This is a genomic window from Rathayibacter sp. VKM Ac-2759, assembly GCF_009834225.1.
Classification (GTDB): Bacteria; Actinomycetota; Actinomycetes; order Actinomycetales; family Microbacteriaceae; genus Rathayibacter.
Genome location: NZ_CP047176.1, coordinates 2,614,407 through 2,671,291 on the forward strand (window position 1 = coordinate 2,614,407; position 56,885 = coordinate 2,671,291).

The window sequence follows — 56,885 nt, forward strand, 5'->3', positions numbered from 1 at the left end:
TCCGGCGACGATCCAGCTGTCGGCGGTCGGCTCGGCGCAGCCGTGAGCCGACAGACCCGAGACCGACTCGTTCGCGATCGACTGGGTCGTCACTCCGCCCGGAGTCGGGTCGGACTCGGCCGGGACGCTCAGCCCGTCGATGCCGGAGCCGGGGTCGGCCACGTCCGCCTCGGTCAGCGCGGTGGAGCCCGACACCGAGTCGGACGGCCACACGGCGGTCGCCGAGCCGCCGAAGGAGCGCAGCTCCTCGGGCTCGCCGGCGTCGATGAGGTCTCCGGTGCAGACGAGGGCGCCGTCGGCGGCGACAGGGCTGACCACGACGCCCTCGGCGGCGCGGCTCACCTCGGGCAGAGGGAGGACCTGCGGGAGGACGACCGCGGCGGCCGCGATCGCGAGACCGGCGGCTCCTGCCGTCGCGCGCAGTGCCGACCGGCGGCGGCGCGCCGCGGACGGCGCCTTCCGGGTCGCCGGGGCGGACTCCTGCTTGCGGCGGTCGGCGCGCTTCGGGCGGCTCTCGGGCGCGGCCTCCGCCGTGGTCTCCTGGTCGGTCGGATCAGACATCGTCGTTCCCGTCGTCGAACTGGCCGGTCGCTTCGCCCGGTTCGTCGTCGATCCCGGCGACGGCACCGCCTGAGCGGGCGCGCTCGAGGGACAGTCCGGTCGGCACCGCGAGGAGGAGGGCGACGAGGAAGACGAGGAGGACGCCGATCGTGTAGGCGATGCCGAAGGGACCGACCACTCCGCTCGGGGCGGGATCGGCCCGGACGCCGTCGTCGTCGACCGCGCTCCAGAGGAGGCCGTAGCGCGTGTCGCCGACGGCCGAGAAGGCCGCGTTCCCGTCGAGCGAGACGGCGGCGCGGGAGCGGACGGCCGAGGCGGCGTCGCCGACCTCGGCTCCGGCGGGGTCCGTCAGCACCACGAACCGGATGCCCAGCTCGTCGAGAGCGGAGTCGACGTCGAAACCGGTGCGCGAGACGAGGTTGCCGGCGAGCTCGTCGATCGCGTCGGTGCTCTCGGCGCCGGTCGCGGCGAGGGTGGACTGCTGGTCGAGTGTCGCGCCTGCTCCGCGCTCGAGGCGGGCGAGGATGCCGCCGTCTGCCTGGGGGACGAGCACGATCGTGCCGACCCGGGGGTCGTTCTGCGCCTCCGCCGCGACGTACGCCGGCAGCGAGCGGTCCGACGTGGTCGAGACCTCGCTCTCCCCGTTCGGGAAGGCGATCGCCAGCGGGGCGACGGCGACGATCGTGGCGGCCGTGACGACCAGGGCCGGGACGAGGCGGAACGAGGGCAGAGCGGCGACCGAGAGGGAGAAGCCGATCACGAGCCCGAGCCAGTAGAGGCTGAGACCCGTGCCGCTCCAGACCGCCACCGACTCCGATCCGCTGGTCGCGACCTGGAGGCCCTGCGCGAGCGTCGCAGTGACGAGGCCGAGGGCGGCCACGCCGACTCCGCCGAGCGCCGAGAGATTGTTCGGGAGCAGGAGGGAGGCCAGGGCGGCCACGATCAGGGGCAGGATCAGCACGGCCGTCGCGATCGGCGCGGCCGCCTCCGAGATGCCGAGGTTCTGGAGGAAGCCGAGCCAGCCGTCCGTGAACTGCGAGGGGAAGCCCGCGAGGAGCGAGAACAGGTCGACCCGCGCCGAGGCGAGCGGGACCCCCGGGTCGGCGAGGATCGCGAACCAGTCGCCGCGCCCGCCCTGCGCGACGATGATCGGGAACAGCAGGGCCAGCCCCGGGATCGGCAGACCGGCGAAGCGGCCGATGCGGCGGCCGGCGGTCGCGAGCACGACGATCCAGACGGCCAGCAGCGGCAGCGCCAGGATCGGCGCGCAGGCGACGACGACCGCGGCGAGGATCGAGGCGGTCGCGGAGGAGGACCAGGAGCGGTAGGCGCCGAAGCCGGCGAAGAAGAGCCAGGGCAGCAGCACGTGCACGAGGATCGCGGCCGGGCGCCCGTCGGACTGCGCGGCGAAGAAGGCCGGGGCGAGGATCCAGACGAGGGACCCGACGGCCCGTGCGATCGGCCGCGGAGTGATCCGCGCGATCATCAGCCACGCCCCCATCGCGGCGAGCGGCAGCGCCGTGAGGTAGAGGAGGACCATCGAGAAGCTCGGGGCCCAGAAGGTCAGCGAGCCGAGGACCGCGAGGACGGCCGCGAAGGGGTCCGCCGCGCCGATGAAGCCGGCGCCGAGGTCGCGCCAGCCGTAGGCCGCGTTCTGCCAGAGCTCGCCGACCGTGGGCGAGAGCGTGAGGAGCCCGCCCCCGCTGATCGCGGTCGCGGCGATGAGCGGCGTGTAGAGCACGAGGCCCGCGAGGGCCGCGACGAGCACGATCCACACTCCCCCGCCCTGGAAGAACTGCAGCGGGTGGCGCTCGCGGCTGGCCTGGACGCGGACCGCGTCGTGCCGGACCGAGCGGAGCTGGCGGACCACGTCGAGCGGGATCCGCAGAGGCGCGATCGCCTTCCAGCCCACGTTCTTCGAGGAGCGGAGCAGGCGGCGGGCCCGGAGCACCTTGGTGGCGCCGAACGCGACGACGACGGCGGCGAGCAGCTCGCCTCCCACGAGGCCGGGCTGCTTGCGCAGCAGGCGGACGACGGCGCGGCCGACGGCGAGCGGCACCAGCGACAGCCAGTGCAGAACGAGCAGGGCGACGGGCGCGTACGCGAGCCGGCGGTGGAGCTGCGCGGTCCGGTGCTGGCGCGCGCGCCGACGCTCGCCGCTGTCGATGCGGCGGCCGTCGGGGCGCTGGAGCCCGATGCGGGCGGTGGTGACCCGGGCGTCGGGCACGCGGCTCACGCGGTGACCGGCGAGGCGGGTGCGGATCGAGAAGTCGAGAGCGTCGTCGACGACGGGGAGTCCGGGGTCGAAGCCGCCCAGCTCCTCCCAGAGCGAGTGGCGGACGAGCATGCCGCCCGCCGCGACGGCGAGCACATCGGGCGTCGCGTCGTGCTGTCCCTGGTCGAGCTCGTCCTCGACGAGGTGGACGGTCGTGCCGTAGCGCGTGATCGACTCGCCGTAGCTGCGGATGTAGCCCGAGCGCGTCCAGTCCATGACCTTCGGCCCAGCCACCGCGACCGAGGGAGCGACCTCGACCGCGCCGAGCAGTGCCGCGAGGGCGCCGGGCTCGGGGGCCGAGTCCTGCGCGAGCAGCCACAGCCACTCGTCGTCGCCGGCCGGGGGCTGCATCACCCGCACCGCTCGCCCGACGGCCTGCCCGAACGGCAGGTTCTCGGCCACCTGGACGAGCTGGTTCGGACCCCAGCCCGAGAGCAGCTCCCCCGTCGTGTCCCGCGAGCCGCCGTCGACGAACACGGTCGCGTCGGGTCGGCGGGTCTGCGCCCGCAGCGCCGCGAGGGTTCGTTCGAGGTACGCCGCGCCGTTGCGCGCGACGAGGACGGCGGTGACTCGTGGATACATCGCGGACCACCCTAGGCGATGGCGACCGCGGGCCCGCCTGCGGCTCGCCGCCCTCCGCCGCCTCTCCCCCTGCGCTCACGATCGAGAGGAGAAACGCCGGCCAGCCCACGCGTCCGCGACGCCACAGCCACCTGAGGGGCGAGCCGCGCCTCGAGTCGCACCGCACGCCCCGCCTCTAGGCGAAGCACGCGATGGCTCGGCATCGCGTGTCCCGCCGGGAGGGCGAAGAAGAGATGCCTCGGCATCGCGTGTCCCGCCGGGAGGGCGGAACTCAGGCTCGGCGTCGGAGCTTGCGGCGCTCGCGCTCGGAGAGGCCGCCCCAGATGCCGAAGCGCTCGTCGTTCTCGAGGGCGTACTCGAGGCACTGCGCGCGCACCTCGCACGAGGTGCAGATCTTCTTGGCGTCGCGGGTCGAGCCGCCCTTCTCGGGGAAGAAGGCCTCGGGGTCGGTCTGTGCGCAGAGCGAGTCGACCTGCCACGAGAGGGCGCCGCCGGGCGCCTCGGTCTCGGTGTCGATGCCGGGGCGGACGCCGGGGACGCCGAGCCGGACGGGGTCGACGAACCAGTCCTCGGGGACTCCGGTGCGCCCGGGCACGCCGCTGCGACGCGGTTCCCCGGAGAGATCGTCGGTCATCGCCATACCGTCTCCTGCCCGCCTGCGTCCGATGCTCGGCATGCCGCTCCTCACCGGAGCTGCCGCCAAGGTAATTACACCGGTGTCATTCGCTGAGGTCAAGTCGCGGACCATAAACCCTCAACCCTCCGTGGAGGGTTCACGACACACCGGCGTGTCGAGACCGTGTCCGATCTCGCGGGCGGCGTCAGGCCGTCGCGCCGCTGCGCGCGCGCCAGGCGCTCTCGACCATCTCGGCGAGGGAGTGGCGCATCTCCCAGCCCAGATCGCGGGCCGCGTTCTCGCCCGAGGCGACGATGCGGGGCGGGTCGCCCGGGCGTCGCGGGGCGACCTCGGGAGTGAACGCGATGCCGGTGCTGTCGGCGATCGCGCGCATGATCTCGCCGACCGAGGCGCCGGTGCCGCTCCCGAGGTTGTAGACCGGATCGATCGGCTCGCCGGCCGAGAGGCGGCGCGCCGCGGCGACGTGCGCGAGTGCGAGATCGGCCACGTGGATGTAGTCGCGGACGCAGGTGCCGTCCGGAGTGGGGTAGTCGTCGCCGTTGATCCGCGGGGTGCGCCCCGCGAGCAGCGCCTCGAAGACGAGGGGGAAGAGATTGTGCGGGCTCGTGTCGTACACGTCCGGGTAGCCGGAGCCGACGACGTTGAAGTAGCGCAGCGAGGAGTGGCGCACTCCGTGCGCCCGGCCCGCGTCGGCCAGCAGCCACTCGCCGATCAGCTTCGTCTCGCCGTAGGGCGACTCGGGGCTCTTCGGAGTCTGCTCGGTGACGAGGTCGACGTCGACGGCCCCGTAGACGGCCGCACTCGACGAGAAGACGATCGACGACACTCCCGCCCGCTCCATCGCCGCGAGCACCCGCATCGTCGCCGTCACGTTCTGCTCGTAGGTGTGCAGGGGGCGCTGCACCGACACGCCGGCGTACTTGAAGCCCGCGACGTGCACGACGCCCTCGATCGAGTGCTCGGCGAAGACGCGGTCGAGCAGGGCCTCGTCGAGGATCGAGCCGCGGTGGAACGGCACGCCCTCGGGGACGAACGACTCGTGCCCCGAGGAGAGGTCGTCGATGACGACGGGGTCGATGCCCTGCTCCGAGAAGGCGCGCACCACGTGCGCCCCGATGTACCCGGCTCCCCCGGTGACCAGCCATGCCATGCGCTTCTCCTCGCTGTCGGGCGCCCGCGCCGCGCGCCGGAGCCACCCTATCGGCGCCCGGCGAACCGTCCGATGTGGCAGGAAGACGATGGGTGGCACTATCCTGCCGCCATGCTGCGTTCCGTCGCCCTCGTCGCCCTGCCCGACCTCGCGCCGTTCGAGTTCGGGGTCGTCTGCGAGGTGTTCGGCATCGACCGGAGCGAGAGCGGCGGCCCGGCCTTCGACTTCACGATCGTCACCGCCGACCCCGGTCCGGTCCGGACGAGCCTCGGCTTCGACATGGTCATCACCGAGGGCCTCGAGGCCGCGGAGGGCGCCGACCTCATCGCCGTCCCCGCCCACCTGATCGGGCCGGTCGACGAGCGGGTGCTCGCGCTGCTGCGCCGGGCGCACGCTCGGGGCGCGTGGATCCTCAGCGTCTGCAGCGGTGCGTTCACGCTCGCGCAGGCCGGACTGCTCGACGGGCGGCGGGCGACGACGCACTGGATGCACGCCGACGAGCTTGCGCAGCGGTATCCCTCGGTGCGGGTCGACCCCGATGTGCTCTTCGTCCAGGAGGGCCGCATCGTCACCAGCGCCGGCACCGCCGCCGGGATCGACGCGTCGCTGCACATCGTCCGCGAGGAGCTCGGCGCCGCGGTGGCCAACGTGGTCGCCCGGCGGATGGTGGTGCCTCCGCAGCGGCACGGCGGGCAGGCGCAGTACATCCGCACGCCGATCGCCGAGGTGCGCGCCGACTCGTTCGCCGGCGTCACCGACTGGATGCTCGACAACCTCGACCAGGACCTCACGATCGACGTCCTCGCGCGCCGCGCCCTGATGTCGCCGCGCACCTTCGCGCGCCGGTTCCGGGCCGACCTCGGCACCACTCCCCTGGCCTGGCTGAACCGCCAGCGCCTGCTGCGCGCCCAGCAGCTTCTGGAGGAGAGCGATCTGCCGCTGGAGACCATCGCCGGGCGGGTCGGCTTCGGCACCGGCGCCGTCATGCGCCACCACTTCGTGCGGGTGCTGCAGACGACCCCGGCGGCCTACCGCCGCACCTTCGCGTGCGCCGAGGCGTCCTGAGCGGAGCCGGGCGAGGGGTCAGACCGTCGCGATGAAGAGCGTGCCGCTGCCGGTCACGGCGAGAGACCGCTCCGACGGGGTGATGTAGACGCTCCCGCCGCGCTCGACGCGCGACTCCCCCTCCGCGCCGCGCAGCGTGAACGAGCCCGCGGTCGCGATGGCGATGGCGGGGCCGCTCAGCGGGACCTCGACGGGCTCCTCCGACACCGGCTCGACGACCGCGAGCACGAAGTCGGGGACGTCGGGGCGGTAGACGCGCAGCCCCGGGGCGGGCGCCTCCGGCTCGAGGTACGGAACGGGCAGCGGCGAGAACTCGAGCACGTCGACCAGCTCGGGGACGTCGATGTGCTTGGGGGTCAGCCCGCCGCGCAGCACGTTGTCGGAGGCGGCCATCAGCTCGACGCCCGTTCCGAGCAGGTAGGCGTGGATGTTCCCCGCCGGGAGGTACAGCACCTCGCCGCGCGCGAGGCGCACCCGGTTGAGCAGGAGCGACAGGGCGATCCCCGGGTCGCCCGGGTAGCTCTCGGCGAGATCGCGCACGGTGGCGGCCTCGAGCCGGTCGTCGTCCGCGGAGGCGGTGACCACGGCGGTCACGAGCGCCGCCACCTCCGCCCGGTCACCGCCGTCGAGCAGCCAGGTCACGGCGCGACGGAGCGCCTCGCCCGGGTCGCCCTCGAGGGTGCTCGCGAAGGCCGTGATCGCCTCCGCGTCGGCCCCGGAGGCGCGCCCCGCGAGCTCGGCGAGGAGCGCCCGCGTGCCGTCGAGCTCGCGGAAGCCGCAGAGCGCGTCGAAGCTCTCGCTGAGCGCGTAGATCAGCTCGGGCTTGTGGAACGGGTCCTTGTAGTTGCGGTGCGCGGCGTCGCGCGGGATCCCGGCCTCGTCCTCCTCGACGAAACGGCGCCGCGCCGTCTCGGACGAGGGGTGCGCCTGCAGCGAGAGCGGGCCGCCGGCCGCGAGGATCTTGAGCAGGAACGGCAGACGCGGGGCACCCGAGACCGGATCGACCGAGCCCTGCACTCCGGCGAGCGCCGCCTCCGGATCGTGCGCGACGAACTCCGCGAGCGTCGAGGCGCCGACGGAGGCGGGATCGAGGATCCGCGACGGGGAGCCCGGGTGCGCGCCCAGCCAGAGCTCCGCCTCGGGCGAGCCGGACGCCGGGGTGCCGAGCGCCTCCGAGATGCCGGTGAGCGAGCCCCAGGCGTAGTCGCGGGGGGTGTTGCCGATCGGGATGAACACGGTGCGGCCGCCTTCCGTCGTGGAGTGGGGTCGGAGCCGCGCGCCGGGGCCGCTCCGCCCCGACGCTAGCAGGATCTACAAGGGCGACCGCCGAGGGGAGCGACCCTCTTGGCGCTCTCCGCCAGCGCGCATGGCGCTCCCGCTCCGCCTTCGTACGCTGGAGCAACGCCGCATCGCCGCCGCTCCTCCGGCACCCGACGATGCGCCACGAGAGCAATGGAGCGATCACGCATGGACAGCACCACCTTCGAGATCCTGGCGGCCGACTTCTACGGCTTCGAGGGGCGGCTCACCGCCGACGAGAAGCAGCTCCTCGTCGGCGTCCGCGCGTTCCTCGAGGAGCAGGTGCGCCCGATCGCCGACGACTACTGGGAGCGCGCGGAGTTCCCCCGGCAGCTGATCCCCGGCATCCACGCGACCGGGGTCGTCGGCCTCTCGTGGCCCGAGACCCGGGCGATCGAGAACTCGGCCGTGTTCCGCGGCTGGGTGGCGCTCGAGCTCGGCCGGGTCGATGCGGGCATCGCGACCTACGTCGGCGTGCAGAACGGACTGGTGATGGGGACCGTCGGCGTCGCCGGCTCCCCCGAGCAGCGCGCCGAGTGGCTCCCGAAGCTCGCCTCCGGCGAGGTGATCGGGGCCTTCGGCCTCACCGAGCCGCAGTCGGGCTCCGACTCGGCGCAGGGGCTGCGCACCACCGCCCGCCGCGAGGGCGACTCCTGGATCCTCGACGGCGCCAAGCGCTGGATCGGCAACGCGACCTTCAGCGACGTGACGGTGATCTGGGCGAAGGACCTCGCCGACGGCCAGGTGAAGGGCTTCCTCGTCCCCACCGCCACTCCCGGGTACCGCGCGACCGCGATCGCGCGCAAGCAGAGCCTCCGCACGGTGCAGAACGCCGACATCGTGCTCGAGGGCGTGGTGGTGCCGGAGTCGCTGCGCCTGCAGGGCGCGAACTCCTTCCGCGACACCGCCAAGGTGCTGCGCCTGACGCGCGCCGAGGTCGCGTGGCAGGCCATCGGAGTCGCGATCGGCGCCTACGACGCGGCTCTGCGCTACGCGAAGGAGCGGGTGCAGTTCGGCAAGCCGCTGGTCGAGCACCAGCTCGTCCAGGACCTGCTGGTCAAGAGCATCGGCAACATCACCGCGAGCATCGCCCTCGCGACCCGCGTCTCCGAGATGCTCGATGACGACGAGCAGCGCGACGAGCACTCGGCCCTCGCGAAGGCGTACACGACGAGCCGCATGCGCGAGACGGTGGCGTGGTGCCGGGAGGTCATGGGCGGCAACGGCATCGTCCTCGACTACGGCGTCGCGCGCTTCTTCGCCGACGCGGAGGCGCTCTACTCGTACGAGGGCACGCGCGAGATGAACACGCTGATCGTCGGGCGTGCCATCACCGGCAGCGCGGCGTTCGTCTGAGCCGGCCCGGCCCCCGCGCTCCCTAGACTGATCGCCATGATCCGTCGCGCCGCGCCCGCTGCTCCTCGAGCACTCGCGGTGGCGGTGCTCACGGTCATGGTGGGCGGTCAGGCGCTGCGGAACCTCCTCGGCTGGTGGGGCTGGGGGGTCGTCGTCGCCTCGCTCCTCGTCGCTCTCACCGTCCTGGTGATCCGCGAGAAGCCGCGCCTGCGCTGGAGCCGGACCCCGAAGTCGCTGGTCGCGTTCCTGGCCCTCGCCGTGCTGTCCCTGCTCTGGTCGGCCTACCCCGGAGCCAGCGCGATCGGGGTCGTCGCGCAGCTGGCGACCACCTTCGGCGGCGTGGTGCTCGCCCTGACACTCGGCACCGGCTCCTTCGTCACCGCCCTGGGGCGGGCGCTGCGGATCACGGTCGGCCTCTCCCTCCTGTTCGAGCTGGTGATCGCGGTCGTCGTCCGCCGGCCCGTCCTCCCGCTGGTCATCGACCTGCCGGCCGGCCGCATCCCCGACGCGTTCTACTGGTCGCTCGCCGATCTCTTCACGGGCGGGCCGATCCAGGGCGTCGTCGGCAACCGCAACCTGCTGGGCTTCGTCGCGCTGCTCGGCTTGATCGTCGTGGCGATCGAGCTGGCCGCGCGCAGCATCGGCCGACGCTGGGGCGCGATCTGGGTCGTGCTCTTCGCCGCCACGCTCCTGCTCACCCGCTCCTCCACCGTGCTGCTGTGCATCGTCGCGGTCGCCCTGGCTCTGGGCTTCGCGCTCTGGGCACGGCGCCGCGGGGAGTCGGGGCGCCGTCCGGTCTACCTCGCCGCGCTCGGCGTCGCCGTCGTCGCGGTGGCCGGCACGATCGTCGGCTGGAGCGCGCTGCTCGGGCTCCTCGGCAAGAGCGACGACGCGACCGGCCGGCTCGACATCTGGCGCGCCGTCTGGGGGCTCGCCTCCGAGCGCCCGGTGCTCGGCTGGGGCTGGGTCAGCTACTGGGCCCCGTGGGCCGCTCCGTTCGACACCCTCGCCGAGCGCAAGGGCGTGCTCTACCTGCAGGCGCACGACGCCTGGCTCGACGTGTGGTTCCAGCTCGGGATCGTCGGGCTCGTCCTCTTCGTCGCGCTGGCCGCCTCGACGCTCTGGCGCTCCTGGTTCCGCGCGGTCGACCGCCCCCGCCGCAGCGCCACCTCGACGCTCCCCTACTCGGCGACCTCGCTCGCACCCCTGCTGATCGTCGTCGCCCTGCTCGCGCAGTCGCTCTTCGAGAGCCGCATCCTGATCGAGGGCGGCTGGCTGCTCCTCGTCGCGCTCGCGGTCCTGACGAAGCAGCCGGCGAACGAGACGGAGGACGCGCTCACCGCCGAGCCGATCCCCCTCGCCGTCGAGCGCTCCGGACGATGAGCCGCCGGACGCCGTCCGCGCTCCCGGCGTCCCTCGCGGACGCGCTGGTCTCCCCGCAGTTCGCCGCGGCGCTCGCGCAGACCTCGCTCGTCGCCGTGCTCTGCGCCCCCGCGGTCCGCGGAGTCCTCGGCTGGCCCGGCTACATCGCCGCGATCACGACGCTCACGATCCTCGCCGGCGGGATGCTGGTCCTGCGTCGCGGGACGCTCGACTGGGAGGGGCTGCTGCCCACGAGCATCCTGGTCTTCCTCGGCTGGATCGGGCTGAGCGTGCTCTGGAGCGGGTACCAGTGGGCGACCGTCTCGAGCGTCGCGTACCAGTTCGCCCTCGCGTTCCTCGCGATCGCGATCGGTCTGACGCGCGACATCATCCAGATCATCCGCGCGGTCGGCGATGTGATGCGGGTCGTCCTGATCGCCTCGCTCGCCGTCGAGGTGCTGGCGGGCGTGCTGATCGACCGCCCCCTGCGCTTCCTCGGCGTCGAGGGCCTGCTCGCGTCGGGCGGACCGATCCAGGGCCTCGTCGGCACGCGGAACCAGCTCGGCCTGGTCTGCCTGCTCGCGATCGTCACGTTCTCGATCGAGCTCGTGACCCGCTCGCTCGCCCGCGGCCCCGCCGTCGCCTCCATCGTCCTGGCCGCGCTGACCCTCCTGTTCACCCGCTCCGCCGTCAGCGCGGGAGTGCTCGTGGTGGCGGCGGTCGTCGCGCTCGCGCTGCGCTGGGTGCGGCGCGGCGACGGCACGCAGCGGCGCACCCGCCAGTACGTGACGCTGGGCATCGCTCTCGCCGCCGCGCTGACGGCGTGGATCTTCCGCTCGCGCGTGATCGATCTGCTCAACGCGGGCAGCGAGTTCGAGTTCCGGGTCAGGCTGTGGGAGCAGGTCGGACGGTTCTTCGACCTCGCCCCGATCATCGGCTGGGGCTGGGTGGGCTACTGGCGCACCGACCTGTACCCGTTCACCGCCATCGACTACCTCTCCGGCCGCCCGCACTCGTCGAGCCTCAACGCGGTCTTCGACGTCGCCCTGCAGGTCGGCGTCGTCGGGGTCGTGCTGTTCCTCGTCCTCGTCGGGCTGGCGCTGTGGCGCTCCTGGCTGATCGCCTCTGAGCGGAAGGCGGTCGTGCACGTCTGGCCCGTCCTGGTGCTCACCGTGCTGATCGTGACCGCGCTCGCCGAGAGCTCGATCCTGCTCGACGCCGGGTGGCTGCTCCTGGTGATCTGCGCGATGCGCGCGGCGCAGGGGCTCAGCTGGCGGCGCCTCCTGCACCCGCGGGAGTGACGGGGCCGGCGCTCAGGCCCGGCGCGCCGCGACCGAGCGGAAGACGGCCAGGTGCTCGTCGCGGCAGCGCTCCCAGCTGAAGCGCCGGGCGCGCTCCACGCCGGCGGGCCCGAGCTCGGCGCCGCGCCGGATCGCCTCGAGGATCCCGTCGGCGATCGAGCGCGGATCGAGCGGGTCGACGTAGACGGCGGCGTCTCCGCAGATCTCGGGCAGCGATCCCGCGTCGGAGGCGGCGACGGGGCAGCCGGACGCCATCGCCTCGATCGGTGGGAAGCCGAAGCCCTCGTAGAGACTCGGGAAGGCGAGCACCGCGGCGCGGCGGTAGAGCTCGGCGAGCTCCTCCTCGCCGACGTGACCGCGCCACTGCGCGAAGTCGGGCAGCGGAGCGAGGCGGTCGAGGTCCCCGCCCGTCAGGACCAGGCGGAGCGGGTGCCCGTCGGCCCGCAGCAGGCGCATCGCCTCGAACAGCCGGGCGTGGTTCTTGTGCGGCCAGGCGCGCGCCGGGTAGAAGACGAAGTCCTCCCGCTCCCCCAGATTCGGACGGAACCGCTCGGTGTCGACGCCGAGGTGCGACACGTGGATCCGCTCCTCGGGGATTCCCAGCAGCTCGACGATGCGGCCCTTCGTGAACGCGCTGATCGTGATGACCGCATCGGCGCGGCGGGCGGTCGCCTCGTAGGCGATCCGCCGGAACACGCGCTCCACGCGCGGGAAGAGCTGTGGCAGATCGCGGTGCTGCAGGTCGAAGACCATCTGCACGTGGCCCTGCCGGCGCGAGGGGTAGGGCAGCGGCACGGTGAAGGGGAAGTAGAGGATCTCGTCGCGCCCGAGCAGGCGGCGCAGCCGGAGCGTGCGGAGTGCGGCCTGGAGCATCCCGATCGCCCGCCGGCGATGCCCCGCGCCACTGACCACGCCCCGTGCGACCACCTCGGGCACGCCCTCGCTGAACCCGCGGGCGTTCTCGGGGACGAGCGCCCGCACCCGCAGCCCCTCCTCTCCCGCGCGCGGCACGAGGAGGCGGGTCAGCGCCCGCGCGTAGGTCTCGCCGCCGCCCATCCCGCCCGGATCGACGGTGAGCACGGCGAGGGTGACGGGGAGGTTCTCGGGCATGGCGTCCACTCGCGTTCCTGCTCGGGGTGAGGCCGGACGGATCCGGTGTCCCGGTCGTTCCCGAGCCGGGTCAGGATACCCGCGGAGCACCGGGCGGGGGCGGCGCAGATCGCCGTCGCGGGCCGGTTCCCCGGCCTCCGGGAGGCCGATGGGTAGTATGTAGCCCGCTTGTCATCGACCCACGACGAAACGGACCACCACGTGCCCCGCGCTCTGATCACCGGAATCACCGGCCAGGACGGCCTCTACCTGGCCGAACTGCTGCTCTCGAAGGGCTACGAGGTCTTCGGCCTGGTCCGCGGGCAGAACAACCCCAAGTACGAGCTGGTCCGCCGCACCGTGCCGGAGGTGACCCTCCTCACCGGCGACCTCACCGACGTCTCGAGCCTCGTCCGCGTGCTCGCCGTCGCGCAGCCCGACGAGGTCTACAACCTCGGCGCGATCTCGTTCGTCGCGTACTCGTGGGAGAACGCGTCGCTCACCTCCGACGTCACGGGCAAGGGCGTCCTCAACATCCTCGAGGCCACCCGCCTCTACGCCGGCGACGACATGTCGCGCGTGAAGTTCTACCAGGCCTCCTCCTCCGAGATGTTCGGCAAGGTGCAGCAGGTGCCGCAGCGCGAGGAGACCCTCCTCTGGCCGCGCTCGCCCTACGGCGTCGCGAAGGTCTTCGGTCACTACATGACCATCAACTACCGCGAGTCCTACGGGATGCACGCCTCCTCGGGCATCCTCTTCAACCACGAGTCGCCCCGCCGCGGCCCCGAGTTCGTGACCCGCAAGATCAGCCTCGCCGTGGCGCGCATCAAGCTCGGCCTGCAGGAGACCCTCGAGCTCGGCAACCTCGACGCCAAGCGCGACTGGGGCTTCGCCGGCGACTACGTCGATGCGATGTGGCGCATGCTGCAGCAGCCCGAGGGCGACGACTACGTCGTCGCGACCGGTGAGACCCACGAGATCCGCGAGTACCTCGACATCGCCTTCAAGCACGTCGGCATCGAGGACTGGGCTCCCTACGTCACGCAGAACCCCGCGTTCATGCGCCCCGCCGAGGTCGACCTGCTGATCGGCGACCCGGCCAAGGCCCGCAACGTCCTCGGCTGGGAGCCCAAGGTCTCCTTCCCCGAGCTCGTCGCGATGATGGTCGAGAACGACCTCGCCGAGCAGACCCAGCTGAACAGGTAGCCGCCGTGCCGGTCGCCTTCGTCACCGGGGCGAGCGGGCAGGACGGGGGCTACCTCGTCGAGCGCCTGCTCGCCGACGGCTGGGACGTCGCCGCTCTCGTACGCGGAGGGGACGACTCGTCGCTCCCCTCCGCCGTCCGCCCCTTCGAGGGCGACCTCCGCGACGCTCCCGGCCTCGGCCGTGCGGTCGCGGCGGCGGCGCCGGACGCGGTGTTCCACCTCGCCGGCATCTCCTCGGTCGCTCAGTCCTGGCAGGAGCCGGTGCTGACCGCCGAGGTCACCGGCACCGCGGTCGCCGCGCTCCTCGAGGCCGCGCACGCGCTGCAGGAGTCCTCCGGCCGCGAGGTCCGCTTCGTGCAGGCCTCCTCCTCGGAGATCTTCGGCGCGGCGACCGAGAACCCGCAGACGGAGAGGACGCCGTTGCGCCCGGTGTCGCCGTACGGCGCCGCCAAGGCGTTCGCGCACCACCTCGTCGGCGTCTACCGCGGCCGGGGGCTCCACGCCTCCTCCGCGATCCTCTACAACCACGAGTCGCCCCGGCGTCCCGAGAGCTTCGTCACCCGCAAGATCACCGCCGGAGTCGCGGCGATCGCGGTCGGCGCGGCACAGGAGCTCTCCCTCGGCAACCTCGACGCCCGCCGCGACTGGGGCTGGGCGCCCGACTACGTCGACGCTCTGATCCGCGCCTCGCGCGCCGACGGCGCCGACGACTACATCGTCGCCACGGGTGTCGCGCACTCCGTCCGCGAGTTCGTGGGCGCCGCCTTCACCGCCGCCGGCATCGACGACTGGGAGGACCGCGTGGTGATCGACCCGCGCTTCGCCCGCCCCGTCGACGCCCCCGAGATGCGCGGAGACGCCTCCAAGGCCCGCGAGGCCCTGGGCTGGACCCCGACCGTCGGCTTCGAGGACATCGTCGCGCGGATGGTCGAGAACGACCTCGAGCTCGCCCGCCGCTCCGTCTGAGCCGGCGCCCCGTCACGCGCGCCGCCACCCGGGCGGCGCGCGGGCGGAAACGTACAATGATCTGGCTGCCGCCACGGCAGTGCTATGGCTGGGAGACCGATGAGCACCAGGAATTCGACGATCACGCGCGCGGCCGACCGCGTCGACGCGATCGCTCGCGAACCCTTCCACCAGAGCGGGACCCAGCCGGGCGTCAAGCGCCGGAGCGGGTTCGTGTCGTCCCTCGTCGACATCTTCAAGCACCGCGAGCTGCTGAAGCTCCTCGTGAACCGCGAGCTCAAGCAGCGCTACAAGGACTCGAGCCTCGGCTTCCTCTGGACGCTCATCCGGCCCCTGGTGATGCTGGCGATCTACTACATCGCGATCGGCCAGTTCCTCTCGGCGGCGCGCAACGTGCCCGAGTTCGCGATCTTCGTCTTCTCCGGACTGACCATCTGGGGGCTCTTCGCCGAGATCGTCAGCAGCGGGACGGTCTCGATCCTCGGCAACGGCGGCCTCATCAAGAAGGTCTACCTCCCCCGCGAGATCTTCCCGATCGCGACGATCGGCTCGGCGCTGTTCAACTTCGCGGTGCAGTTCCTGGTCCTGATCGTCGGGGCCGTCCTGCTCGGCGGCATCGACATCAGCTGGAACCTGCTCTACATCCCGGCCGCTCTCGCGGTGGTGCTGGTCTACGGGCTCGCGCTGGCCCTCGCGCTGTCGGCCCTGAACGTCTACCTCCGCGACGTGCAGTTCCTCGTCGAGGTCGGCATCCAGATCTTCTTCTGGCTCTCGCCGATCGTCTACGCGTGGGCGTTCGTGGCGGAGGCGGTCCCCGGCTGGGTCGCCCAGCTCTACCTGCTCAACCCGATGACGAACGCGGTCCTGGCCTTCCAGCGCGCCATCTGGTCGGCGGGCTCGCAGGAGAACAACCTCGGCACCGCCGACGCGCCCATCATCGTGCCGCCTCAGCCGTGGCCCGGCCACATGGAGCTGCGCCTGCTCCTGATCTTCCTCGTCGGCATCGTCCTGGTGTGGATCGCCCACCGGATCTTCCGCCGCCTCGAGGGCAACTTCGCACAGGAGATCTGACCCATGACCCTCGACATCCAGGCGTCCGCCGAGCCCGTCTCGGCCGAGATGCCGACCATCATCCGCGTGCAGAACGCCTCCAAGCGCTTCGTGATCCGCAAGGACAAGAGCATCAAGGAGCGCATCGTCAACTTCGGCCGCGGCAAGCAGCACCGCGACGACTTCTGGGCGCTGCGCGACATCGACATCGAGATCCCGCTCGGATCGACGGTCGGCCTGATCGGCGCGAACGGCTCGGGCAAGAGCACCCTCCTGAAGCTCATCGGCGGGATCATCCAGCCGACGACCGGCGTCGTCGAGCGGCGGGGCCGGCTCGCCGCGCTCCTCGAGCTCGGCGCGGGCTTCCACCCCGACCTCACCGGTCGCGAGAACGTGTTCCTCAACGGCGCGATCCTCGGCCTCTCGCGCAAGGAGCTCGAGGACAAGTTCGACTCGATCGTCGACTTCTCCGAGATCGCCGACTTCATCGACACCCAGGTGAAGTTCTACTCCTCGGGCATGTACGTGCGACTCGCCTTCGCGATCGCCATCCACACCGATCCCGATCTGCTCCTGGTCGACGAGGTCCTCGCGGTGGGCGACGAGCCCTTCCAGCGCAAGTGCATGGACCGCATCCGCGCCTTCCAGCGCGCCGGCAAGACCATCGTCCTCGTCACCCACTCGCTCGAGCAGGTGGGCGAGCTGTGCGACCGCACCATCGTCCTCGAGCACGGCAACGTCATCTACGACGGCGAGACCGCCCGCGGCCTCGAGGTGCTCCGCAACGGCTTCGAGTCGACCCGCCAGGAGCGCGTCGAGCGCGAGACCGCCGAGGCGATCGTCGAGGCGGAGGAGTCCGGCGAGGAGGTCGAGCAGATCCAGCCCGCCGAGATCGTCTCGATCGAGCTCGACGGCGGGACCGTCGAGGAGGGCAGCCGCACGCTCCGCCCCGGCGACGACCTCGAGGTCCGGGTGACCCTGCGTCCGCTCACCTCGACGCCGCTCGAGAACTGGTTCCTGGGCATGGGCGTCGACACTCCCCTCGGGCAGATCGTCTTCGGCACGAACACGATGCGCCTCGGCTTCGAGCACCCTCCGCTCACCGAGGAGACCACGGTGACGTTCCACCTCCCCGACATCCGCTTCGGCGGAGGCACCTATGCGGTGCACGCCTCGGCGTCGACCCTCGGCAACGGCGAGTTCACCCGGGTGCCGGTCGGCGCGCGGTTCTCCGTCGAGCGCAGCGACAAGCGGGTGGGGCTGGTCAGCGTCGCCGCCTCGGCGACCGTGGGCGGGGTCACCCGGGCGTGAGCCGTCCCGTCCGCCTCCGCATCGATGCGACACCGCTCGCGGCGGAGGCGCTGACCGGAGTCGGCACCGTCCTCCTCGAGACCGTCCGGGCGCTCGCGGACCCGCGCTTCGCCGGCCGCGTCGAGACGACGCTCTTCGCGCCGCTCTCCGAGCGGGCCGCGGTCGAGCGTCGCGCCCCCGCCGGCGTCCGCGTCCGAGTCGTCCCGCTCCCCCGGCGCGTGTTCGGGCTGCTGACCCGCACTCCCTTCCCGATCGATCTCCTGATCGGACGCGGGGTCTACTTCTTCCCGAACTTCCGCAACTGGCGGACGCTCAGCCCCTCGATCACGTTCCTCCACGACGTCTGCTTCGCCGCCCAGCCGGCGCTGGTGCCGGAGGAGCGCCGGCGCTTCCTGGTGGCGAACGTGCCCGGCTGGCTGCGGCGCACGAGCCTCGTGGCGACCGGCACGCCGTCGGCCGCGCGCGAGATCGAGCAGCTCCTCGGGGTCTCGGCCGACCGCCTCCGGGTCCTCCCGACGACCGTCGACTCCCGGGTCTTCCGGCCGCGCTCGCGCGAGGAGGAGCGCGCCGTCGCCGAGGAGCTCCTCATCGGGCGCTACCTGCTGTTCGTCGGGGCGCGGGAGCCCCGGAAGAACCTGCCGCACCTCATCCGCTCCTACGTCGCGGCCGCGCGACCGGCGGGTCACACCCTCCTCCTGGTGGGGGCGACGGGCTGGGACGACGGCGAGATCCTCGCCGAGGTGCGCCGCGCCCAGGAGGCGGGCGCCGACGTGCGCATCGCCTCCCGGCCGGTCCCGGCCGACCTGCTGCCGCCCCTCGTCTCGGGCGCCGACGCCCTGGCCCTCGTCTCGCACCACGAGGGCTTCGGGCTGCCCGCTCTCGAGGCCGTGGCCTCGGGCACGCCGGTGATCGCCTCCGACATCGCGGGGATCCGGGACGCGCTCGCCGGTCACGAGGACGCGGCGGTGTTCGTCGATCCCGGCGAGCAGGACGCGCTCGTCCGAGCCCTCGAGGCCGCGATGGCGGAGCCCCGGCGGGTCGACCCCGGACGCATCCGCCCGTGGACCGACGCCGCCGAGGCGCTCGTCGAGGCCGCCGAGGAGCTGGCCGGCCCCCGGCGGCGCTGAGCGCCCCTAGCGGCCCGCCGCCACGAAGTCCCAGAGCGTGGCCGCGTACTCGGCCCACGAGGAGTTGTCGCGCGCCAGCGCCTCCGTCTGCAGCCGCGCCAGCAGCGCGTCGTCGGTCAGCAGCTCGCGCATGCCGCGCGCGATGTCGTGGTCGTCGCGCGAGTCGACCGTGACCGCTCCGCCCTGCGAGGCGATCTCGGCCATGCTGCCGTACTGGGCCGTGAGCACGGGCGTGCCGACGGCCAGCGACTCCGCCACCGGCAGGCCGAAGCCCTCGTTGAGCGACGGGAAGACCGTGAAGCGCGCGAGGCGGTAGGCGCTCCAGAGGAGCTCGTCGGTGATCGCCGAGAAGGAGGACACCGCGCGGTCCTCGGCCTGCAGCCGGGCGAGCTGGGCGTCGAAGCCCTCGCTGTTCCAGGCGTTGCCGCCGATGAAGACCAGGCTGAACTCGTGCCCCTCGCGCCAGAGCAGCTCGGCGGCGTGCAGGACGGCGAGATGGTTCTTGCGCGGCTCGTGGCTGCCGACGCAGACGACCAGCGGGAGCTCCCCCGTCACGAGCTTCTCCTTCGCGCGGGCCAGAGCGGCCGCGTCGACGGTGCCGGCCTCGGAGGGCAGCAGGATCGGCTCGATGTCCGGGCCCTTCCGGCCGACTCCCGCCAGCATCTCGCGCCAGCCGCGGTACTCGACGGCGGCGGCCTCCGAGATCGTGGCGACCCGGTCCATGTGGCTCACGGCGACGAGCGTCCGCGAGAACGCGGCGCTCATGCCGATGTGCGCCGTCTCGGCCGTGGTCAGGGGCACGCAGTCGAAGCCGATGGTCGAGGTGGCGTTGCCGCTGAACTCGGCCATGGCGGCGATCCGCGAGGTGCGCTCGTCCTCCGTCGCCAGCTCGGGCAGGACGTAGCGCGAGCGCCAGGGCACGAGGATGTCGCTCGACGGGTCGGCCCTGGCATCGGGCACCGTGCCGTAGAGCGCGTTCCGGCGCAGCGGAGGGTCGAGCTCGCGGAGCGTGCGGTCGGCGCTGTCCCAGCCGACGAGCACCATCTGGTGATGCTTGGTCCACTCCGCGATCGACTTGCGGACGACGCGCTGGATGCCGGTCGCGAGGCCCGTGCGCGCGGTGTGGTGCACGTCGACGACCACGGCGGCCGTGACCACGCGGACGCTCGGCATCTGGAGCCGGTTGAGGATGAAGCCGTTCGCCCGCTCGCGGACGAGCGAGCGGAGCAGGGCGGTCGCTCCGTCGAGGCGGACGAGGCGCACGGCGTCCACGACGTCGTCGCGGAGCGGGAGGGCGCCCGTCAGCACCGCGAGGGTCAGCCAGACCTCCTCCGTCGCCGGCGCCTCGAGGACGCCGGCGAGCTGGCGGACCAGCCCGTCGACCTCGGCATCGGGAGCGAGCTCGGGCGCGAGCGCCTCGAGCAGGACGCTCATCCGGTCGATCGCCACGGACTTACGCACGGGGCGCTCCCTCGTTCTCGTCGGCGCCCACCAGGACGCCCCACAGTTCCTCGGCGTAGTCGTCCCACGTCCGCCGCGGGCGCGCGAGCGCCTCCTGGCGCAGCCGCTCGATCAGCTCGTCGGAGTCGAGCATCTCGCGCATGGCCGCGTGGATCGCGTCGTCGTCCCCCGGGTCCACGGTGACGCAGCCGCCGTCCGCCGCGATCTCGGCGAGCGAGCCGATGCTCGACGTGAGCGCCGGCACCCCCAGCGCGAGCGCCTCCGCGACGGGCAGGCCGTAGCCCTCGTGCGTGGAGGGGAACGCGAGGAACCGGGCGTTCTCGTACGACGCGACGAGCTTCTCGTCGCTCGCGCCGCGCCACAGCTCCACGGAGCGGCCCGCCTGCTGCGCCTCGCGGATCCTGACGTCGAAGACGCGGGTCGACCAGTCGTTGCCGTTGCCGATGAAGCGGAGGGTGAAGACGTACCCCTCGCGCCAGAGCCGCTCAGCGGCGTGCAGCACGGCGAGGTGGTTCTTGCGCGGCTCGGTGCTGCCGACCGACAGCACGAGCGGTCCGACGGTCGACGGCGCGATCGACGCGTCCACGAGGTTCGGCCGGTCGACCGGGAGCGCCACGGTCTCGACCTCGGGGCCGGTGAGCCCCTGCGCGGGCAGCGCGTCCACGAAGCCGCGGAACTCGTCCGACGCCGACTCGCTGATCCCCGCCACGTGGCTCGCGTGCTTCACGATCGACAGGTAGTTCACGAAGCGCGCCGTCTCGATGCCGGGCACCGTGTCGGCGCTCACGACCGGGATCGCGTCGTAGCCGATGAGGCCGACGCGGTTGCCCGAGTAGGCCGCGAGCGAGGCGTAGGGCGCGCACAGGTTGATGCCGGGCACCTCGGGGATGAGGACCGTCGACCGGAACGGCACGACGAAGCTGACGACCTCGGGGTCGCCGTCGCGCCAGGGCTCCGAGCGGATGTTCTCGTAGTCGATGACCCGGGAGAGCTCGATGCCGCTGAGGCGCCGCATCGCCATGGATCCGTTGACCCACGCGATCGGAGTCACCTCGTGCCGGCCGTGCCAGCGGCGCATCGTGTTGCGGACGACCCGCTGGATCCCGGTCTGGTGGGCGTGACGGGCGCAGAAGTCGACGTCGGCGATGACGGAGTCGGTCACGATCTCGAGACGGGAGCCCAGGTCGGCGTAGCCGGTGGACGCCCTCGCGCCGGCCGAGAGGAAGACCCGCAGGGCCTCGTGCGGCTCGCAGAACTCGAGCGACCGGCGGAACCAGAGGAAGAAGTGCTCGACCGGGAACACCGCGAGGAAGGAGGTGAGCGCCAGCCAGGTCAGGTCGTCCGAGGCGCGCTCCTTGGTGCGGCGCGCGATCGCGTCGAGGAGGGGGCCGGGACCGCGACCCGCGAGGGCCTCGATCTCCTCGGGCTCCAGGAGGAAGGGCGCCAGCTGCTCGAGGCGCTCGGTCAGGAGTGCGCGGCGGAGGGGTGCGTCGAGATCCTCGGCGCTCATCCGCGGCGCCCGAACCGGCGCGCGGCGTAGCGGGCGGTGTGCCCGACCGCTCCGCGCAGCCCGAGCTGCGACGCCCGGATCTGGAAGAGGCGCACGGCGCGCAGGGGCTTCGTCACGCGCCAGGAGAGGGTCTGCTCGAACGGCGCCGACGCGACGACTCCGCCGACGTGCATGTGCTTGAGCCACGCGTCGAGGGGATCGTTGAGCAGGGCGTCGCGCTCGGCCCGCAGCTCCTCGATGGTCTCGACACGGGGGGCGCGCGGGGCGGCGGTCGTCTCGACGACGTCCCCCGCGGATCCGGCTGCTGGCTGCTCTTCGCCCGCTCGAAGGCGCGGGTCACCGCTCACGTCTGTCACCAGGACATCCTAAGCGGAGGTGCGGTCGAGGTCCGGCTCGCGCGGCGCCCGCGTCAGGTCAGCGGGCGGATCGGGGCGGTGTCGTTGACGGCCGACGCGTCGTCCTCGAAGAGGGCGGCTGCAGCGACCTCGGCCGCGCGCGACTCGACGACGCCTCCCGAGCGGTGGTGCCCGAAGACCCAGTACCGGTAGAGGACGAAGCGGAAGGCCGTCGCGAGGGCGAGGCCGATGACGTTCGCCGAGATGTTGTCGGCGACGAGGTTGTCGAAGCCGAGCACGTAGTGCGAGATGTAGAGCGGGAGCAGGTTGACCGCCATGCCGGCGACGGCGACGGTGCTGAACTCCGCCAGCTCGCGGAGGTAGTTCGCACGGCGGTGCTCCCGGAAGGTCCAGTAGCGGTTGCCGACCCAGGTCACGACGGTCGCCGCGGCGACGGCGACGACCTTCGCTCCGATCGGGCCCGAGAGGAGGTGCTCGCCGCTGAGGCGCAGCAGGTTGAAGACCGCGACGTCGACGACGAGGCCGATGAGGCCGACCACGCCGAACTTGAGGGCGTAGGCGAGCAGGCTCCGGTAGACCGCGCGCAGGCGCGTCACGAGACCCGGCCGAGCGCCGGTGCCCTCCTCCGTCGCACTCACGTCAGGACGCGGTGCTCTGCGGCGGGCGCGTGCGCGAGCCCTCGCGCACGCGGATCTTCGCGAGGATCCAGAGGGCCTCGAAGCCGTCGCGGACGGTGATCTTCTTGCCCTCCTCGCGGGTGCGGGCCTTGTAGCTGATGCCGACCTCGTACGGCCGGTAGCCGCGGGCGAGGAGCTTCGCGGTGACCTCCGCCTCCATGCCGAAGCCCTTCTCCTTGATGTCCAGGGAGCGGTAGAGGCTCAACGGCATGAGCTTGAAGCAGGTCTCGACATCGGAGATGTAGGCGTTGAAGAGGATGTTCGTGACGAGGTTCACACCCTTGTTGCCGATCACGTACCAGTACGAGAACGACGTGTGGGAGCCGAAGGTGCGGCTGCCGTAGACCAGCTGCGCGTCGCCGTCCAGGACGGGCTGCAGCAGCGACGGGATCTCGCTCGGCCGGTACTCCTCGTCGGCGTCGCAGATGATGACGTAGTCGCCGGTCGCCTCCTTCACCGCGCGGCTGATCGCCGCACCCTTGCCCTGGTTCACGCTCTGGTGGAACACGCGGATGCGGGGGTCCTCGAGCGCGTCGAGGATCTGCTTCGTGCGGTCCCTGCTGCCGTCGTTGACGATCACGAACTCGATCTCGACGCCGTCCTGGAACTCGATCGCGAGCACGCGATCGACGGCCTTCTGGAGGGTCGCCTGCTCGTTGTAGACGGGCATGAGGATGGACAGCTTCACGGGTCGCGGTTCTCTCTCTACGGTGGCGTCTTCGGGTGCCCTAGGGCGCGGCGGTGACGATGGTCGACGCGAACCACGCGATGGTCCGGGTCAGCCCGTCCTCGAGGGGGATGGTCGGCTCCCAGCCGAGGATCTCGCGGGCCTTGCTGATGTCGGGCTTGCGCCGCTCGGGGTCGTCGATCGGTCGGGGCTCGTAGCGGATCTCGGAGTCGCTGCCGATGATCGCGACGATCCGGCGGGCGATCTCGCCCAGCTCGAGCTCGTCGACGCTGCCCAGGTTCACCGGGCCCGCGTCCTGCGACTCGGCCATCAGGAGGATCGCCTCGACGAGGTCGTCGACGAAGAGCAGCGACCGGGTCTGGGTGCCGTCGCCGTGCATCGGGATCGGCTCGTTCGCGAGCGCGGCCTTCACGAAGGCGGGGACGGCGCGGCCGTCGTCGATGTCCATGTTCGGGCCGTACGTGTTGAAGATCCGGATGACCCCGGTGTCGACGCCGAAGTAGCGGCGGTACGCGAACGTGATCGCCTCGGCGTACCGCTTCGCCTCGTCGTAGACGCTGCGCGGCCCGTTCGGGTTGACGTTGCCCCAGTACTCCTCCGTCTGCGGGTGCACGGCCGGGTCGCCGTAGACCTCGGAGGTGGAGGACACGACGATGCGGGCGCCGTCGCGCTTGGCGACCTCGAGCAGCGCCTCCGTCACCGACGACCCCGCGTGCAGCGTCTCGATGGGGTGGGCGAGATAGCGCGGAGGCGACGCGGGCGACGCGAAGTGCAGGACGACGTCGAAGGGGCCGGGGATCGACAGCGCGTTCTCGGCGTCGTCCTCCACGAAGGTGAAGGCGGGGTGGCTGCGGAACTCGGCGATGTTGCGCGTCGACCCGGTGATCAGGTTGTCGAGGACGACGACGGAGTCTCCCCGGCGCAGGATCTCGGCGGTGAGGTTCGAACCGAGGAATCCGGCCCCTCCGGCGACGAGGAATCGTCTGCTCATGGTTCTCTCGGCCTTCCGCGCACTCCGCTCCTCGCCGGTGCGAGAACCGGACGACAGTAGCACGGGGCGGTTCCGTTCCGATCGTGCCGCGCGGGTCCCCCGATCCGTCCATGGTCTAGGGTGGTGGCCGCCCGGAGGGGCTGCTCGCGCGCTGCCAGGAGCCGGCCGCGGCGAGGGAGGATCTGATGTCGCTGCTCGTCGCACCGGAGCCGGCGATCGCCGGGCCTCGATGGCGTTGGCGGCCGAGCGGCATCGCGTTCTGGCTCCTCCTGCTCGTCGGCCTCGCGCTGCGGATCGCCTACACGTTCAGCAGTGCGCACCAGCTCGACTCGGACCACGCCGTCGTCTACCTGATGGCGAAGCACATGCTCGAGGGCGAGTTCAGTCCGTTCTTCTGGGGCCAGAGCTACGGAGGCTCGCTCCTCTCGGTCTCGATTGCCGGGGCGATGGCGCTCGTCGGCACCGCACCGGTCGTCATGCCCCTCGTCTCCGTCCTCTGGATGGCGGGCGCGGCGATCCTGCTGCGGACGATCGTCGGGCGGAGCGTCGGCCCCCTGGCGGGAGACGTCGCCGCGATCCTGTTCTGGTTCCCCGGCCTCGACATCCTCCGGGGGAGCACGCGCGACCCCGGCTTCTACTCGACCTCGCTCGTGCTGGGACTGGGGGTGATCGCGATCGCGGTCGCTGCACGCGATCCCCGGCGACTCGGCTGGTGGATCGCCGCCGGCCTGCTCTGCGGACTGGCGCTGTGGACCTCTCCGATGGCGCTCGCCTTCGCGGCGCCGGGGGCCGTCGGACTCCTCCTGCGCGGCGGTCTGCGACCGCTGGGCTGGCTCGCCGCCGCCGTGTCCGCCGCGATCGGCGCCTCCCCCTGGCTCGCCGCCGCTGTGTCGGCCCCTGTCACGACGCCCGCCGGAGCCGCCACCGGCATCCACTGGGAGAGCTTCGCCACCGTCTTCACGAAGCTCCTCCCCGCGGCCTTCGTCGACGTCGACGACCGGGGCGCCGCGCGGGTCATCGCCGTCGTGGCCGTCGTCGCGATCCTCGGGCTCGGCCTCGCCGGTGCCGTGCGCCGCCGCAGCGGCGCCGTCATGCTCGCGGTCGGCACCGTGCTGGTGGTCTGCGTCCTCGTCTACGGCTCGGGCGTCGAGCTGCAGGCCGACTCCCGGCGCTACTCCGTGTTGCTCGCGCCGGCCCTGGCCGCCGCGGTGGGCTGGGCCGTCGCGAGGTTCCGGCCCGCCGCCTGGGTCGCCCTGGCGGTCGCACCTGCTCTGACCTTCGCACTCGTCGCTCAGTCGACCGGTGGATTCGCCGGGCAGAGCTCGCGCTTCGACCCGCGGCTCGCCCCCCTCGGCAGCGCCCTCGAGCAGAGGGGCGTGGAGCACGTCTACGCGAACTACTGGCTCTCGTACGCCCTCGCCGCGGAGACCGAGGAGGGCGTCACCGCCGCGGCGCTCGTGAACCGCCGGTACACCCCCTTCGAGGTCGCGGCGGCCGAGGAGGCCCCTCGCACGTTCGTGGTCGACCCCGACCAGGCGAACGACCAGCTGCTGGCCGGCCTCGCCGCGGGGTACGGCGGCACCCGCGAGGTGATCGAGGGCTACGCGGTGTGGTTCTTCACCGCCCCCTTCGACGTGTACACGCAGAGCTGGGGGATCGTGTGACCCGCATCGATCCCTCCCCCGGACCACCGATCCGAACGAGGTACGCGCGATGACCACCGATGCGAGCACGACTACCGGCCCCGCACACGGGATCCGCGGCGTCGCGCCCTGGCGCCTCCTCGGCGTCGAGGCGGCGATGGCCCTCGCCGCGGGAGTGCTGAGCGCCGTTCTCGCCGTGCTCGCCTGGCGCATCTCGCCGGCCGACCTCGGGCTGCGCTGGGCGACCGGCGGCGGTGACCAGATCCTGCACTACTCGATCTTCACGAGCGCCTCGCAGGTCTTCCCGTTCCTCCCGAACGACGAGCTCGGCTTCCCCGCCTCGCAGAACCTGTTCTTCGCCCCGCTCTTCGATCCGTGGTCGGCCGTGCTGGTGTCGGCCCTCGCGGTCGTCCTCCCCGACGGCGTCTGGGCGCTCAACGTCTACAACCTCCTCGCCTTCGTCGGCACGGGGTTCACCGCGTACCTCTTCTTCCGGGGTCTGCGGCTGCACCGGGCGACCTCCTTCGTCGTCGGCGTCGTCTTCGCGGTGCTGCCGTACCACTTCGACCAGCTCGCGCTCGGGCACCCGTTCCTGGCGAACTACTGGGCCGTCCCGCTCATCGGGCTCCTCGTGCTGGTCGTCGCGGGCGGCCGCGCCGATCCCTTCGGCGCGTGGATCGCCGCCGGATCGAGCAGGCGGATGCGTCTCGTCCGGCGTCTGCTCCCGATCCTCGCGCTGTGCTGGGCCACCGCCTTCACCCAGTCGTACTACTTCGTCTTCGCGGCGCTCGTCGTCGGAGCCGTCTGGTTCGTCCGGCTCGTCGTCGCCGCGGTGACCCGGTCGTGGCGGCCGATGCTCTGGCCGACGATCACCGTCGGAGTGCTGCTGGCCTCGATCGGCGCTCAGCTCGCCGTCCTCTCCCTCGACCTCGGCGAGCGCTACGCGAAGTACTTCGCCGGCCGGACGCCGCAGGAGTCGGAGTTCTACGGCGGCAAGATCATGGACCTCCTGCTGCCCGCGCGGTGGAGCGGCTTCGCCCCGCTCTCCTCGCTCTCGCAGGACTACGCCGCGAGCACCGGGATCCTTCAGACCTCCGAGAGCGCGAGCACCGCTGTCGTCGTCTCGGTCGCCTACGTGGTGATCGTCGTCGTCGTCCTGGCCCGGCTGCTCGCGCCGCGGCTGCGCGGCAGGGGCACCGAGGATGCACCGGGACTGCTCTCGGACGAGCGCGTCGGCGCACTGTCGAGTGCCTTCGTCGTCGCCCTCCTGTTCTTCACGACGGCGGGGCTCGGGGCGCTGCTCGCCTACTACGGCTCCCCCGAGATCCGTGCCTGGTCGAGGTTCTCGATCGTGCTCGCCCTCTTCGCCCTCGGCGTCGCCGCGATCGCCCTGGAGGCGCTCGTGCGCCGGCCTCTGCTGCGGGGCGGAGTGCTGGTGCTCATCGCCGCCGTGGCCGTGGTCGATCAGCTCGGAGGCGTGAGCGCCGCCCTGCCGCTCGGCCCGGCGCCCGACACGGCTCTGCGGCAGTTCGCCGCGGAGGTCGACGACACGCTCCCCGAGGACTGCGGCATCGTCCAGCTGCCGCTGAAGGACTTCCCCGAGACGGGCGCCATCGGCGCCATGGGCGACTACGACGAGAGCCTCCCCTACATCTACAGCGCGCGCGACGATCTGCGCTGGAGCTACGGCGCCGTCGTGGGGACCCGCGGCGCCGACGACTGGAACGACGCGACGACTCCCACCGTCTTCGGCGACGAGGTGGACGACTCCGGGGCCTGCGCCGTGCTCGTCGACCTCAGCGCGTACACCGAGGACGTCGACGGCTGGCAGCCCTTCGTCGACGCGGTGAGCGACGCGGACGCTCCCGCGCTCGACTCGGAGGACGGCCGGTACGAGCTCTTCCTGGTCGACTGAGCGCGGGTCCGCCGCGTCAGCGCGGAACGGCGAAGACGAGCCAGCGTCCCGAGGACGACGAGGCGAGCGGAGTCAGCGATCCGCTCGCGGCGAGGACGTCGTCCTGCCATGCGCCCACCTGCTCGGTGTAGGCCGCGGTGTCGACGTAGATCGCGCAGGCGTCGCTCGACTCGACGGCGGCGGCGAACTCCTGGGGCGTCTCGACGTCGCCGAACACCTCGAAGCCCGTGGTGCCGCGGATCGCGCCGTAGCTCCACTCGAGCTGCCCCTCCTCGGTGTACAGGTAGGGAAGCGCCTCGTCGTAGTCGGCCATCGCGCCGATGCGACCGCTGTCGGGGAAGCTCTTGACCGGCAGCTGCACCACTCCGCAGCCGTCCGGCAGCGCCTGCTCCGTCTCGTCCACGAGGGCGGCCATCTCGTCGTCCTCCGTCGGCGACAGCGGGACGAACCGGGCGACCCCGGCGAGCTGATCCGCGATCGCGACCACGATCACGCCCGCGACCACGATCGTCCGCACCCAGCGACCCGACAGGCGGGCCAGGACGACGGCGACCGCTCCGAGCGCGAACAGCACGAGGACGATGGACAGCCGCGACCAGGCCCGGACGGTCGTGCTCGCGAAGACGGCGACGGCCATGCCGAAGCCGGTGATCACGTAGAAGAGGAGCGTCCACAGCGTCGCCGTGGCGAGGACGCGGAGGCGCTCGTCCGACACCAGTCGGCCGAAGGCGGTGGCGCGCAGGGCGCGGCCTCCGGCCAGGCCCACCAGGGGCAGCGAGACCAGGAGGAGGCAGAGGCCGACGATGCCGAGCACCGGCATGCCGGTCGGCTCGGTCGCCTTGGCCACCGCCGTCGCGTTCTCGTACATGTTCGTCAGGGCGCCGATCTTGGGGACCTGCGTGCCCTGCCAGGGCAGGAACAGCGTCAGGATCTTGCCGCCGAACGTCTCGGACTCCCCAGGGCCCCGGCTCTCGAAGTAGCGCGCGGTGCGCTCCCCGTACCCTCCCCCGAGCAGCAGCAGCTCGACGCCGACCAGCCCGCCGAGGGCGAGGAGCGGCAGAGCCCGGAGCAGCGCATCCCTGACCCGCGCACGGGTCGCGACCGCGGCGAGAGCACCCAGGAGCCACACCCCGGCGAGCACGAGCAGGCTGAAGACGTAGTAGTAGCCGCCCGAGCTCGCGATCAGCAGCGGCAGCACGACGACCGGAACCGCACCGCGGAGCACTCGCGCGCGCCGGTTCGCCGCGCGCGCGATCCAGGCGCGGAACGGGTCGGTCCGCTCTCCGGCGACCGTCAGCACCAGGGTCCCGAGCAGGGGGATCGCCCAGTAGTTGGCGAGGAACGCGTGACCCGCCCCCAGCCGGAGGAAGTGGTACGGGGCGAGGCTGAACAGCGTCGCCACGAGCGCGGCCGTCCAGGGGGGCGTGCGGAGGCAGCGGAAGAACGCGTACCCGGTCAGGGCGACCAGGGCGAAGGTGAGCAGGTGGAAGACGTTGAGGAGCAGGAAGCCGTCGTGGATGACGAGCGCCAGCGCGGCCGCGATCAGGGCGGAGGCGACGTCGAACTGCGCGGTGAAGAAGGCGTTGAAGCCGTCCGGGAAGCCGAGCGCGCCGTTCTCGGCGAACGGGAAGCTCTGCGTCGCGCTGCGGAACAGCAGGTAGTGCAGGATCTGGTCGTCGCCGCCGACCTGCCAGCGCTCGGTCAGAGCGGCGGGTGTCACGCGGAGCGCGATCGCCGCGGAGAGGGTGCTGACCACGGCGGCCGCCACCGCCCAGCCGAGCTCCGGCACGAGGCGGCGTCGACGCGTCATCGGCTCAGAAGCCATGCTCGGCCCTCTCTGCGGCCAGGCTCGTCGCCACCCGCTCGTTCAGCACGCTCTCGCCGGTGGTCCCCGCGTAGTCGTAGACATCGAACGTCGGGCAGGTGGTGATCGCGCGCGGCTCGCCGAGCTGAGTGAGGGCGAGCGGCGCCCAGTCCGGCTCGTGATCGGCCAGCACGAAGCTGAAGGTCGTGTCCTCGTACGCCGCGGCGTTGTTCATCCAGAGCTGCACGCTGAAGTCGAAGTTCACCTGCTGCACGTCCACCTCCTCGCCGCCGTAGAGCTCGAGGGCCCGGGTGCTCCAGAACGAGCCGACGCCCGAGAGGTCGCGCCCGGCGAGCCACTCCTCGAGGCAGGCGCGGTCCGGCGTGCTCCCCGCCGTCGCCGCCGCGGCGCGGACCGGAGGAAGGGCGACGACCAGCGCGGCACCGACCGCCGCGACGACGATCGCCCCGGTCACCCAGCGCACGGGCGTCGCCACGGGGGCACGGAGCCGCTCGGCGCGCGGGAGCCGCAGGCCCGCCAGCGGCAGCACCATCACCACCGGGAAGACGGCGAGCGGAAGGAGGTAGCGGCTGACGAGGCTCCCCGTGACGATCAGCCCGATCAGGAGCGAGGCGGCGGCGACCAGCACGAAGGTCGAGAGCACCACGCTCGAGTCGCGCACCGACCCGGGACGCTCGGGCCGGGACTGCGTGGCGAGGGCGATCAGCAGGGTGACCGCCGCCGCGAGCAGGAGGCCCGCGACGATCAGGATCTCGAGCTTGCCCGAGCGCGCCGCACCGACCTCCCGCATCTGCAGGAGGAAGCCGTCGACGGCGGTGCCGGCCCGCTCGAGGTGGAGGTAGGTCGACGCGTCGACGGCGACGAACCGCACCAGGAGGCTCCGCGCCGCCATCCCGGCCGCCGCGGAGACGACGAGGACCACGGACAGCAGGGCGACCAGGCGCCAGGCCATCCTGCGGAGCACGAGCACGGCGAGCAGCGACGCGACGGCCGGGGCGGTGAACTGCAGGGCGAAGAGGGGGTTCGACAGCGTCGTCGCCGCCGACACGACGGCGACCCCGAGAAGGGAGAGCACGAGCGTGCGTGGCCGCGGTGTCCGGGCGGGATCGAATCCGGCGGTCGCCTGCGCCAGCAGGGCGAGCACGACGAGACCGGCGAGCACGACGCCCGAGTAGTAGGTGGTGAAGAGGATGCCGCTCGCGAACGCGCCGCTGTTGATCATCCCGCGCCCCTCGGTGGCGACGAGCACGAGCACGAGACCGGTCGCGACGACGGCGGCGGCGACCCGGCGCGCCGGGCGCTGACCGGCGAGCACGCTCGCCGCGAGCCAGCGCAGCGCGAGATAGAGGACGGCGACGTTGACGAACGCGCTGACCACGAGCGACGCCGCTGATCCTCCGCCGGCGAGGGCGAGGCTCACCAGGTACAGCGGCAGCTCGGGGAAGAGCAGCAGCTGGCTCGTCATGACCCACTGCATCGGCTCGCCGCGCTGCACCGACTGCACCAGCAGCGGGAGGGCGAGCGAGTCGCCCTCCGAGAGCAGATAGGTCCACCACGGAGTGCTCGAGAGCCGCCAGAGGACGAGGAGCGTGGCGGCGAGGACCAGGAGGAGTCCCGCGCTCTCGCGGGCGAGCGCCGCGCCGCGCCGGCGCGACCGGTGCGCGACCGTCGAGGTCATCGCCCTCCGCCCCGGCCCATCCGGATCCGCAGGACCAGGACGAGGTTGCGCAGCAGCGTGTTGCCGGGGATCTTCGACGTGCCCTCGGTGCGGTCGAGGAACACGATCGGGATCTCGCGCATGCGTCGCGCCGCGGCGAGGGTGCGGTGCTTGAGCGCGATCTGGAAGCCGTAGCCGGTGGCGTCGACGGTCTCGAACGAGATGCGGTGCAGCAGCTCCGCGCTGAAGAGGTTGTACCCGCCCGTCCAGTCGGTGAGCCGCCGGCCGAGGAGGAGACGGGTGTAGATGTTGCCGCCCCGGCTCAGGATCTTGCGGTCCAGCGTCCAGTCGGGCGTCCCGCCGCCGGGGATGTACCGGGAGGCGACGACGAAGTCCGCTCCGTCGCGCACCTCGCGCAGGAAGTCGCGGATGTACTTCGGGTCGTGCGACAGGTCGGCGTCCATCTGGAGGACGTGGTCGGGGGCGTCCTCCCCCTCGAGGATCCGCCCGAAGGCCCAGATGTAGGCGGCTCCGAGCCCCTCCTTGGTCGTGCGCTCGAGCACCTCGACCGAGAACGTCCGCGTCTCGAGCTCGGCACCCAGGGCACGCGCCTTCGCGGCGGTGCCGTCGGGCGAGGAGTCGTCGACGATGACCGAGCGGATCCGCGTGTCCGGCTCGGACTCGGCGACCGCGGCGATGCGGCGCAGGAGTTCACCGATGTTGTCGGCCTCGTTGTAGGTGGGCGTGACTATTGCGAGGGAGAGCATCTGTATCCGTTTTCGTAGCGGGGAACGCGCACCGTCCGCCGGTGGAAGCTGTGGAAGGCTACCAGCGGACCCCCTGTCCGCCGCCGGAACCGTGCCGCGCAGACGCGATTCCCAGGCCGATGACGCGCCGTCTGAGAGCGTCCGGGGCGGAGGACGGCGGTGTCGTATGCTGACCCCCGCGCGATCCCCGATCGCCTCGCGGGCCCCTGTGCCGCGACCCACGACCAGGAGACCCGCCCGAGCATGGCCCACGACACCCGCGCCGCCGTCCGCCCCGCTCCCCCCGCCGGTCCGGAGCAGCGGCGACCTCGGCCCGGACGCAGGCGGGTGCTGATCGAGCTCGGCCGGACCGCCCTGACCGCCGTGATCGCGACCGTGCTGGGCGTCCTCGCCCTGCACATCACCCCGGCGGACCTCGCTCAGCGCTGGACCGCCGGCGGCAACGACCAGATCCTGCACTACACGATCTTCGGCAGCGCTCAGGACGTCTTCCCCTACTTCCCGAACACGCAGCTCGGCTTCCCCGCCTCGCAGAACCTCCTGTTCTCGCCGCTGTTCGATCCGTGGTCGGCGCTGTTCGTCGCCGTCGTCGGCCCCTTCGTGCCGAACGGGATCTGGGTGCTCAACCTGTTCTACGTGGCGGGCTTCGCCGGGATCGGCGCGACCGGCTACCTCTTCTTCCGTGCGCTGCGCGTCCGCCCCTCGATCGCGACGGTCTTCGGAGTGATCGGCGCCGTCCTGCCCTACCACTTCGTCCGCATCGACTACGGGCACCCGTTCCTCGCGAACTACTGGTCGGTCCCGCTGATCGGCATCCTGGTGCTCGTCGTCGCCGGACCGGCGACCGACCCGGTCGCGCGCCTCGTCTCGGGGATCTCCTCGACCCGTCGGCGCCGGATCGTCACCGCCGCGCTCCTGGTCGCCCTGACCGCGGGAGTCGCCTGGACCGTCTCCTACTACTACGTCTTCGGCGCGATCATCCTCGGGACCACCTGGGCGGTGAGCGTCGTCGCGGCGCTGATCGGACGCCGTCCCCTCCGGACCCTCGCCTGGCCGACGTTCACGCTCGGGTCGCTCGGCCTGCTGATCGCCGTGCAGGTCGGGGTCCTCTCGCTGAACTTCGGCGAGCGGTACACCAAGTACTTCTCCGGCCGGACGCCGCAGGAGTCGGAGTACTACGGCGGCAAGCTGCAGCAGCTCCTGCTGCCCTCGACGACGAGCGGCTTCCCCTCCCTCCGCGACCTCGCCACCGACTACCAGTCCGAGACGCAGATCCTCACGAGCGGCGAGAACCCGTCGACCGCCGTCATCGCCTCGCTCTCGATCATCCTGGTCCTGGCGGTCATCCTCCTGCGCATGGTCGCGGGCTCGTCGCTCCGCCGCCGCGACACTCGGCCCGGCCTCCTCCGGTTCCTCGACGATCCGCGCGTCGGCGCCCTCTCGGTCGCCTTCGTCTTCGCGCTCCTCTTCTTCATCGTCGGCGGCTTCGGCACGATGCTCGCCTACTACGTGAGCCCCGAGATCCGCGTGTGGTCGCGGATGGCGATCGTCATCGACTTCCTCGCGCTGGGCGTCGCCGCGATCCTCATCGACATGCTGGCGAAGCGCCTGCGCGCCCTGGTGCCCGTCCTCGCCCTCGTCTCCCTGGTCGCCGCCGTCGACCAGCTCGCCGGTGTGGAGTCGACGGTTCCGCTCGTGCCGAGCGAGGACGCGTCGCTGCGCCAGTTCACGGCGGCGATGGACGAGCAGCTGCCGGTCGGCTGCGGTGTCGCCCAGCTCCCGTTCAAGGGCTTCCCCGAGACCGGGCCGATCGGCGGCATGGGCGACTACGACGAGGGCCTGCCCTACGTCTACAGCACCGACGACGACCTGCGGTTCAGCTACGGCGCCGTCCGCGGCACGGAGGCCGGCGACGAGTGGAACGGCGCGACGACGCCCGAGGGCTTCGCCGAGGAGTTCCGCGACTCGGGCGCCTGCGCGATCCTGGTGGACACCGCGGCCTACCCCGACGACCCGCAGGCCTGGACGTCCCTCGTCGGCACCGTCACGGACACGACGACCCCGGCTCTCACGAGCGATGACGCGGCGAAGCGGTACCTGCTCTTCGTCCCCTGACCGGTGTCCATCGGCTGAACGCCGGGGGTCCGGTTCCTGAGGACCGGCGCGCGGCTTGCGGGCTGCGCCCCAGGTGGGATGGGTAGCGTCGGCACCACCGTGCCCGTCCGGGTGCCGTCGGGACCACGCGGAGGAGCACCTGTGCCACGTTGGCTGCAGTCGCAGACAGTTCGATTCATGGTGGCGGGGTCCCTGAACACGGCCCTGGACTTCCTGATCCTGAACGCGCTGTCGCTGCTCGTCGGCCTGCCGACCCTCCTCGCCAACGTGTTCTCGGTCCTGGTGGGCATCACGGTGTCGTACGGCCTCAACCACTACTTCGTGTTCCGGCACGAGGGGCGCCCCTCGTTCCGGACCTTCGCCAAGTTCTTCGCCGTGACCGGCTTCAGCTCGCTCGTCCTGCAGTCGCTGATCATCTACGGCTTCGAGGTGTTCTTCGACACGCGGTTCGGCACGTCGCTGCTCTTCCTCCCGAGTGCGGGCGAGAACGCCTTCCTCGCGATCAACGTCGCCAAGGCCGCCGCGGTCTTCGTCGGGCTGGTCTGGAACTACTGCATGTACAAGTTCGTGGTCTTCAGGTCCCCCGCGGTCGACGCCCTGACCGTGGGAGAGACGCTCTCGCCGGCCGCCGTCGCCGTGAGCACCGAGCCCCTGGACACGGTGCGCTGAGCCTCGGCAACCCGTCCGACCCCCTCGCACGTCTCGGGGAGGTCGTCTGCAAGGCGGAGGAGGGCGCGATACCGGCGGTATCGCAAGACGACAACGCCGCAGAGGGCCTCCCCGAGACGTGCGAGGCCGCGTGCTAGCCTCGACGAGTTCTTCCGACGGTCCCCCGCCGTCGACGCCGCACTCCCGGAGGCTCTCATCGCCCGCTCGACGTTGCCCATCGCGGTCGTCGTCGTCACCCACTTCTCGGGCGAGGTGCTCCGCGCCTGCCTCGAGTCGATCCCGGAGGCGACCGAGCACGACGTCCGCGTCGTCGTCGTCGACAACGCCACGACCGACGACTCGGTGCGCTCCGTGGTGGAGCGGCTCCCCCACGTGGTCTTCCACGAGACGGGCGAGAACCTCGGCTACGGCAAGGCGGTCAACTACGCCGTCGATCGTCTCGGGCCCGAGTTCGAGTGGATCCTGGTGACGAACCCCGACACGGTGTTCCTCCCCGGCTCGATCGACGCCCTGTACGCCGCGGCCACCGCCGACCCGGTCATCGGCTCGATCGGCCCGCGCATCCTCGACTCCGACGGCAGCATCTACCCGTCCGCGCGCGCCCTCCCCTCCCTCGGGACGGGCATCGGCCACGCGCTCCTCGCGCACGTGTGGCCGGGCAACCCGTGGTCGCGGCGGTACCGGCGCTCGCGCGCGGTCGAGACGCTCGAGCACGGCAGCATGACGGCGGGCTGGCTCTCGGGCGCCTGCGTGATGGTGCGGCGGACGGCGTTCGAGCAGATCGGCGGCTTCGACGAGCGGTACTTCATGTACTTCGAGGACGTGCAGCTGGGCGACTCCCTCGGCCGCCGCGGGTGGACGAACGTCTACCTCGCCGACGCCGTCGTCTCGCACCTCGGCGGCCACTCGACGAGGCTCGCCTCGGCGCGGATGCTCGCGGTGCACCACCGCAGCGCGTACCTCTACCTCGCGCAGAAGTACGGGGCCTGGTACCAGGCTCCGGTGCGGGCGGCCGTGCGCGCCGGGCTCGGAGCCCGGGTCGCGCTGATGCGGCTCCGCCCGCACCGCTGACGATCAGCGCCCGAGCTCGAGCAGCCGGTCGAGGTAGGCGCCGTAGCCGCTCTTGACCAGGGGTGCGGCGAGGGCGGCGAGCTGCTGGTCGTCGATCCAGCCGTTGCGCCAGGCGATCTCCTCGATGCAGCCGATCTTGAAGCCCTGACGCTGCTCGATGACCCGCACGAACTCCGTCGCCTCGATCATCGAGTCGAACGTGCCCGTGTCCAGCCACGCCGTGCCCCGGTCCAGGACCTGCACGTTCAGGGTGCCCGCCTCCAGGTACCGCTCGTTCACGGTCGAGATCTCCAGCTCGCCCCGCGCCGAGGGCTCGATGGTCTTCGCGATCGACACGACGTCGTTGTCGTAGAAGTACAGACCCGGGACCGCGTAGTTGCTCTTGGGCGCGACCGGCTTCTCCTCGATCGACAGCGCACGGAAGTCCGCATCGAACTCCACCACCCCGTACGCGCGCGGATCCGCGACCTGGTACGCGAAGATCACCGCACCCGAGATGTCCGTGTTCGCCGCCAGCGCCGTGCCCAGCGCGGTCCCGTGGAAGATGTTGTCCCCCAGCACCAGAGCGACCGAGTCGCCGCCGATGAACTCCTCCCCGATCAGGAACGCCTGCGCGAGCCCGTCCGGAGACTCCTGCACCGCGTACTCCAGCCGCATCCCCAGAGCCGACCCGTCGCCCAGCAGCGCCCGGAACTGATCGTTGTACTCCGGCGTCGTGATCACCAGGACCTCATCGATCCCCGCCATCATCAACGTCGACAACGGGTAGTACACCATCGGCTTGTCGTAGATCGGCATCAACTGCTTCGAGATGCCCTTCGTGATCGGCCACAACCGCGACCCCGAACCACCCGCCAGGATGATGCCCTTCACGACTGCGCTCCGTCCAGCTCGGCGTAGAACGCCCGCGCCTCGGCCCAGGTCGGCAGGATGCCCGCCGCCTCGGCCTCCGCCAGCGTCGGCGCGTCGGTGTCCTTCGGCGAGAGCAGGAGCTCGCCCGCCTCCTCGGGGAAGCGCAGGCCGATCTGCTCGTCGAGCGGGTCGATGCCCTTCTCGCGGACCGGGTCGAAGGTCGCGTTGACGAGGTACGACACCACGGCGCCCTCGGTCAGCGCCACGAACGCGTGGGCGATGCCCTCGGCGATGTAGACGGAGCGGCGATCGACGTCGTCGAGCAGGATCGACTCCCACTGGCCGAACGTCGGCGAGCCGACGCGCACATCGATCACGTAGTCGAGCACGGCGCCCGAGAAGCACGACACGTACTTCGCCTGCGACGGCGGGATCTGGGCGAAGTGGATGCCCCGCACGGTGCCTCGCCGGGACACGGAGGTGTTGCCCTGCCGGAGCGACAGCGGGTGGCCGACCTTCTCGGCCAGGTGATCGAAGCGGTAGAACTCGTAGAACACCCCCCGGTCGTCCGGGAACTGGCGCGGGGTGACTTCGTACACGTCGGGGATACCGAGCTCTCTGATCTGCACGGTCGCCAGTGTAACGAGGGCGTGTTTCATGCAGTCACCCGGCCCCGGTGCGGCAGCGCCCACCGCCCGCGGCCCTCCGGCATGATGAACCGGTGACCTTCCTCATCACGGGCGCCTCGGGCATGCTCGGCACCGACCTCCGCACCGCTCTCGGCGAGCGCCCCTTCACGGCTCTGGGCCGCAGCGACCTCGACGTCACCGACCTCGACGCCGTGCGCGCGGCCGTCGCGGGCCACGACGCCGTGCTGAACTGCGCCGCCTACACCCGGGTCGACGACGCCGAGAGCGACGAGGAGGAGGCGCGCCGCGTCAACGCGCTCGGCGCCGGGAACCTCGCGCGTGCCGCCGCCGAGGCGGGGGCCGCGATCGTCCAGGTGTCGACCGACTACGTCTTCGACGGCTCCGCCACGAGCCCCTACTCCGAGTCGCACCCGCGCAGTCCGATCTCGGCCTACGGGCGCACCAAGGCCGAGGGCGAGGAGCTCGTCCTCGCGGCGAACCCCGACCGCGGCTACGTCGTCCGCACGGCCTGGCTGTACGGCGCGCACGGCGCGAACTTCGCGAAGACGATGGTGCGCCTGGCCGGCTCGCACGAGACGCTCTCGGTCGTCGACGACCAGCGCGGTCAGCCGACCTGGACGGGAGACCTGGCGGCGCGCCTCGTCGAGCTCGTCGACTCCGGAGCACCCGCCGGCGTCTACCACGGCACGAACTCCGGAGAGACGACCTGGCTCGGCTTCGCGCGCGCCGTCTTCGAGAAGGCGGGCCTGGATCCCGAGCGGATCCGCCCGACCGACAGCGGCAGCTTCGTCCGCCCCGCCCCGCGCCCCGCCTACTCGGTGCTCGGGCACGACGCCTGGGCCGCCGCGGGCCTCGCGCCGCTGCGCTCGTGGCAGGACGCCCTCGCCGCCGCTCCGCTCGAGGCGGTCACCCCGTGACGACCACTCTCCGCGTCGTCGTCGACCAGATGCTCGCCCGGGTCCCGGGCGGGATCGGCCGCTACACCGAGGAGCTCACCCGCGAGCTGATCAGCACGGCGCCCCGCGACTGCGAGGTGGAGGCGGTCGTCTCGGCCCATCCGCCCGAGAAGGAGGAGGAGCTGCGGCTCCGCCTCCCCGGTCTCGCCCGGATCCACCGCCTGCAGCTCGGCCGCCGGGAGCTCTCGCGCGCGTGGCAGTACGGCATCGGCATCCCCAACGGCGGCGGGATGATGCACGCGCCGAGCCTGTTCGCGCCGCTGCGCAACCACGAGGGCCGCGAGGGCGAGCAGATCGCCGTCACGATCCACGACACGGTGCCGTGGACGCATCCGGAGACCCTGACCCCGCACGGCGCCAAGTGGCACCGCGCGATGGCGAAGCGGGCCCGCAAGTTCGCGGACGCGGTCGTCGTGCCCACCCACGCGGTCGCCCAGCAGCTCTCGCAGGTGCTCGACTTCGGCGACCGGCTGCGCGTGATCGGCGGAGCGGTCGGCTCCTCCCTCGTCCTGCCCGACGACGCCGACGCCCGCGCCGAGGCGCTCGCGCTGCCCGCCGAGTACGTGCTCAGCGTCGGGACGCTGGAGCCGCGCAAGGGCCTCGTGTCGCTGATCACGGCGTTCGGCGGCGCCGGCGCCCCCGCGATACCCCTGCTGATCGTCGGCCCCACCGGGTGGGGCGAGCTCGACATCGCCTCCGTCGCCGACGAGCAGGGCCTCGACGAGCACCGCGTGCGCGCCCTCGGTGTGCTGAGCGACGCCGACCTCGCGGTCGTGCTCGACCGCGCCACCCTCTTCGTCTACCCGAGCATCGCCGAGGGCTTCGGGCTGCCCGTGCTGGAGGCGATGCATTTCGGCGTGCCGGTCGTCCACTCCGACGACCCCGCGCTGCTCGAGGTCGCCGCCGACGCCGGAGTCGCGGTGGAGCGTGCGGACGCGAAGGACTACCCGGAGCGGCTCGCCCTGGCGATGAGCAGCGTGCTGGGCGACAACGGTCTGCGCGAGCGGCTGGCCGTCGCCGGCCGCGACCGCTCCCGCGCCTTCAGCTGGCGCGACTCGGCCGAGCGCGTCTGGGCCCTGCACGCCGACCTCTAGCCGGCGGGGCGGCTACTCGGCGGAGTCGGGGAACAGCCCGTCCTGCACCATCGAGTGCACGACGTCGTAGTCCGGGTCCTCGGGATCCACGGCCGGCGGCACCAGCTCGATCGCCTGCACCGGCTGCGACTTCGTCTTGAGGCCGAGCTGCACGAAGTAGCCGAGCATCCCCTGCGGCACGTCGGTCTTGATCACCTGGGATCCGGCGGCGGCGACGTCCTGGAACTTGGAGAGGACGTTGGCCGGCTCGAACTGCGCGAGCAGCGCCTCCTGCACCTGGCGCTGCCGGGCCATGCGGTCGTAGTCGCTCGTCGTGTACCGCGACCGCGCGTAGGCGAGCGCCTGCTCGCCGTTGAAGTGGTACTGACCGGGATCGATCCACTGGTTGACGCCCTGCATCTCGCCGGAGGAGTCCGGGAGCCCGCCGAGCGGCAGCGGCTCGCTGCCCTGGTAGTCGATGTCCACCCCGCCGAGCGCGTCGATGAGCTGGGCGAAGCCCTCCATGTCGATCAGCGCGTAGTACTGGATCTTCAGGCCCAGGATCCCCTCGACCGCGTCGCGCGTCGCCTCGATGCCCGGCTCGCTGCCGTCGGCGACGGCGTCGGGGTAGAGCGCCGAGTCCTTCAGCTCCACCTCGGTGTAGACGGAGTTCAGCTTGCAGACGTCGACGTTGCAGTTGTCGGTGTTGTACCCGTCGGGGTACAGCTCGTGCATCGGGCTGTCCTCGGGGAACGGGAAGTCGACGAACTCGCGCGAGACCCCGATGATCGACGCCGAGCCGGTCGACGCGTCGATGCTCACGACCGAGATGCTGTCGGGACGCAGACCATCGCGGTCCTCGCCCGCGTCTCCGCCGAGCAGCATCACGTTGTAGCGGCCGTCGATCGGGGCCTCGATCGCGCCGCCGCCGAAGATCGACGAGAGCGTGCCGCGGGTGACTCCGAGGAGGTAGGTGCCGTAGCCGGCCGTGCCGACCGAGACCGCCATCAGGGCGATCGTGGCGAAGGCGAGCACCCCGCGCATCCGCGGGCGCACCCGCACGACCCTGATGAGCCGGAGCGTGTCGAGCGTGAGCACCAGCCAGACGACGCCGTAGATCACGAGCGCGGCCTGCAGGGCGAGCATCGACAGGTCGAAGGTGACCAGTGTGTAGAGGCCGGTCGGGAAGACGAAGTAGAGGACGACGGCCGCGAGCAGCGCGACCCACAGCCCGAGGGTGAAGCCGAGGCCGAGCCGGCCGAGCCGCCGGTTGCCGGCGAGCACCTGCGCGGAGCCGGGGACGAGGAAGTTGCCGAGCAGGAGCCACCAGGCTCGCCTCGTCATGAACGAGCGCGAACGGACGTCCGGATGACGCAGCGGGAGCGTCATCGCCGTCACAGGCCCGCCACCAGTGCGTCGTTCTTCGCCGCGACCTGGGTCTCGAGGTCGGCGGCGAAGGCGTCGAGCCTCTCGGTCAGCGACGGGTCGGCGGTCGCGAGGATCTTCACCGCGAGCAGCGCCGCGTTGCGGGCGCCGCCGATCGAGACGGTGGCGACGGGAACGCCCGCGGGCATCTGCACGATGGAGAGGAGGGAGTCGAGGCCGTCGAGGCGGGCGAGCGGCACGGGCACGCCGACGACGGGGAGCGAGGTGACCGCCGCGAGCATCCCGGGGAGGTGGGCGGCTCCGCCGGCTCCCGCGATGACGACGCGCAGGCCCCGCGCGTGCGCGCTGCGGCCGTAGTCGATCATCGCCTGCGGGGTGCGGTGCGCCGACACGACGCGGACCTCGTGCGCGACGCCGAACTCGGAGAGCGCCGTCGAGGCGGCCTGCATCACCGACCAGTCGGAGTCCGACCCCATCACGAGTCCCACCAGCGGCGAGCCCTCGCCGACCAGCCCGCTCACGAGAGACCCCGGAGGGCGCGGGCGGGGGCTGTCGTCTGGCTCGTCACCGCCCCATGGTAAGGGTCAGTCGGTGAGAACGGCCGCCGCGGCACGCGCCTCGTAGACCACCAGGTCGAGCTCGTCGCCGGTCGCGTTCACGTGTCCGACCTTGCGCCCGGGGCGGGGCTCCTTGCCGTAGTTGTGCACCTTCACGGCGGGGTGCTCCGCGAGGACGCGGGGGTAGCGGTCGGTCAGCGACTCCCCCACCGGACCGCCCAGCACGTTCACCATCACGGTCCACGGGTCGCGGCAGCCGGTCGCTCCGAGCGGCAGATCGAGCACGGCCCGCAGGTGCTGCTCGAACTGGGACGTCGTCGAGCCGTCCATCGTCCAGTGCCCGCTGTTGTGCGGTCGCATCGCGAGCTCGTTCACCAGGATGCGGTCGTCGACCGTCTCGAAGAGCTCGACGGCGAGCACCCCGGTGACGCCGAGCCTCTCGGCGATCGTCTCGGCGATCTCGGCCGCCGCGGCGGCGACCCGACCCGCGGAGGCGGGGGCCGGCGCGAAGACCTCGGCGCACACTCCGTCGCGCTGCACCGATTCGACGACGGGCCAGAGGATCGTCTCGCCCGACGGGCGGCGCGCGACGAGCTGGGCGAGCTCGCGGCGGAAGTCGACGAGCTCCTCGACCAGCAGGGCGCCGCCCCGGCCGTCCTCGGCGAGCGCCTGGAACCAGTCGTCGGCCTCGTGCGCCCCGTGCACGACGCGGACGCCCTTGCCGTCGTAGCCGCCGCGGGCCGTCTTCACGACGGCGCGGCCGCCGTGGTCGGCGAGGAACGCGGCGAGCTCGTCGGCGCTCGCGATCTCGGCCCAGTCGGGCACCGGGACGCCGAGGTCGCTGAGACGGCGGCGCATCAGGAGCTTGTCCTGCGCGTAGAGCAGGGCGTCGGGGCCGGGGTGCACGGCGACTCCCCGGGCGACGAGCTCACGGAGGATCGGCTGGGGGACGTGCTCGTGGTCGAACGTCACGACATCGACCGTCTCGGCGAAGGCGAGCACCGTCGCCTCGTCGCGGTAGTCGCCGACCACGGTCGCGGCGAGCGCCGCCGACGCTCCCTCGCCCTCGGCCAGGACGGCGATCTCGATGCCGAGCTCGACCGCCGCGGGGATCATCATCCGGGCGAGCTGGCCGCCTCCGATCACGCCGACGCGCATGACGTTCCTCCCTCTCCGCCCGCTGGACGGGCGGCTCCATGGTAGCGGCGGGCCGCTGGCGCTCACTCGTGGCCGAGGGGCTCCGGCCACTCGGGCGCGGGGGCCGCGGCGATCGTCTCGCGGAGGAGGTCCGCGGCCAGCTCGGGGTCGGGGAGATCGCGCAGCACGAACACCTCCGCGCCGCCCTGCTCGAGGGTCACGTCCGCGCACCGCGCGATCCGCTGCGGGAGACTCCGCGTCACGCTCACCGTCATCCTCGGGTCGAAGACCACCTCGGCCCGGCGCACGCGGAGCAGACCTCGCCGGGCGTGCAGGCCGTGCTCGGTGATCCGGTAGCGGATCCCCGCCCAGCGCGCGAATCCCGGCACGCAGAGCAGAAGCACGAGGACGCCGGTGCCGAGCCCGATGATCCAGCGCTGCACGTCGAGCTCGAACTGCGCGGCGAAGTAGAACCCCGTCCAGGTCAGGAGGAGGAACCCCGCGATCGGCCCGGCGGCCGTGCGGGCCCGCGGCGTGAGTCGGGCGAGGTCCCGCTCCTGGCGGCTCATCGTCGTGCCGTCACTGCCGGAGGTGCGTGACGTCGCCCGAGGAGAAGGCGCGCCGCTCCCCGCCCTGCTCGAGCACGAGGCGCCCGTCGGCGTCGATGCCGGCAGCGGTCCCCTCCGCCTCGGTGCCGTCCGGGAGCTCCACTCTGACCGGGCGGCCCAGCGTGCCGCACCAGGAGCGGACGGCCTCGGCGGTCCCGGCGGCCTCGGCGTCGCCGAGGGAGAGGAGCGGTGCGAGCAGCGCCTGGAACTCGGTGAGGAACGCGGCGAGCACGGCGTCGGCCTCCGGCTCCCGGGCGCCGGCGAGCGCCAGGGAGGTCGCGGTCGGCACCGGCAGCTCCTCCTCGCTGAGGAGGAGGTTCACGCCGGTCCCGACGACCACCCGCCCGTCGGCGAGCCGCTCCGCGAGGATCCCGGCGACCTTGCGGCCGTCGAGCAGGACGTCGTTGGGCCACTTGACCGCGACGGGCACGTCGACGAGCGGCGCGAGGGCGCGGGCGAGCGCCGTGCCGGCGACGAGCGGCAGCCAGCCGAGCGCCGCCGCGGGCAGACCCGCCGCATCGACCAGGGTCGACGCCGCGAGGGTGCGACCGGGCGGTGCCTGCCAGACGCGCCCGAGGCGGCCGCGGCCCGCGCGCTGGTCGTCGGTCGCGACGACCGAGAGATGCGGCCAGGCGGCGCGATCCTCCGTGGCGCGCTCGCGCAGCTCGTCGTTCGTCGAGCCGGCGCTCTCGAGCCAGAGGACCTGCGGCGAGACGGAGCGGGAGAGCGGGAGCTGCATGCGGCCACGGTACCGGGCGTGCTCGACAGGACGCCGAGGCCGGCAGCCGCGCCCGGCCCTTGTGCGGATCCTCTCGCTCCAGCCCTCTGTCCCTGTGCGGGTACGACAAGGGGGGTGGCACCACCCCCGCCGGTAAGGTGAGCGAGTGACCGCGAACATCGAACGTCCCGCGCCCGATCTCTACACGACCGCGGGGAAGATCGCGGATCTCAAGGCCCGCTACCACGAGGCGGTCACCGCCAGCGGCGAGGCCGCGATCGAGAAGCAGCACGCCAAGGGCAAGATGACGGCGCGCGAGCGGATCGACACCCTCCTCGATCCCGGATCGTTCGTCGAGCTCGACGAGTTTGTGCGCCACCGCACCCACGCGTTCGGCATGGAGAAGAAGCGTCCCTACGGCGACGCGGTCGTCACGGGCACCGGCACCATCCACGGTCGCCAGGTGGCCGTCTACTCGCAGGACTTCACGATCTTCGGCGGCTCCCTCGGCGAGGTCGCCGGCGAGAAGATCATCAAGGTGATGGATCTGGCCCTGAAGACCGGCGTGCCGATCATCGGCATCCTCGACTCCGGCGGAGCGCGCATCCAGGAGGGCGTCGTCGCCCTCGGCAAGTACGGCGAGATCTTCCGCCGCAACACCGCCGCGAGCGGCGTCATCCCCCAGATCTCCATCATCTGCGGCCCCGCCGCGGGCGGTGCGGTCTACTCCCCCGCCCTCACCGACTTCGTGATCATGGTCGACAAGACCAGTCAGATGTTCGTCACCGGCCCCGACGTGATCAAGACCGTCACCGGTGAGGACGTCGGCATGGAGGAGCTCGGAGGAGCCCTCACCCACAACAAGATCTCGGGCGTCTCGCACTACCTCGCGAGCGACGAGAACGACGCGCTCGACTACGCGCGGACGCTGCTCTCCTTCCTCCCGGACAACAACCTCTCGCAGGCGCCCGTCTTCGACAACGAGATCGACCTCGAGACCACGGACGCCGACCGCTTCCTCGACACGGTCATCCCCGACAGCCCCAACCAGCCCTACGACATGCGCGCCGTCATCGAGCACATCGTCGACGAGGGCGACTTCCTCGAGGTGCAGCCGCTGTTCGCGCCCAACATCGTCATCGGCTTCGGCCGCGTCGAGGGGCGCTCGGTGGGCGTCATCGCCAACCAGCCGAGCGCGATGGCCGGCACCCTGAACATCGAGGCGGGAGAGAAGGCCTCGCGCTTCGTCCGCTTCTGCGACGCCTTCTCGATCCCGATCCTCACGCTGGTCGACGTGCCGGGCTACCTGCCCGGCACCGACCAGGAGTGGACCGGCGTCATCCGCCGCGGCGCGAAGCTCCTCTACGCCTACGCCGAGGCGACCGTCCCGCTGGTCACCGTGATCCTGCGCAAGGCGTACGGCGGCGCGTACATCGTGATGGGCTCGAAGCAGCTCGGAGCCGACATCAACCTGGCCTGGCCGACCGCCGAGATCGCGGTCATGGGCGGTCAGGGAGCCGTCAACATCCTCTACCGCGGAGAGATCCGGAAGGCGGAGGAGGCGGGCGAGGACGTCGCGGCCGTCCGCACCCGGCTGGCGAACGAGTACACCTACAACGTCGCGAGCCCGTTCCTCGCGGCCGAGCGCGGCGAGCTCGACGGAGTCATCGAGCCGTCCGCGACGCGGGTGTCGGTCGTCAAGGCGCTCCGGGCACTGCGGACCAAGCGGGCGAACCTCCCCGCGAAGAAGCACGGCAACATCCCGCTCTGACGCCGGCGACCCGCAACGCACGCCCGCGGGGCACCGAGTCCCGGCTGCTAGCGTGAGCCCTCACCGCGCCTGCCCGCCGGCGCGGAGGATCGGGAGGATCGATGCCCACCGTCGTCCTCGCGCGCCTGTGCACGCCCTACGTGTCGGACTTCCCCGTGAGCGGTGCCGCGATCTCGACGATCGGATCCTCCTTCGCGGGCGAGACCGTCGCCGCGAGCGACCCGGTCGCCGCCCGCCTCGACGAGATCCAGCTCGATCTCGGTGAGGGGCCGGGATGGGACGCGGTGCGCAGCCGCCGCCCGGTCCTCGTCGACGACGTGCGCGAATCCACTCCGCGCTGGCCGCTGTTCGCCGACGAGGCGACCAGGATCCCCGTCGATGCGGTCTACGCGTTCCCGCTGAGGGTGGGCGGGCTCGACGTCGGCGTCGTCGACCTCTACAACCGCAGTCCCGGCCCCCTCCCCTCGTCCGTGATCGACGGCATCCGCCGGAGGACGACGGCGACCGCGCTCGAACTCGTCGCGCAGGTGCTGGTCGGCAGCGACACCGACGAGTCCGGCAACCCGCACTCCCGGCGCGTCATCCACCAGGCGACGGGGATGATCGTGGCGCGCGACCAGTGCTCGCCGGGCGACGCGCTCCTCCTGCTCAGGGCGCACGCCTTCACGCTCGGCCGGAGCGTCGCCGCCCTCGCGGAGGAGATCGCCGACCGCCGCTCGGGATTCCCCCCGCCGCCCCTCGAAACCTAGGATCGACACCATGACTGCCCGCGCCCGTGAGCACGATCTCATCGAGACCTTCGTGACGCTCTCCGACACCCTCGTCGACGACTACGACACCGTCGAGCTCATGCAGACCCTCGTCGATCGCAGCGCCTCCCTCTTCGAGGCGGCCTCGGCGGGCCTCGTGCTGCGCGACGCCCACGGCGTCGCCGAGGTCCTCGCGTCGACGGATGAGGACTCCCGCCTGATCGGCCTGCTGCAGCTGCACGAGGACGCGGGGCCGTGCATGGAGTGCCTGCACACGGGCGAGGCGGTCGTCGTCGCCGACATCCGCGACGCGCCGCCGGAGTGGGATCGGTTCCGCGAGCGCGCCCTCGAGCTCGGTCTGCGCTCCGTCCACTGCGTGCCGCTGCGCCTGCGCAGCGAGTGCATCGGATCGCTGAACCTGTTCGGGACGACGCCGGGGCTCCTCGCCGACGAGGACGTCGCGGTCGTCCAGGCGTTCGCCGACGTCGCGACGATCGGCATCCTGCACCAGCGCGCACTGGAGGAGAGCGATCTGGTGCGCAGTCAGCTGCAGCGCGCCCTCGACAGCCGCGTCGTCATCGAGCAGGCGAAGGGGGCGGTCGCCTACTCCCGCGACATCAGCACCGAGGAGGCCTTCGACGTCCTCCGCCGGCACGCGCGCTCGACCTCGACGGCGCTGACCGTCATCGCCTCCCGCGTCCTGCGCGGCGAGCTGCGCCTCTAGGCCGCGCCCGGTCCCGCCTTCGCGGACTCCGCGGAGCGCTCCTCGGGCCGGGGAGCGAGCGCGCGGGCGAACGCCAGCGCCTCCGCGGCCGACACGTCGGGCAGGTAGGCCCGGCCGAGAGCCGCGCCGATGCGCGGCAGCTGCAGCGCGTCGGGGTAGGCCATCCAGAGTCCCACGTAGCGGGGGTGGAACTTCGCCTTGAAGCGGAACAGCGACGTGAAGCCGTAGGCCGGCTCGAGCGTGCGCGAGAGGAACTCCAGCAGCCGGGAGAGCACGGTCGGCTGGGGCGCCTCCTGCCCCGCCTCGACCGGCGCCACGGCGAGCGGGGCTCCGGACAGCGAGAGGAACTCGGCCCCCTCCTGCTGGGCGTGCAGCGCGGCGGAGGCGATGAGGAACTCCATGATCCCCGGCATCGCGTCGTCGGAGCGGCGCATGAAGTCGAGCGTCCAGCCGACGATCCGGCCGTCGCGGTGCACGGGGAGCCAGCTGGTCACGCCCTGGAGGACTCCGTCCGGCCCGACGGCGAGCAGGAGCGCGACGTCGGCGTCGCGGATCTCGTCGATCCCGCCGAGCGTGAAGCCCATCTCGGGGAGCGCCTTCTCGGCGACCCAGCGCTCCGACAGGTCGACGATCTGGTTCGCCATGCCCAGCGACAGGTCCGGCCAGCTCGTCCAGACCGCCTCGATGCCGAGCTTGATGCCGCGGTTCAGCGGGTAGCGGACCTTCTGCCACTGCTTGCCGGTGAGCTCGAAGCCCTCGAGCTCGATGATCGTCTCCTCGCCCACCGAGATCCGCGACCAGCCGAGGGAGTCGAAGACCGGGAGCAGCTCGTCGTGGACGCTGTAGAAGACGGGCGTCCAGCTCCGCTCGTCGCAGAAGCGGACGAAGCCCGCGACGACCTCGGCCCGCCTCTCCGGCGCGCAGGCCGGATCGGACAGCGTGATCGCCACGGCGCCCACCACCCGGTAGGCGACACCGCCCTCGCCGTCGGCGGCGATCCAGTGCTCGTTGCCCTGCCAGGTGCCCTGGTGGCCGAGGCTGCCGGCTCCGTAGCGCTCGAGCAGAGCCCGGTACCGCGCCTCGTCGCCGCGCACCCGCTGGACGTCGGTCGCGCGCAGCAGGGACACCACGGCGACGACGACGAGGAGCCAGAACGCGGGCCCCACCCACTCGAAGACCAGCCGCGCCACCGGTTCGCGCGGGACGGCCATCAGACCGAATCCGCCGAGGAAGCTGACCGGCACGAAGCGGAGGAGCCCGTCGAGCAGCAGCCGACCCACGCCGATCACGGGCTCGAAGCTGGTGCGGGAGGCCGCGGCGAGTGCGAGGTAGCCGCCCAGCCCCACGACGAAGGCCGCGCCGGTGATCCGCGCCCAGCGCCGAGCCGCCTCGCGTGGGGCCCTGATCCGGAAGTGCCGCCGGCCGATCACGAGCACGGCGACCACCGCGAGCGGGACGAGCACCGTCGTCGCGACCCAGAGCAGATACTCGGCGTAGTACGGGAAGTCGGAGTGCCGCGCCGCTCGCTGCAGCGAGAACACCTCGAGGACGGCGATCGCCGCGTTGACGCCGATCGCCAGCACGAGCCCGAGGCGCCGACCCGAGCGCAGCCCCGCCGCCGCGACCAGGAGCAGGAGGAGGGGGACGAAGGTCAGGACGATCGGTCCCGGAGCCACGAGGCTGAGCTGCACGTGGTGCGTGCAGTGGCGCACCATCCCCCCGCAGGGGTCCTCGAGATCGCCGGTGCCGGTGAACGCGCTCTGCAGGAGCCGGCCGAGGAACGAGAAGGGGCCGTACCCGGAGTCCGAGAGCACCGCGACCAGCGGGCCGATCGCCGTCACGGCGACCACCGCCGCGATGAGCGCGCGCGACTCCCGGTGCGAGCTCCGCACGGGCCTGCGGGGGCGCAGGGCGCCGACTCCGCCCGCGAGGACGGCGCCGAGGGCGAGACCGGCGAGGCCCGCGATCATCCGGTAGACATCGGCGGAGTCGCCGGCGTAGAGCACGAACATCAGGACGACCGAGAAGGTCGTCACCCGGAGCCGACGGCGCCACAGAGCGCCCATGAACGCGGTGGAGGCCAGGAGCGCGCCGACGGCGCCGATCAGCGGGTCGAAGGTCGCGTCGCCGACGGTGTCGGTCGCCCACCACTCCCCCGCGGCCGCGCCCGACGACTGCAGCAGCGCGCCGATCCCGACTCCGAGGACGCCGGTCACCACGAAGGCGACGACCGTGCGCACGGAGCCGAGCCGCCGCTCGGCCACCGCGAGCAGAGGGAGCACGAGGACGACGTCGAGCAGGAGCTGCAGCGGATCGGAGGAGACCAGGAGCGCGGTGACCGCCGTCCACGGCCGGCCGCCCAGGGTCGTGCCGGCTCCCCCCGCCCACCAGGCCGAGGTGTCGGCGCTCGCGGGTCCGAGGAGCGTCCCGGTGACCGCGCTCGCGACGAGCAGGACGAGTGTCACGGCGACCGCGACGGGCGAACGGCGCAGCAGGAGCCGGAGGGGCCGGAGGGGCCGGACCACCGCGACGCCGCGCCTCGAGAACCACGACGGCATGGTGCTTGCTCCTGTTCGGACCCGGGCGGAACGCCGCTCCGGCGACGTCCGGCGACAGCATAACGGCGCGCCGCCGACTCCCGGCCGTGAAGCGCCCGCGGCCGCCCCGCCCGACCCCGTGGAGGCCGATGCGGTACCGTCGCGGCATGAGCGCTTCCGACTCCGCACCCGACGTCGTCATCTCGACCCCGGGCCTCGATGCCCGTCAGATCGCCGCCGTGACGGCCGTGGTGACCGCGCTCGCCGCTCAGGCACCGGCCCGGCAGGAGCCGTCGGAGGTCGTCGCGGGCGGCTGGAACGATCGCGCGTCGGCCGTCCGCGCGCCGCTCGCTCCCGCGCCGGGAGCCTGGCGCTCCTTCTCCGGCTGATCCTCCGCACCCGGTCTGTACCCCGATGGCGTCGGGCGTCGGAGCGAAGGTGAGATTTGTACCCCGATTAGTCCCCTAAAGTGCCGACTATCTCGATCCTCGCCCGCTGAGGATGATTATGCGTGTTCGGTGTTCACTCCTCGGAGGGGGCACTGCCAATCACTCGCCGACCAGGGTAAGCGGGCGGGTGTTTTGGGGGCGAGTGAGGGTGATATTCGGGTTATCACCCTCACTCGGGGTTTGACGGCGGGCCGGGCCCCCTCTTCGGAGGAGTGGACGGCCCGCCGCACTCTTTTAACCGGTGCGCCCTCCCGGGCGACGCCCGAGGTGAGCAGCTCCTGCGGCCGCGCCGAGCTCAGGCGCCGGACGGGCTGCGCTCGTCGCGCCGGATCTCGACCCAGGCGTCGACCTCGTCGGCCGCGTCGTCCGATCCGAGGGCTCCCGCACTGCCGTCTCCGGCCGTCCTGAGCCCCACGACGGTCACCGCCGAGGGCGAGTCCGGGGAGGCGGTGCGGACCACGATGCGGTCGACCCCCTCGCGGATGCCGCCGAGGGCACGGGCCAGCTCGCTGAGCACCCGGCTGCTCTCCTCCTCCGAGGTGCGGTCGAGTCCTCCGTCGTCGAGCACCGAGACGGTCACGCCGCGGCGCCGCGCATCGAGCACCAGCCGGCGCACCTCGTCGTCGAGCAGCCGGCGGCCGCGGATCTCGTCGCGGACCGACGCCTCGAGCAGGCGGCACTCGCGCCGCTCCTCGTCGCTCAGCCCCGAGCCGCTCGCCGCGATCCGCCGCAGCATGTCCGAGGCGATGGCGCGCGTCTGCTCCAGCCGCACCTCGCGCTCGCTCAGGTGCGCCTCCTCCGCCGCGCGCCACGAGGCCGCGGCGCGCTCCGCCGCCTCCAGCACGCGGGCCTCCGAGCTCGCCCGCCCGAGCTCGATGATGAGCAGCTGCGCGATGCCCACCCAGGCGATGCCGCCGACCACGCCCAGCGTCGCCAGTGCGACCGGTCCCGCCCAGATCGTCGTGTGGACGATGAGGAACGCGACTCCCGCCCAGGCGGCGAGCGGGCGCCTCCGCGCGCAGACGACGGTCATGAGCGTGCCGACGGCGGCGATGTACCAGGTCGAGTAGCCGTTCGAGACCCCGGGATCGAGCGAGGGGGCGACGAGGAGCGGCAGGGCGATCGCCACGGCCGTCATCGAGAACGCGACCGGCGCGGACATCCGGACCGTCGTGCTCGGCCAGAGCGCGACGACCGTCGCGGCCGCGTAGAGCGAGACCGCGAGGAGGTCCGCCGGGCTCGGCGGCGCGCTCCGGAACGAGAAGAACGCGAGCACCACGTGGTAGAGCGAGAAGCCCGCCGCGAGGGCGTAGAGGAGCGGACGCGGATAGGTGATCACGGGCGCCGCTCCCTGCCGGCCGACGGCGGCCACATGATGTCGACCCGCGTGCCCTCGCCGACCGCGGACTCGACGCGAGCCGCCCCGCCGGCGTTCTGGATCCGCTCCACGATCGAGAGGCGGATGCCCAGTCGCTCGCGCGGCACCTCCGCCACCTGGAACCCGCGCCCGTCGTCCTCGACGACCACGTGCACGGCTCCGTCGTCGAGGGTGCCGCGGACCACCCGCCGGACCCGGTCGCTCGGTCCCGCGTGCTGGACGCTGTTCGTCAGGGCCTGCCAGACCGCACCGAGCACCGCCTCGGCGACGGTGCGGGGCACACTGCCCACTCGAGGATCGGCCCCCCTGGCCGTCTCGACCAGGAAGTCGGCCGCGAAGGTCGACGCGGCGTGGGTGAGCTGACGCTCGACGAGCTCGAGCGGCACATCGCCGTCCGCGACGTCGGACTCGCGCTCCGGGAGGAGCACGGCGAGCGTGCGCCGGGCCATCGAGGAGACCAGCGAGCGCTCGGCGGGAGACTCCGCCGTGGCGGCGGCCAGGAGGGTGGCGAGGACGTTGTCGTGCACGAGCGCGTCGACCTCGACCCGCTCCACCTCGCCGGCGTGCTGCCGCATCGCGGCCTCGTACTGCTGCATGGCGGTCGTCTGGGCGCGGTCGACCTCGTCGGCCGACTGCCGGAGCACGGTGATCAGAACGAGCATCACGAAGCCGACGATGCCGACGTAGAAGGCGTCGAGGATCGCGCGGGTGGGCTCGGCCGCGCCTCCGGAGGGGAGCACCCGGAGCACCCCGAACAGGAGCGGCGTCGTGATCGCGTAGGCGATGGCGACGCGCAGCGGCGCGACGGTGGTGCAGAACGCCGTGCCGATGGTCATCAGGTACCAGATCCAGGGCGTCTCCTGGACGGCGGCGTCGGGGAGGACCGAGAACGGCCAGGAGACGAGCGCGAGCAGGAGCCCGCCCGCGACCAGGACCGCGGTCACCCGGGTTCCCCGCCGGAGCACGGCGGTGAGGACCGAGGCGGCGAGCGCGCCGAACACGAGGCCGAGGACGGGCCACGCCACCGCGGGCCGGAGGTCGGGGAGCTGGCCGAGGATCGGCGGGACCGTCTGGAGCGCGAAGCCGAAGCCGAAGAACGAGACGACCGTGGCGATGATGCGGTCGATGCGCTCCCGGTTCGCCGGCGCGCGGACGGTCAGGACGTCAGCGCCCGGCATCGCCGTCGTCCGGGTCGATGCCGGGGAGGATCCCGTCCTCCACCGCGCGGCGGAGGAGGTCGACCTTGGTCGGGGCGGGGCGGCCGATCTCTACGTACTTGTCGCGGATCCGGTCGAGGTACTCCTTGGCGGTCGAGACCGAGATCTGCAGCCGCTCGGCGACGAGCTTCAGGGGCAGACCGGAGGCGTAGAGGTGCAGCACGTCGCGTTCGCGGCGGCCGAGGACCGCTCGGGCGAAGTCGTCGTCGGCGTCGATCGCCGACGCCCACTCGAGGTTGTTGAGCACTTCGCCGCGCGCGACCGTGCGGATCGCGGCGATGACGGTCGACATCGGCGACGACTTCGGGATGACTCCGGCAGCGCCCGCCGCGAGCGCCTCGCGCACCGCGACGACACGATCGGCGATGCTGTGCACCAGCACGGCGGAGCCGCGGACCTGCCCCCACTTGACGTTGGCGGTGATGCTCGAGCCGTCGTTGAGCGAGAGGTCGAGGACGAGCACCTCGATCTCGGTGCCGCCGAGCACCTGCTCGAGCGCTCCGACCGTCTCGGCCGCGGCGACGACGTGCATCCCGGCACCCTCGATCGCGGCGGCGACGCCGAGGCGGACCGACTCGTGGTCGTCGACGATCGCCACTCGGACGCGGGCCTCAGTGCTCATCGTCGATTCCATCGGGTCTCATGGTACCGAGAGACACGTCACCCCTGGCGGCGGGTGAGGCGGGCGACGGCCTCCACGTGCGAGGTGTGCGGGAAGAGGTCGAAGCCGTCGAGCCGCTCGAGCTCGTAGCCGCCCGCCGTCAGCGACCCGACGTCGCGGGCGAGCGCGACCGGGTCGCAGGCGACGTAGACGAGCTGCGCGGGCGCCAGCTCGATCAGCGCATCGGTGACGGCCCTGCCCGCTCCGGAGCGCGGAGGGTCCAGGACCACGGTGGCGGCGCGCCAGCGCTCCCGCTCGCGCGCATCCGCCTGGGCGATCGCGTCGCGGAGGTAGCGGTCGACGCGGGCGGTCACCGCTCGTGCGCCGGTCAGATCGGCCAGGTTCTCGAGCGCGTGCTCGGTCGCCCGCGCGTCGCTCTCGACGCTGGTGACCCTGACGCCCGCGCCGAGGCGGTCGGCCAGCGCCGCGGCGAGCAGACCCACTCCCCCGTAGAGGTCGTGATTGGCCGAGCGCAGGTCGGCGAGCTCGGCGTCGACGCTCGCCTGCACGGCGTCGAAGAGAGTGGTCGCGGCACCGCGGTGCACCTGCCAGAAGCCGGCGCGGTCGACGCGGAACGTGCGGTCGGCGACGAACTCGGTGACCACGGTGCGGTCCCGCCGCGCACGCTTGTCGGCCGGGTCGTGCACGAGGACGGCGGCTCCCTCCGACCCGGCGGCGTCGACGAGGTCGACGACCGAGCCGGGAGCGAGACGCTCACCGAGCGGCGCCGCGGCCGTCGAGGCGGCGGTCGCGAGCGGCAGCGAGTCGACCGTCACGACGTGGTGGCTGCGCGCGGCGTAGGGGCCGACGCGGCCGTCGTCGTCGACGTGCAGACGGTTGCGCGTGCGCCAGCCGAGGCCACCGGAGTCGTCGTCGCCGAGAACCGGGGAGACCTCGACGCTCACCTCGCGGCGGGCGAAGCGCGAGAAGGAGTCCTCCAGCACGAGGCGCTTCAGGGTCCGCTGGTACTCGAGGGAGGCGTGGCCGAACTCCGCTCCCCCGACGCGCTCCTCGGGCCGCCGGTCGAGCCCGGCCTCCGGCCAGACGTGCTCGACGCGGTGCGGCGACGCCTCGAGGACCTCGAGGGCCTCGGCCCGCCAGAAGCTGTCGTGCCGGACCTCGCTGATGCGCACGCGCACCCGCTCGCCCGGGAGGACGTCGGGCACGAAGACGACGCGGCCCTCGTGCCGGGCGACGAACACGCCGCCGTGCGCGACGTTGCTAATGTCGACCTCGATCTCGGTTCCGAGTGCGGGGTCGGCCCTCTCGGGGCGGGACGGCGCGCGGGACGGAGTCTGTGCCATCCGTCGAGCATCCCACAGCGTGGGCCCGGCCGCAGGGAGCCCGCGTGCGCCTCTACCTCGCCTCCACCTCCCCCGCCCGGCTCGCGCTGCTGCGGGCCTCGGGCATCGAGCCAATCGTCGTGCCGTCCGAGGTCGACGAACCGGCCGCGGTCGCCCGCGCCGAGGCCGAGGGCGGGGGCACCCTCGACGCCGACGCGACCGTCGCGCTGCTCGCGCGGGCGAAGGCGACCGCCGTCCTCGGGCCGGAGGTCGACGGGCTCGTCCTCGGCGGCGACTCCGCCTTCGTGCTCGACGGGATCGTGCACGGCAAGCCGCACGAGCCCGAGCGCGCCCGGGAGCGCTGGCGGGCCCAGCGCGGACGCACCGGGCACCTCCACTCCGGTCACTGGCTGATCGACCACCGCGGCGGGCGGCTGAACGCCGAGGCCGGCGCGGTCACGACGTCGGCGGTCACGTTCGCGGCCGACCTCGACGACTCCGAGATCGACGCGTACATCGCCACCGGTGAGCCCCTCGAGGTCGCGGGAGCCTTCACCATCGACGGTCTCGCGGCGGGATTCATCACGCGGATCGAGGGCGATCCCTCGACCGTCATCGGGATGTCGGTGCCGACTCTGCGCACGCTGGTCCGCGGATTCGGGATCGCCTGGCCCTCGCTCTGGAACCGCTGACGGGCGCCACCGGGGAGCGCTGACGCGCCTCCGCCGGCTCGTCCGGGAAACCGCGCTCGCGCGCTCGCGCCGTTGTCAGGAACCGACGAAGCCCCCTCTCTTCTTTGTGGAGCGCCGCGCCGGGCATCGCCGAGAGGCCCCCTAGTGTTGGGGACCATGTCACGCATTACGAAGGTGCTCATCGCCAACCGAGGCGAGATCGCCGTCCGAGTCATCCGTGCCGCCCGTGACAGCGGGATCGCCTCCGTCGCCGTCTACGCCGACCAGGACCGCGACGCCGTCCACAGCCGCCTCGCCGACGAGGCCTACGCACTCGGCGGGACCACCAGCGCCGAGACCTACCTCGTGGTCGACAAGATCCTCTCGGTCGCCCGCCGCTCCGGCGCCGACGCCGTGCACCCGGGCTACGGGTTCCTCGCCGAGAACGCCGACTTCGCACGCGCCGTCATCGACGCCGGACTCGTCTGGATCGGCCCCAGCCCCGAGGCGATCGAGCGCCTGGGCGACAAGGTCTCGGCGCGCCACGTCGCCGAGAAGGTCGGCGCCCCTCTCGCGCCGGGCACGCTGAACCCCGTCTCGGGCGCGGCCGAGGTCCTCGAGTTCGTCGACCAGCACGGCCTGCCCGTCGCGATCAAGGCGGCGTTCGGAGGAGGCGGCCGCGGTCTGAAGGTCGCCCGCGAGCGCGACGAGGTCGAGGAGCTCTTCGCCTCCGCGACCCGCGAGGCCGTCGCCGCGTTCGGCCGCGGCGAGTGCTTCGTCGAGAAGTACCTCGACCAGCCGCGCCACGTCGAGACGCAGTGCCTCGCCGACGCGCACGGCACCGTCGTCGTCGTCTCGACCCGCGACTGCTCGCTGCAGCGCCGGCACCAGAAGCTCGTCGAGGAGGCGCCCGCGCCGTTCCTCACCGAGGCGCAGAACACCGAGCTCTACCGGGCGTCGAAGGCGATCCTCCGCGAGGTCGGCTACGTCGGCGCCGGCACCTGCGAGTTCCTCATCGGCAAGGACGGCACCGTCTCGTTCCTCGAGGTGAACACCCGTTTGCAGGTCGAGCACCCCGTGTCCGAGGAGGTCACCGGCATCGACCTCGTCCGCGAGCAGTTCCGCCTCGCCGAGGGCGGCACCCTCGACTACGACGACCCGGAGCCCCGCGGCCACTCCTTCGAGTTCCGCATCAACGGCGAGGACGCCGGCCGCGGGTTCCTGCCCGCCCCGGGTCCCATCCACGTCTTCAAGGCCCCCGGCGGACCGGGCGTGCGCGTCGACTCCGGCGTCGTCGCCGGCGACGTCATCTCGGGGTCGTTCGACTCCCTGCTCGCGAAGCTCATCGTCACGGGCAGCACCCGCGAGGAGGCGCTCCAGCGCTCCCGCCGCGCCCTCGCCGAGTTCGAGGTCACGGGCCTGCCCACGGTGCTCCCCTTCCACCGCGTCATCGTCGAGGACCCGGCCTTCGCCCCCGAGGGCGACGCCCCGTTCTCGATCTACACCCGCTGGATCGAGACCGAGTTCGACAACACCATCGAGGCGTGGAGCGGCGAGCCCGGCGCCATCCCGGAGCCCGGCGCCCGCCAGAGCGTCGTCGTCGAGGTCGACGGCCGCCGCGTCGACGTGTCGCTGCCCAGCGACCTCATCGGAACGGCACCGGCCCGCGGGACGGCGACCGCCGCGCCCAAGCGCCGCGGCGCCGGCTCCGTGAGCACCGTCACCGGCGACTCCGTCACCGCGCCGATGCAGGCGACCATCGTCAAGGTCGCCGTCGCCGAGGGCGACTCGGTCGTCGCGGGCGACCTCGTCGTCGTGCTCGAGGCC

Annotated in this window: 49 protein-coding genes (2 of these 49 cut by a window edge); 22 read left to right on the forward strand and 27 right to left on the reverse strand. The window is 72.4% G+C overall.

Going from position 1 to position 56,885, the window contains the following annotated elements:
* From GSU68_RS12085 to galE, 4 genes are all read right to left on the reverse strand, one after another.
* Window positions 1-561: the 5' portion of a DUF5719 family protein gene (locus tag GSU68_RS12085; protein ID WP_159908647.1), read on the reverse strand. Its footprint begins 942 nt before the window's first position; only the first 561 of its 1,503 coding nucleotides appear in the window; its start codon is at window positions 559-561; its stop codon lies beyond the left edge, outside the window.
* Window positions 554-3,418, reverse strand: a complete 2,865-nt coding sequence (locus GSU68_RS12090; protein ID WP_159908648.1) for a glycosyltransferase family 2 protein — start codon at window positions 3,416-3,418, stop codon at window positions 554-556. The genes GSU68_RS12085 and GSU68_RS12090 overlap by 8 nt, the downstream gene beginning before the upstream one ends.
* A gap of 271 nt (window positions 3,419-3,689) precedes the next feature.
* Complete coding sequence (locus GSU68_RS12095) at window positions 3,690-4,052, reverse strand: WhiB family transcriptional regulator (RefSeq protein ID WP_159908649.1); 363 nt, start codon at window positions 4,050-4,052, stop codon at window positions 3,690-3,692.
* 187 nt (window positions 4,053-4,239) lie between these two features.
* The gene (gene galE / locus GSU68_RS12100) at window positions 4,240-5,205 is read right to left on the reverse strand and encodes a UDP-glucose 4-epimerase GalE (RefSeq protein WP_159908650.1); all 966 of its coding nucleotides are present in this window, start codon (window positions 5,203-5,205) and stop codon (window positions 4,240-4,242) included.
* 111 nt (window positions 5,206-5,316) lie between these two features.
* Here galE and GSU68_RS12105 point away from each other — a divergent pair, with 111 nt between their 5' ends.
* Window positions 5,317-6,270, forward strand: a complete 954-nt coding sequence (locus GSU68_RS12105; RefSeq protein WP_159908651.1) for a helix-turn-helix domain-containing protein — start codon at window positions 5,317-5,319, stop codon at window positions 6,268-6,270.
* Window positions 6,271-6,288: 18 nt separating this feature from the next.
* Here GSU68_RS12105 and manA read toward each other — a convergent pair whose 3' ends face one another.
* Window positions 6,289-7,506, reverse strand: a complete 1,218-nt coding sequence (manA, locus tag GSU68_RS12110) for a mannose-6-phosphate isomerase, class I (protein ID WP_159908652.1) — start codon at window positions 7,504-7,506, stop codon at window positions 6,289-6,291.
* A gap of 231 nt (window positions 7,507-7,737) precedes the next feature.
* Between manA and GSU68_RS12115 the strand changes: the two genes are divergently transcribed.
* The 3 genes from GSU68_RS12115 to GSU68_RS12125 are packed head-to-tail and all read left to right on the forward strand — an operon-like array spanning window position 7,738 to window position 11,588.
* Entirely contained in the window at window positions 7,738-8,925 is a 1,188-nt protein-coding gene (locus GSU68_RS12115; RefSeq protein WP_159908653.1) for an acyl-CoA dehydrogenase family protein, read from the forward strand.
* A 36-nt stretch (window positions 8,926-8,961) separates the two neighbouring features.
* Window positions 8,962-10,308, forward strand: coding sequence for an O-antigen ligase family protein (locus GSU68_RS12120; protein ID WP_159908654.1), 1,347 nt, complete (start codon window positions 8,962-8,964; stop codon window positions 10,306-10,308).
* Window positions 10,305-11,588: an O-antigen ligase family protein gene (locus GSU68_RS12125; protein WP_159908655.1), complete on the forward strand. Its 1,284-nt coding sequence runs from the start codon at window positions 10,305-10,307 to the stop codon at window positions 11,586-11,588. Before GSU68_RS12120 ends, GSU68_RS12125 begins: the two co-directional genes overlap by 4 nt.
* A 12-nt stretch (window positions 11,589-11,600) precedes the next feature.
* Here GSU68_RS12125 and GSU68_RS12130 read toward each other — a convergent pair whose 3' ends face one another.
* Window positions 11,601-12,698 (reverse strand): glycosyltransferase family 1 protein, encoded by a 1,098-nt coding sequence (locus GSU68_RS12130; RefSeq protein WP_159908657.1) that lies wholly within the window; start codon window positions 12,696-12,698, stop codon window positions 11,601-11,603.
* Between the two features lie 201 nt (window positions 12,699-12,899).
* On the opposite strand from GSU68_RS12130, the gene GSU68_RS12135 reads away from it, so the two are divergent.
* From GSU68_RS12135 to GSU68_RS12155, 5 genes are all read left to right on the forward strand, one after another.
* Window positions 12,900-13,883: a GDP-mannose 4,6-dehydratase gene (locus GSU68_RS12135; RefSeq protein WP_159908659.1), complete on the forward strand. Its 984-nt coding sequence runs from the start codon at window positions 12,900-12,902 to the stop codon at window positions 13,881-13,883.
* Between the two features lie 5 nt (window positions 13,884-13,888).
* A complete protein-coding gene (locus GSU68_RS12140) occupies window positions 13,889-14,848 on the forward strand; it encodes a GDP-mannose 4,6-dehydratase (protein WP_159908661.1) in 960 nt (319 codons plus the stop codon).
* A 99-nt stretch (window positions 14,849-14,947) separates the two neighbouring features.
* The gene (locus GSU68_RS12145; RefSeq protein WP_159908663.1) at window positions 14,948-15,919 is read left to right on the forward strand and encodes an ABC transporter permease; all 972 of its coding nucleotides are present in this window, start codon (window positions 14,948-14,950) and stop codon (window positions 15,917-15,919) included.
* 3 nt (window positions 15,920-15,922) lie between these two features.
* Window positions 15,923-17,209: an ABC transporter ATP-binding protein gene (locus GSU68_RS12150; protein ID WP_244259262.1), complete on the forward strand. Its 1,287-nt coding sequence runs from the start codon at window positions 15,923-15,925 to the stop codon at window positions 17,207-17,209.
* Window positions 17,206-18,336 (forward strand): glycosyltransferase family 1 protein, encoded by a 1,131-nt coding sequence (locus tag GSU68_RS12155; RefSeq protein WP_159908665.1) that lies wholly within the window; start codon window positions 17,206-17,208, stop codon window positions 18,334-18,336. The genes GSU68_RS12150 and GSU68_RS12155 overlap by 4 nt, the downstream gene beginning before the upstream one ends.
* A 6-nt stretch (window positions 18,337-18,342) precedes the next feature.
* Here GSU68_RS12155 and GSU68_RS12160 read toward each other — a convergent pair whose 3' ends face one another.
* From GSU68_RS12160 to GSU68_RS12185, 6 genes are read right to left on the reverse strand one after another with little or no spacing between them, the layout of a single operon-like run.
* Window positions 18,343-19,797 carry a glycosyltransferase gene (locus tag GSU68_RS12160; RefSeq protein ID WP_159908667.1) on the reverse strand — a complete coding sequence of 485 codons (1,455 nt, stop codon included), beginning with the start codon at window positions 19,795-19,797 and terminating at the stop codon, window positions 18,343-18,345.
* Window positions 19,790-21,307, reverse strand: a complete 1,518-nt coding sequence (locus tag GSU68_RS12165; protein ID WP_159908669.1) for a glycosyltransferase family 1 protein — start codon at window positions 21,305-21,307, stop codon at window positions 19,790-19,792. Before GSU68_RS12165 ends, GSU68_RS12160 begins: the two co-directional genes overlap by 8 nt.
* Window positions 21,304-21,663 carry a hypothetical protein gene (locus tag GSU68_RS12170; protein ID WP_159908671.1) on the reverse strand — a complete coding sequence of 120 codons (360 nt, stop codon included), beginning with the start codon at window positions 21,661-21,663 and terminating at the stop codon, window positions 21,304-21,306. The genes GSU68_RS12165 and GSU68_RS12170 overlap by 4 nt, the downstream gene beginning before the upstream one ends.
* 53 nt (window positions 21,664-21,716) lie before the next feature.
* Window positions 21,717-22,301 carry a GtrA family protein gene (locus GSU68_RS12175; protein ID WP_159908673.1) on the reverse strand — a complete coding sequence of 195 codons (585 nt, stop codon included), beginning with the start codon at window positions 22,299-22,301 and terminating at the stop codon, window positions 21,717-21,719.
* 1 nt (window position 22,302) lies between these two features.
* Window positions 22,303-23,028: a glycosyltransferase family 2 protein gene (locus GSU68_RS12180; RefSeq protein WP_159908675.1), complete on the reverse strand. Its 726-nt coding sequence runs from the start codon at window positions 23,026-23,028 to the stop codon at window positions 22,303-22,305.
* Window positions 23,029-23,068: 40 nt separating this feature from the next.
* Entirely contained in the window at window positions 23,069-24,019 is a 951-nt protein-coding gene (locus GSU68_RS12185) for an NAD-dependent epimerase/dehydratase family protein (protein ID WP_159908677.1), read from the reverse strand.
* Between the two features lie 185 nt (window positions 24,020-24,204).
* Here GSU68_RS12185 and GSU68_RS12190 point away from each other — a divergent pair, with 185 nt between their 5' ends.
* Window positions 24,205-25,683: a hypothetical protein gene (locus tag GSU68_RS12190; RefSeq protein WP_159908679.1), complete on the forward strand. Its 1,479-nt coding sequence runs from the start codon at window positions 24,205-24,207 to the stop codon at window positions 25,681-25,683.
* A gap of 49 nt (window positions 25,684-25,732) precedes the next feature.
* A complete protein-coding gene (locus GSU68_RS12195; RefSeq protein WP_159908681.1) occupies window positions 25,733-27,577 on the forward strand; it encodes a hypothetical protein in 1,845 nt (614 codons plus the stop codon).
* A gap of 16 nt (window positions 27,578-27,593) precedes the next feature.
* Here the strand turns inward: GSU68_RS12195 and GSU68_RS12200 are convergent, their stop codons facing one another.
* Genes GSU68_RS12200 through GSU68_RS12210 form a run of 3 tightly spaced genes read right to left on the reverse strand, consistent with a single transcriptional unit; the run spans window position 27,594 to window position 31,826 of the window.
* Window positions 27,594-29,402 carry a hypothetical protein gene (locus GSU68_RS12200; RefSeq protein ID WP_159908683.1) on the reverse strand — a complete coding sequence of 603 codons (1,809 nt, stop codon included), beginning with the start codon at window positions 29,400-29,402 and terminating at the stop codon, window positions 27,594-27,596.
* A complete protein-coding gene (locus tag GSU68_RS12205; protein ID WP_159908685.1) occupies window positions 29,392-31,080 on the reverse strand; it encodes a hypothetical protein in 1,689 nt (562 codons plus the stop codon). Before GSU68_RS12205 ends, GSU68_RS12200 begins: the two co-directional genes overlap by 11 nt.
* Window positions 31,077-31,826, reverse strand: a complete 750-nt coding sequence (locus tag GSU68_RS12210; RefSeq protein ID WP_159908686.1) for a polyprenol monophosphomannose synthase — start codon at window positions 31,824-31,826, stop codon at window positions 31,077-31,079. Before GSU68_RS12210 ends, GSU68_RS12205 begins: the two co-directional genes overlap by 4 nt.
* 243 nt (window positions 31,827-32,069) lie before the next feature.
* Here GSU68_RS12210 and GSU68_RS12215 point away from each other — a divergent pair, with 243 nt between their 5' ends.
* The 3 genes from GSU68_RS12215 to GSU68_RS12225 all read left to right on the forward strand — a co-directional run bounded on the left by GSU68_RS12215 (window position 32,070) and on the right by GSU68_RS12225 (window position 35,681).
* On the forward strand, window positions 32,070-33,941 hold the full coding sequence (locus GSU68_RS12215) for a hypothetical protein (RefSeq protein WP_159908688.1): 1,872 nt from the start codon (window positions 32,070-32,072) through the stop codon (window positions 33,939-33,941).
* Between the two features lie 177 nt (window positions 33,942-34,118).
* The gene (locus GSU68_RS12220; protein ID WP_244259263.1) at window positions 34,119-34,610 is read left to right on the forward strand and encodes a GtrA family protein; all 492 of its coding nucleotides are present in this window, start codon (window positions 34,119-34,121) and stop codon (window positions 34,608-34,610) included.
* A 210-nt stretch (window positions 34,611-34,820) separates the two neighbouring features.
* The gene (locus tag GSU68_RS12225) at window positions 34,821-35,681 is read left to right on the forward strand and encodes a glycosyltransferase family 2 protein (RefSeq protein WP_244259264.1); all 861 of its coding nucleotides are present in this window, start codon (window positions 34,821-34,823) and stop codon (window positions 35,679-35,681) included.
* A gap of 3 nt (window positions 35,682-35,684) precedes the next feature.
* On the opposite strand, the gene rfbA is transcribed toward GSU68_RS12225, so the two are convergent.
* Together rfbA and GSU68_RS12235 are read right to left on the reverse strand one after the other, a co-directional pair.
* Entirely contained in the window at window positions 35,685-36,554 is an 870-nt protein-coding gene (gene rfbA / locus GSU68_RS12230) for a glucose-1-phosphate thymidylyltransferase RfbA (protein WP_159908692.1), read from the reverse strand.
* The gene (locus GSU68_RS12235) at window positions 36,551-37,162 is read right to left on the reverse strand and encodes a dTDP-4-dehydrorhamnose 3,5-epimerase family protein (RefSeq protein ID WP_159908694.1); all 612 of its coding nucleotides are present in this window, start codon (window positions 37,160-37,162) and stop codon (window positions 36,551-36,553) included. Before GSU68_RS12235 ends, rfbA begins: the two co-directional genes overlap by 4 nt.
* Before the next feature lie 92 nt (window positions 37,163-37,254).
* Here GSU68_RS12235 and rfbD point away from each other — a divergent pair, with 92 nt between their 5' ends.
* Window positions 37,255-38,100 carry a dTDP-4-dehydrorhamnose reductase gene (gene rfbD, locus GSU68_RS12240; protein WP_159908696.1) on the forward strand — a complete coding sequence of 282 codons (846 nt, stop codon included), beginning with the start codon at window positions 37,255-37,257 and terminating at the stop codon, window positions 38,098-38,100.
* Entirely contained in the window at window positions 38,097-39,233 is a 1,137-nt protein-coding gene (locus GSU68_RS12245) for a glycosyltransferase family 1 protein (protein ID WP_244259265.1), read from the forward strand. Before rfbD ends, GSU68_RS12245 begins: the two co-directional genes overlap by 4 nt.
* Window positions 39,234-39,245: 12 nt before the next feature.
* Here the strand turns inward: GSU68_RS12245 and GSU68_RS12250 are convergent, their stop codons facing one another.
* From GSU68_RS12250 to GSU68_RS12270, 5 genes are all read right to left on the reverse strand, one after another.
* On the reverse strand, window positions 39,246-40,556 hold the full coding sequence (locus tag GSU68_RS12250) for an LCP family protein (protein WP_244259266.1): 1,311 nt from the start codon (window positions 40,554-40,556) through the stop codon (window positions 39,246-39,248).
* Between the two features lie 50 nt (window positions 40,557-40,606).
* Window positions 40,607-41,074 (reverse strand): 5-(carboxyamino)imidazole ribonucleotide mutase, encoded by a 468-nt coding sequence (gene purE, locus GSU68_RS12255; RefSeq protein WP_159910278.1) that lies wholly within the window; start codon window positions 41,072-41,074, stop codon window positions 40,607-40,609.
* Between the two features lie 108 nt (window positions 41,075-41,182).
* Window positions 41,183-42,313, reverse strand: a complete 1,131-nt coding sequence (locus GSU68_RS12260; protein WP_208544564.1) for a 5-(carboxyamino)imidazole ribonucleotide synthase — start codon at window positions 42,311-42,313, stop codon at window positions 41,183-41,185.
* A gap of 62 nt (window positions 42,314-42,375) precedes the next feature.
* Window positions 42,376-42,861 (reverse strand): PH domain-containing protein, encoded by a 486-nt coding sequence (locus tag GSU68_RS12265; protein ID WP_159908700.1) that lies wholly within the window; start codon window positions 42,859-42,861, stop codon window positions 42,376-42,378.
* A 10-nt stretch (window positions 42,862-42,871) separates the two neighbouring features.
* Window positions 42,872-43,639, reverse strand: a complete 768-nt coding sequence (locus GSU68_RS12270; protein ID WP_159908702.1) for a biotin--[acetyl-CoA-carboxylase] ligase — start codon at window positions 43,637-43,639, stop codon at window positions 42,872-42,874.
* 145 nt (window positions 43,640-43,784) lie between these two features.
* On the opposite strand from GSU68_RS12270, the gene GSU68_RS12275 reads away from it, so the two are divergent.
* The 3 genes from GSU68_RS12275 to GSU68_RS12285 all read left to right on the forward strand — a co-directional run bounded on the left by GSU68_RS12275 (window position 43,785) and on the right by GSU68_RS12285 (window position 46,862).
* Complete coding sequence (locus GSU68_RS12275; protein ID WP_244259267.1) at window positions 43,785-45,389, forward strand: acyl-CoA carboxylase subunit beta; 1,605 nt, start codon at window positions 43,785-43,787, stop codon at window positions 45,387-45,389.
* Between the two features lie 101 nt (window positions 45,390-45,490).
* Window positions 45,491-46,138: a GAF and ANTAR domain-containing protein gene (locus GSU68_RS12280; protein WP_159908704.1), complete on the forward strand. Its 648-nt coding sequence runs from the start codon at window positions 45,491-45,493 to the stop codon at window positions 46,136-46,138.
* A gap of 10 nt (window positions 46,139-46,148) precedes the next feature.
* The gene (locus tag GSU68_RS12285) at window positions 46,149-46,862 is read left to right on the forward strand and encodes a GAF and ANTAR domain-containing protein (RefSeq protein ID WP_159908706.1); all 714 of its coding nucleotides are present in this window, start codon (window positions 46,149-46,151) and stop codon (window positions 46,860-46,862) included.
* Here GSU68_RS12285 and GSU68_RS12290 read toward each other — a convergent pair.
* The gene (locus GSU68_RS12290; protein WP_159908717.1) at window positions 46,859-49,420 is read right to left on the reverse strand and encodes a DUF2156 domain-containing protein; all 2,562 of its coding nucleotides are present in this window, start codon (window positions 49,418-49,420) and stop codon (window positions 46,859-46,861) included. The two genes, GSU68_RS12285 and GSU68_RS12290, sit on opposite strands and share 4 nt — an antisense overlap.
* A gap of 146 nt (window positions 49,421-49,566) precedes the next feature.
* Between GSU68_RS12290 and GSU68_RS12295 the strand changes: the two genes are divergently transcribed.
* The gene (locus tag GSU68_RS12295; RefSeq protein ID WP_159908719.1) at window positions 49,567-49,788 is read left to right on the forward strand and encodes an acyl-CoA carboxylase subunit epsilon; all 222 of its coding nucleotides are present in this window, start codon (window positions 49,567-49,569) and stop codon (window positions 49,786-49,788) included.
* Window positions 49,789-50,143: 355 nt separating this feature from the next.
* On the opposite strand, the gene GSU68_RS12300 is transcribed toward GSU68_RS12295, so the two are convergent.
* From GSU68_RS12300 to GSU68_RS12315, 4 genes are read right to left on the reverse strand one after another with little or no spacing between them, the layout of a single operon-like run.
* Window positions 50,144-51,187 carry a hypothetical protein gene (locus GSU68_RS12300; RefSeq protein ID WP_159908721.1) on the reverse strand — a complete coding sequence of 348 codons (1,044 nt, stop codon included), beginning with the start codon at window positions 51,185-51,187 and terminating at the stop codon, window positions 50,144-50,146.
* Complete coding sequence (locus GSU68_RS12305; protein WP_159908723.1) at window positions 51,184-52,404, reverse strand: ATP-binding protein; 1,221 nt, start codon at window positions 52,402-52,404, stop codon at window positions 51,184-51,186. The genes GSU68_RS12300 and GSU68_RS12305 overlap by 4 nt, the downstream gene beginning before the upstream one ends.
* Complete coding sequence (locus tag GSU68_RS12310; RefSeq protein WP_159908725.1) at window positions 52,391-53,065, reverse strand: response regulator transcription factor; 675 nt, start codon at window positions 53,063-53,065, stop codon at window positions 52,391-52,393. Before GSU68_RS12310 ends, GSU68_RS12305 begins: the two co-directional genes overlap by 14 nt.
* A 38-nt stretch (window positions 53,066-53,103) precedes the next feature.
* A complete protein-coding gene (locus tag GSU68_RS12315; protein ID WP_159908727.1) occupies window positions 53,104-54,408 on the reverse strand; it encodes a TRAM domain-containing protein in 1,305 nt (434 codons plus the stop codon).
* 44 nt (window positions 54,409-54,452) lie between these two features.
* Between GSU68_RS12315 and GSU68_RS12320 the strand changes: the two genes are divergently transcribed.
* Window positions 54,453-55,079: a Maf family protein gene (locus GSU68_RS12320; protein ID WP_159908729.1), complete on the forward strand. Its 627-nt coding sequence runs from the start codon at window positions 54,453-54,455 to the stop codon at window positions 55,077-55,079.
* Window positions 55,080-55,235: 156 nt separating this feature from the next.
* A protein-coding gene (locus GSU68_RS12325; protein WP_159908731.1) for a biotin carboxylase N-terminal domain-containing protein crosses the window boundary here: on the forward strand, window positions 55,236-56,885 show its 5' portion. It continues 111 nt past the right edge of the window; the window shows 1,650 of its 1,761 coding nt (coding positions 1-1,650); its start codon is at window positions 55,236-55,238; its stop codon lies beyond the right edge, outside the window.

Bases quoted from the DNA above. Each gene is read 5' to 3' on its own strand.
- GSU68_RS12090 (WP_159908648.1), bottom strand. From the start codon at position 3,418: ATGTATCCACGAGTCACCGCCGTCCTCGTCGCGCGCAACGGCGCGGCG.
- GSU68_RS12095 (WP_159908649.1), bottom strand. From the start codon at position 4,052: ATGACCGACGATCTCTCCGGGGAACCGCGTCGCAGCGGCGTGCCCGGG.
- galE (WP_159908650.1), bottom strand. From the start codon at position 5,205: ATGGCATGGCTGGTCACCGGGGGAGCCGGGTACATCGGGGCGCACGTG.
- GSU68_RS12105 (WP_159908651.1), top strand. From the start codon at position 5,317: ATGCTGCGTTCCGTCGCCCTCGTCGCCCTGCCCGACCTCGCGCCGTTC.
- GSU68_RS12115 (WP_159908653.1), top strand. From the start codon at position 7,738: ATGGACAGCACCACCTTCGAGATCCTGGCGGCCGACTTCTACGGCTTC.
- GSU68_RS12120 (WP_159908654.1), top strand. From the start codon at position 8,962: ATGATCCGTCGCGCCGCGCCCGCTGCTCCTCGAGCACTCGCGGTGGCG.
- GSU68_RS12125 (WP_159908655.1), top strand. From the start codon at position 10,305: ATGAGCCGCCGGACGCCGTCCGCGCTCCCGGCGTCCCTCGCGGACGCG.
- GSU68_RS12130 (WP_159908657.1), bottom strand. From the start codon at position 12,698: ATGCCCGAGAACCTCCCCGTCACCCTCGCCGTGCTCACCGTCGATCCG.
- GSU68_RS12145 (WP_159908663.1), top strand. From the start codon at position 14,948: ATGAGCACCAGGAATTCGACGATCACGCGCGCGGCCGACCGCGTCGAC.
- GSU68_RS12150 (WP_244259262.1), top strand. From the start codon at position 15,923: ATGACCCTCGACATCCAGGCGTCCGCCGAGCCCGTCTCGGCCGAGATG.
- GSU68_RS12165 (WP_159908669.1), bottom strand. From the start codon at position 21,307: ATGAGCGCCGAGGATCTCGACGCACCCCTCCGCCGCGCACTCCTGACC.
- GSU68_RS12185 (WP_159908677.1), bottom strand. From the start codon at position 24,019: ATGAGCAGACGATTCCTCGTCGCCGGAGGGGCCGGATTCCTCGGTTCG.
- GSU68_RS12190 (WP_159908679.1), top strand. From the start codon at position 24,205: ATGTCGCTGCTCGTCGCACCGGAGCCGGCGATCGCCGGGCCTCGATGG.
- GSU68_RS12195 (WP_159908681.1), top strand. From the start codon at position 25,733: ATGACCACCGATGCGAGCACGACTACCGGCCCCGCACACGGGATCCGC.
- GSU68_RS12200 (WP_159908683.1), bottom strand. From the start codon at position 29,402: ATGGCTTCTGAGCCGATGACGCGTCGACGCCGCCTCGTGCCGGAGCTC.
- GSU68_RS12205 (WP_159908685.1), bottom strand. From the start codon at position 31,080: ATGACCTCGACGGTCGCGCACCGGTCGCGCCGGCGCGGCGCGGCGCTC.
- GSU68_RS12210 (WP_159908686.1), bottom strand. From the start codon at position 31,826: ATGCTCTCCCTCGCAATAGTCACGCCCACCTACAACGAGGCCGACAAC.
- GSU68_RS12215 (WP_159908688.1), top strand. From the start codon at position 32,070: ATGGCCCACGACACCCGCGCCGCCGTCCGCCCCGCTCCCCCCGCCGGT.
- GSU68_RS12220 (WP_244259263.1), top strand. From the start codon at position 34,119: ATGGTGGCGGGGTCCCTGAACACGGCCCTGGACTTCCTGATCCTGAAC.
- GSU68_RS12250 (WP_244259266.1), bottom strand. From the start codon at position 40,556: ATGACGAGGCGAGCCTGGTGGCTCCTGCTCGGCAACTTCCTCGTCCCC.
- purE (WP_159910278.1), bottom strand. From the start codon at position 41,074: ATGGGGTCGGACTCCGACTGGTCGGTGATGCAGGCCGCCTCGACGGCG.
- GSU68_RS12260 (WP_208544564.1), bottom strand. From the start codon at position 42,313: ATGCGCGTCGGCGTGATCGGAGGCGGCCAGCTCGCCCGGATGATGATC.
- GSU68_RS12265 (WP_159908700.1), bottom strand. From the start codon at position 42,861: ATGAGCCGCCAGGAGCGGGACCTCGCCCGACTCACGCCGCGGGCCCGC.
- GSU68_RS12270 (WP_159908702.1), bottom strand. From the start codon at position 43,639: ATGCAGCTCCCGCTCTCCCGCTCCGTCTCGCCGCAGGTCCTCTGGCTC.
- GSU68_RS12280 (WP_159908704.1), top strand. From the start codon at position 45,491: ATGCCCACCGTCGTCCTCGCGCGCCTGTGCACGCCCTACGTGTCGGAC.
- GSU68_RS12285 (WP_159908706.1), top strand. From the start codon at position 46,149: ATGACTGCCCGCGCCCGTGAGCACGATCTCATCGAGACCTTCGTGACG.
- GSU68_RS12290 (WP_159908717.1), bottom strand. From the start codon at position 49,420: ATGCCGTCGTGGTTCTCGAGGCGCGGCGTCGCGGTGGTCCGGCCCCTC.
- GSU68_RS12295 (WP_159908719.1), top strand. From the start codon at position 49,567: ATGAGCGCTTCCGACTCCGCACCCGACGTCGTCATCTCGACCCCGGGC.
- GSU68_RS12305 (WP_159908723.1), bottom strand. From the start codon at position 52,404: ATGCCGGGCGCTGACGTCCTGACCGTCCGCGCGCCGGCGAACCGGGAG.
- GSU68_RS12310 (WP_159908725.1), bottom strand. From the start codon at position 53,065: ATGAGCACTGAGGCCCGCGTCCGAGTGGCGATCGTCGACGACCACGAG.
- GSU68_RS12315 (WP_159908727.1), bottom strand. From the start codon at position 54,408: ATGGCACAGACTCCGTCCCGCGCGCCGTCCCGCCCCGAGAGGGCCGAC.